The 54649-nt window shown below is 47.6% G+C and carries 42 protein-coding genes, 7 tRNA genes, 1 rRNA gene and 1 riboswitch; of the genes, 5 read left to right on the forward strand and 45 right to left on the reverse strand.

The window, feature by feature from the left end; translation table 11 throughout:
- The 26 genes from ABXR35_RS23395 to ABXR35_RS23520 all read right to left on the reverse strand — a co-directional run.
- Positions 1 to 2388, reverse strand: a 2388-nt coding sequence (locus ABXR35_RS23395) for a pre-toxin TG domain-containing protein (RefSeq protein WP_367064477.1), incomplete at its 3' end; no start/stop codon positions are given.
- A 15-nt stretch (positions 2389 to 2403) separates the two neighbouring features.
- Positions 2404 to 2739: a WXG100 family type VII secretion target gene (locus tag ABXR35_RS23400; protein ID WP_367064479.1), complete on the reverse strand. Its 336-nt coding sequence runs from the start codon at positions 2737 to 2739 to the stop codon at positions 2404 to 2406.
- A gap of 18 nt (positions 2740 to 2757) precedes the next feature.
- Positions 2758 to 3033: a WXG100 family type VII secretion target gene (locus tag ABXR35_RS23405; protein ID WP_367064480.1), complete on the reverse strand. Its 276-nt coding sequence runs from the start codon at positions 3031 to 3033 to the stop codon at positions 2758 to 2760.
- The gene (locus tag ABXR35_RS23410) at positions 3026 to 3832 is read right to left on the reverse strand and encodes a hypothetical protein (RefSeq protein WP_367064481.1); all 807 of its coding nucleotides are present in this window, start codon (positions 3830 to 3832) and stop codon (positions 3026 to 3028) included. The genes ABXR35_RS23405 and ABXR35_RS23410 overlap by 8 nt, the downstream gene beginning before the upstream one ends.
- 28 nt (positions 3833 to 3860) lie before the next feature.
- Positions 3861 to 5096 carry a hypothetical protein gene (locus ABXR35_RS23415; protein ID WP_367064482.1) on the reverse strand — a complete coding sequence of 412 codons (1236 nt, stop codon included), beginning with the start codon at positions 5094 to 5096 and terminating at the stop codon, positions 3861 to 3863.
- A 223-nt stretch (positions 5097 to 5319) separates the two neighbouring features.
- Positions 5320 to 5601 (reverse strand): EsaB/YukD family protein, encoded by a 282-nt coding sequence (locus ABXR35_RS23420; protein WP_367064483.1) that lies wholly within the window; start codon positions 5599 to 5601, stop codon positions 5320 to 5322.
- A gap of 36 nt (positions 5602 to 5637) precedes the next feature.
- Positions 5638 to 6387, reverse strand: coding sequence for a vWA domain-containing protein (locus ABXR35_RS23425; RefSeq protein ID WP_367064484.1), 750 nt, complete (start codon positions 6385 to 6387; stop codon positions 5638 to 5640).
- A gap of 88 nt (positions 6388 to 6475) precedes the next feature.
- Entirely contained in the window at positions 6476 to 6745 is a 270-nt protein-coding gene (locus ABXR35_RS23430; RefSeq protein WP_367064485.1) for a WXG100 family type VII secretion target, read from the reverse strand.
- A gap of 117 nt (positions 6746 to 6862) precedes the next feature.
- Positions 6863 to 10867, reverse strand: a complete 4005-nt coding sequence (gene essC, locus ABXR35_RS23435; protein WP_367064486.1) for a type VII secretion protein EssC — start codon at positions 10865 to 10867, stop codon at positions 6863 to 6865.
- 22 nt (positions 10868 to 10889) lie between these two features.
- On the reverse strand, positions 10890 to 12146 hold the full coding sequence (locus ABXR35_RS23440; protein ID WP_367064487.1) for a hypothetical protein: 1257 nt from the start codon (positions 12144 to 12146) through the stop codon (positions 10890 to 10892).
- A gap of 15 nt (positions 12147 to 12161) precedes the next feature.
- On the reverse strand, positions 12162 to 13241 hold the full coding sequence (locus ABXR35_RS23445) for a nucleotidyl cyclase domain-containing protein (protein ID WP_367064488.1): 1080 nt from the start codon (positions 13239 to 13241) through the stop codon (positions 12162 to 12164).
- A gap of 589 nt (positions 13242 to 13830) precedes the next feature.
- Complete coding sequence (gene purD, locus ABXR35_RS23450) at positions 13831 to 15111, reverse strand: phosphoribosylamine--glycine ligase (RefSeq protein ID WP_367064489.1); 1281 nt, start codon at positions 15109 to 15111, stop codon at positions 13831 to 13833.
- Between the two features lie 39 nt (positions 15112 to 15150).
- A complete protein-coding gene (purH, locus tag ABXR35_RS23455; RefSeq protein WP_367064490.1) occupies positions 15151 to 16698 on the reverse strand; it encodes a bifunctional phosphoribosylaminoimidazolecarboxamide formyltransferase/IMP cyclohydrolase in 1548 nt (515 codons plus the stop codon).
- Positions 16699 to 16739: 41 nt separating this feature from the next.
- Entirely contained in the window at positions 16740 to 17360 is a 621-nt protein-coding gene (gene purN, locus ABXR35_RS23460) for a phosphoribosylglycinamide formyltransferase (protein WP_367064491.1), read from the reverse strand.
- On the reverse strand, positions 17360 to 18403 hold the full coding sequence (gene purM, locus ABXR35_RS23465) for a phosphoribosylformylglycinamidine cyclo-ligase (RefSeq protein ID WP_367064492.1): 1044 nt from the start codon (positions 18401 to 18403) through the stop codon (positions 17360 to 17362). Before purM ends, purN begins: the two co-directional genes overlap by 1 nt.
- A gap of 14 nt (positions 18404 to 18417) precedes the next feature.
- Positions 18418 to 18615: a hypothetical protein gene (locus ABXR35_RS23470; RefSeq protein WP_367064493.1), complete on the reverse strand. Its 198-nt coding sequence runs from the start codon at positions 18613 to 18615 to the stop codon at positions 18418 to 18420.
- A 511-nt stretch (positions 18616 to 19126) separates the two neighbouring features.
- Complete coding sequence (gene purF, locus ABXR35_RS23475; protein ID WP_367064495.1) at positions 19127 to 20608, reverse strand: amidophosphoribosyltransferase; 1482 nt, start codon at positions 20606 to 20608, stop codon at positions 19127 to 19129.
- Entirely contained in the window at positions 20593 to 22842 is a 2250-nt protein-coding gene (purL, locus tag ABXR35_RS23480; protein ID WP_367064496.1) for a phosphoribosylformylglycinamidine synthase subunit PurL, read from the reverse strand. Before purL ends, purF begins: the two co-directional genes overlap by 16 nt.
- Positions 22820 to 23509, reverse strand: a complete 690-nt coding sequence (gene purQ, locus ABXR35_RS23485; RefSeq protein ID WP_367064497.1) for a phosphoribosylformylglycinamidine synthase subunit PurQ — start codon at positions 23507 to 23509, stop codon at positions 22820 to 22822. Before purQ ends, purL begins: the two co-directional genes overlap by 23 nt.
- A 4-nt stretch (positions 23510 to 23513) precedes the next feature.
- Entirely contained in the window at positions 23514 to 23759 is a 246-nt protein-coding gene (purS, locus tag ABXR35_RS23490; RefSeq protein WP_367064498.1) for a phosphoribosylformylglycinamidine synthase subunit PurS, read from the reverse strand.
- 498 nt (positions 23760 to 24257) lie between these two features.
- On the reverse strand, positions 24258 to 25151 hold the full coding sequence (locus tag ABXR35_RS23495; protein WP_367064500.1) for a phosphoribosylaminoimidazolesuccinocarboxamide synthase: 894 nt from the start codon (positions 25149 to 25151) through the stop codon (positions 24258 to 24260).
- Positions 25152 to 25183: 32 nt separating this feature from the next.
- Positions 25184 to 26479, reverse strand: coding sequence for an adenylosuccinate lyase (gene purB / locus ABXR35_RS23500; RefSeq protein ID WP_367064501.1), 1296 nt, complete (start codon positions 26477 to 26479; stop codon positions 25184 to 25186).
- A gap of 4 nt (positions 26480 to 26483) precedes the next feature.
- Positions 26484 to 27662 carry a 5-(carboxyamino)imidazole ribonucleotide synthase gene (gene purK, locus ABXR35_RS23505; protein ID WP_367064502.1) on the reverse strand — a complete coding sequence of 393 codons (1179 nt, stop codon included), beginning with the start codon at positions 27660 to 27662 and terminating at the stop codon, positions 26484 to 26486.
- Entirely contained in the window at positions 27659 to 28159 is a 501-nt protein-coding gene (gene purE, locus ABXR35_RS23510) for a 5-(carboxyamino)imidazole ribonucleotide mutase (protein WP_367064526.1), read from the reverse strand. The genes purK and purE overlap by 4 nt, the downstream gene beginning before the upstream one ends.
- 310 nt (positions 28160 to 28469) lie before the next feature.
- A riboswitch (purine riboswitch) is annotated at positions 28470 to 28571 on the reverse strand.
- A gap of 216 nt (positions 28572 to 28787) precedes the next feature.
- Positions 28788 to 30251: a phosphopantetheine-binding protein gene (locus tag ABXR35_RS23515; protein WP_367064504.1), complete on the reverse strand. Its 1464-nt coding sequence runs from the start codon at positions 30249 to 30251 to the stop codon at positions 28788 to 28790.
- Between the two features lie 369 nt (positions 30252 to 30620).
- Entirely contained in the window at positions 30621 to 31061 is a 441-nt protein-coding gene (locus ABXR35_RS23520) for a universal stress protein (protein WP_367064505.1), read from the reverse strand.
- Positions 31062 to 31380: 319 nt separating this feature from the next.
- Between ABXR35_RS23520 and ABXR35_RS23525 the strand changes: the two genes are divergently transcribed.
- Positions 31381 to 32376: an AraC family transcriptional regulator gene (locus ABXR35_RS23525; RefSeq protein WP_367064506.1), complete on the forward strand. Its 996-nt coding sequence runs from the start codon at positions 31381 to 31383 to the stop codon at positions 32374 to 32376.
- Between the two features lie 184 nt (positions 32377 to 32560).
- On the opposite strand, the gene ABXR35_RS23530 is transcribed toward ABXR35_RS23525, so the two are convergent.
- Together ABXR35_RS23530 and ABXR35_RS23535 are read right to left on the reverse strand one after the other, a co-directional pair.
- Positions 32561 to 32845, reverse strand: a complete 285-nt coding sequence (locus ABXR35_RS23530; RefSeq protein WP_367064508.1) for a DUF1294 domain-containing protein — start codon at positions 32843 to 32845, stop codon at positions 32561 to 32563.
- A gap of 232 nt (positions 32846 to 33077) precedes the next feature.
- Positions 33078 to 35276: an alpha-galactosidase gene (locus ABXR35_RS23535; protein WP_367064509.1), complete on the reverse strand. Its 2199-nt coding sequence runs from the start codon at positions 35274 to 35276 to the stop codon at positions 33078 to 33080.
- A 176-nt stretch (positions 35277 to 35452) separates the two neighbouring features.
- Here ABXR35_RS23535 and ABXR35_RS23540 point away from each other — a divergent pair, with 176 nt between their 5' ends.
- Positions 35453 to 36262, forward strand: coding sequence for a MurR/RpiR family transcriptional regulator (locus ABXR35_RS23540; RefSeq protein ID WP_367064510.1), 810 nt, complete (start codon positions 35453 to 35455; stop codon positions 36260 to 36262).
- 133 nt (positions 36263 to 36395) lie between these two features.
- Here the strand turns inward: ABXR35_RS23540 and ABXR35_RS23545 are convergent, their stop codons facing one another.
- A complete protein-coding gene (locus tag ABXR35_RS23545) occupies positions 36396 to 37115 on the reverse strand; it encodes an N-acetylmannosamine-6-phosphate 2-epimerase (RefSeq protein ID WP_367064511.1) in 720 nt (239 codons plus the stop codon).
- Between the two features lie 7 nt (positions 37116 to 37122).
- Positions 37123 to 38718, reverse strand: coding sequence for a maltose/glucose-specific PTS transporter subunit IIC (locus tag ABXR35_RS23550; RefSeq protein WP_367064512.1), 1596 nt, complete (start codon positions 38716 to 38718; stop codon positions 37123 to 37125).
- A gap of 392 nt (positions 38719 to 39110) precedes the next feature.
- On the opposite strand from ABXR35_RS23550, the gene ABXR35_RS23555 reads away from it, so the two are divergent.
- The gene (locus ABXR35_RS23555; protein WP_367064528.1) at positions 39111 to 40094 is read left to right on the forward strand and encodes a Gfo/Idh/MocA family protein; all 984 of its coding nucleotides are present in this window, start codon (positions 39111 to 39113) and stop codon (positions 40092 to 40094) included.
- A 234-nt stretch (positions 40095 to 40328) separates the two neighbouring features.
- On the opposite strand, the gene ABXR35_RS23560 is transcribed toward ABXR35_RS23555, so the two are convergent.
- From ABXR35_RS23560 to ABXR35_RS23580, 5 genes are all read right to left on the reverse strand, one after another.
- Positions 40329 to 41144, reverse strand: a complete 816-nt coding sequence (locus ABXR35_RS23560; protein WP_367064514.1) for a MurR/RpiR family transcriptional regulator — start codon at positions 41142 to 41144, stop codon at positions 40329 to 40331.
- Positions 41145 to 41337: 193 nt separating this feature from the next.
- A complete protein-coding gene (locus ABXR35_RS23565; protein WP_367064515.1) occupies positions 41338 to 42750 on the reverse strand; it encodes a sucrose-specific PTS transporter subunit IIBC in 1413 nt (470 codons plus the stop codon).
- A gap of 81 nt (positions 42751 to 42831) precedes the next feature.
- On the reverse strand, positions 42832 to 44331 hold the full coding sequence (locus ABXR35_RS23570) for a glycoside hydrolase family 32 protein (RefSeq protein WP_367064517.1): 1500 nt from the start codon (positions 44329 to 44331) through the stop codon (positions 42832 to 42834).
- A gap of 341 nt (positions 44332 to 44672) precedes the next feature.
- A complete protein-coding gene (locus ABXR35_RS23575) occupies positions 44673 to 45674 on the reverse strand; it encodes a LacI family DNA-binding transcriptional regulator (RefSeq protein WP_367064518.1) in 1002 nt (333 codons plus the stop codon).
- 221 nt (positions 45675 to 45895) lie between these two features.
- The gene (locus ABXR35_RS23580; protein ID WP_367064519.1) at positions 45896 to 48049 is read right to left on the reverse strand and encodes a DNA topoisomerase III; all 2154 of its coding nucleotides are present in this window, start codon (positions 48047 to 48049) and stop codon (positions 45896 to 45898) included.
- Between the two features lie 674 nt (positions 48050 to 48723).
- Between ABXR35_RS23580 and ABXR35_RS23585 the strand changes: the two genes are divergently transcribed.
- Positions 48724 to 50334: an amidase gene (locus ABXR35_RS23585; RefSeq protein WP_367064520.1), complete on the forward strand. Its 1611-nt coding sequence runs from the start codon at positions 48724 to 48726 to the stop codon at positions 50332 to 50334.
- Between the two features lie 3 nt (positions 50335 to 50337).
- On the opposite strand, the gene ABXR35_RS23590 is transcribed toward ABXR35_RS23585, so the two are convergent.
- Complete coding sequence (locus ABXR35_RS23590; protein ID WP_367064521.1) at positions 50338 to 50547, reverse strand: hypothetical protein; 210 nt, start codon at positions 50545 to 50547, stop codon at positions 50338 to 50340.
- A gap of 290 nt (positions 50548 to 50837) precedes the next feature.
- Positions 50838 to 52031 carry a GNAT family N-acetyltransferase gene (locus ABXR35_RS23595; protein WP_367064522.1) on the reverse strand — a complete coding sequence of 398 codons (1194 nt, stop codon included), beginning with the start codon at positions 52029 to 52031 and terminating at the stop codon, positions 50838 to 50840.
- Positions 52032 to 52474: 443 nt separating this feature from the next.
- On the opposite strand from ABXR35_RS23595, the gene ABXR35_RS23600 reads away from it, so the two are divergent.
- Positions 52475 to 53470 (forward strand): ketoacyl-ACP synthase III, encoded by a 996-nt coding sequence (locus ABXR35_RS23600; RefSeq protein ID WP_367064524.1) that lies wholly within the window; start codon positions 52475 to 52477, stop codon positions 53468 to 53470.
- Between the two features lie 192 nt (positions 53471 to 53662).
- On the opposite strand, the gene ABXR35_RS23605 is transcribed toward ABXR35_RS23600, so the two are convergent.
- From ABXR35_RS23605 to rrf, 8 genes are all read right to left on the reverse strand, one after another.
- Positions 53663 to 53733 (reverse strand) — tRNA-Gly (locus tag ABXR35_RS23605).
- Positions 53734 to 53894: 161 nt separating this feature from the next.
- A tRNA-Gly gene (locus ABXR35_RS23610) sits at positions 53895 to 53969 on the reverse strand.
- A gap of 9 nt (positions 53970 to 53978) precedes the next feature.
- Positions 53979 to 54062, reverse strand: a tRNA-Leu gene (locus ABXR35_RS23615).
- A gap of 39 nt (positions 54063 to 54101) precedes the next feature.
- A tRNA-Lys gene (locus ABXR35_RS23620) sits at positions 54102 to 54177 on the reverse strand.
- A gap of 16 nt (positions 54178 to 54193) precedes the next feature.
- Positions 54194 to 54268: transfer RNA gene (locus ABXR35_RS23625), tRNA-Gln, on the reverse strand.
- Positions 54269 to 54280: 12 nt separating this feature from the next.
- Positions 54281 to 54356 (reverse strand) — tRNA-His (locus ABXR35_RS23630).
- Between the two features lie 44 nt (positions 54357 to 54400).
- Positions 54401 to 54476 (reverse strand) — tRNA-Thr (locus tag ABXR35_RS23635).
- A gap of 47 nt (positions 54477 to 54523) precedes the next feature.
- Positions 54524 to 54640 (reverse strand): 5S ribosomal RNA (gene rrf / locus ABXR35_RS23640).
- Positions 54641 to 54649: the final 9 nt, after the last annotated feature.

Genomic DNA, 54649 nt, shown 5'->3' on the forward strand with positions numbered 1-54649 from the left:
GACCCCGCCTGCTGCATCTTCCAGCGTAGTAATCCGCCCCACGTCATCCAGTTGGACTTGGGTGGTTCGACCCGCAGCATCGGTATACGCACGCAGATTGCCCTGCGCATCATAGTCATAGCGGGAGATGCCGCCATTGAAGTCAGTATACTGCTCCACTTGACCGGAATCGGTGTAGCTCCAATAGGCAGAACTTCCATCCGGGCGAACGACGGCTGTCTGGCGACCAACCTCATCGTAACGATATTCCGTCACACTACCTTCGGCATCCACAATCTGAGACAGCAAATGATCCGAGGTATAGCGGTACTCGGTGACGTGCTCCAGTGGATCGATCTCACGGATCAGTTGACCGTGCTTGTCGTACTCATACCGAATCGTCTCACCGAGTGCATTGGTTACGCTCGCCTGCTGACCATTTTCATGGTACGTATATGTGGTGCGACTGCCATCTTCCTTCTGCACTTCAAGCAGTTGTAGCTGCTCATTATGCACTACAGTACGCTGATCACCTAGACGGTTAGTGACCGTTGTTATGATCAGGTCTGGATGACTATCGAGATCGTAATTCAGCCAGGACATAGTACCATTCGCATCGCTTTGACCAATAATGCGATGCTGGTCATCATAGGTGTTCTCAAACTTGGTAATCCCGTCCTGTGTCAAAGACACCAATCGTCCATCTGGTTCGCTCACAAAGATCGTTTCAATCCCGGTTGCATCCGTAAAACGAACAAAGCATCCGTGATCGTCATACTCCATCCGGATGACACGACTAGCATCGCGCACAGAGATAACACGATCCTGGTCATCGTACGTCAACGTAAACTGGCGACCGGTAATTTCATCTGTTAAATGCGTCAGCAATCCTTCGTCATCATAGGTTAATTCTAGCGATAATTGCTCTGCATTTGTTACTCGAATCAAGCGACCTTCTGGATCAAAGGTATGTACTTCCCTTGGTTGTCTGCTTGTTAAAACATATCCTTGCTCGGTCGATTGCAGTTCATCCTGCCGGACATCCAGATCCTTGCTGCGGTACACACCGGATGGCTGCAAATGAAAGACGCTGCGTCGTCCTTCCGTATAATGAACCGTAATCCATGACGGCTGTATATCTTGTTCTAACTTCCGTTGATCTTCCGATTGTTCTTGTGCCGGTTGTTGCTGCTCTGCTGTATCCTCTATTTCTAGACGTACTACATAGTTATGCGTCCAAGCTTTGCCCAATGCTCCCTGTTGCAATCTTCCAGAATGATACAACATTCGGAAAGGCCAAACCGCAGCACCATATAATGATAAAGCATCATGGTCGATAAACTGATGACCGGTTGCCATATGGATAGGGTCGAATGCACAACTTTCTGTATTCGCCTTCTTAACATCTTGGGAGCGAACAGCTTCTTCAATCTTTTTGTTTTTGCTGGTAGAGGAAGAGACATCTTCGATCTTACCCGTTACTTCAGTAGCATGTTCTGTTTTTTGGGTAACCTTTGCTCCTTTGCCTGTTTTGGCAACCGCTCCGAGAATACCAGCGCTGGCTGCAGCCGTAACGCTTGCATCAACACCTGCGGAGTGGTGATCCGCTGTACTTAGATCCTCAGTATGATGCGTGGATGACTCACTATCTACACTGCTGCGCTTTGTTGACGAGGGAGCTGCATCCATGCCTTCTGAACTTCGCTCTGCATGCTCTGCGCTATTGCCGGCTTTGCTGCTTGTTTTGCTGCTGGCACTGCCGAATTCATCGGCTCCGTTTTCCGCTGCCTGCGTGACCGTTTTCCCCTTGCTCGCGGCACTGACACTGCCTGCCAAATCATCAGCATTCCGAGTTGCCGATGATACGGCTCCAGTCACATCGTCGGCATGGCGGGTCGCTTCCCCGACCACGTTGACCACTTCGTCCGCATACTTAGCAACTTTGACTGCTTTGCTGACCCCTTTACCTAGTGGTCCCATCACACCTAATACCCGCTCCCATGCTTCCAGCTTTTCGCCGGTTAACAGGTCACGACCAGTCACTGCTTCGATAATCCCTTTGACATTGCCGACAAAGGGAACAAAATCGAGAACCAAACTTGCCGCTGCCAGCGCAAAGCTAAACACTTTGCCAACGTCGATGTCTTCGCCATTACGGTCGGCTTCCTCGTATTCATCACGCTTGCGGCTCACTAACTGGGACATCTGCTCCAACTGCTGCTGCATCTCGTCCAATTGCCGATGAATGCGGTTAAACGTACTTTCTACACTACCGGTATTCCGTGTTTTGGAACTCAGACTATTCTTCGCCTGATCCAGCTCTTCTTTTAACTCCTCCACTTCCCGTGCAGCCCGATCCAGACTGCGGGAAGCTTGTGTCAGGCTGTCTAATCCGACTTCCAGTTTCATCTATGTTTTCCCCTTTTAGCTGTTTGCTTTACGACGAGCTTCTTTCTTTTTCTCACGCTCGCGTTCTTGTCTTTCCTTCTCTCTACGTTCTTCTTCCAAATCTTCCTGGCGAAATCTCTCCGCTAAACTTTCCAATCGGGAAGCAAAGCTTTCCATATCATTAGCAGTTGTTCTCATGGATTGGCGTACATCATAGTATCCTTCTATAAAATCCCGATACACATTGCCTTCCCACGTCATAGATTCAATTTTGCCATTAACGCTGGCACTTTCTTGTTCAAGTCTATTACTGTTTAAACGTAATTTTCTGGCTGCGTTTTGTAGCTTACGTACATCTGCACGAATGGCCATGTTATTTTCCCTCCCGGCTTACTTTACGGTATCGGCTTGTTTGAATCTCTCGGCAATCGCAGTTAATTCATCTCCGACATCCTTCAATACTTTCGCTGTACTTATCAGTTCTTGGTCTGCATCCTGATACGAGGAATAAAAGCGTTCTCTGGATGCTCCTTCCCACTCTCCGGTCAATCCATCAATTAACGATTTCAATTCTTTTGCCAGTGCGAGACTCTCCTCATTGCTTCGTTGGAAACGTTCCCCGATTTGACGAACATGCTCATGATCAATTTTAATGCGGTCAGTCATTGTTCTGTTCCTCCTTCTGTTCACTCATATCAAATTGCTGTGCAAAACGCTCCAATGCTTTTTTAATTACATGTGGCTTGTACGGTTGAATTTTGAGACGATCCGTACTTGGTTCAGTAACTAGATATAATTTGGCTCCCTGTTGCGCGTAATGATAGGACTCTTTGCTCCAACTGTATCCATTTCGATTCAAAAATGAGATAGAGCCGGAACGTTCTCCTTTTTCAAATACATCCAAAATCGAATTTGCGATTTCTTCCGTACAATCTGCCTTCAGTAATGCAGCGTATTTGACTTCTCGATCAAGTTGTTTCCATGATTGCCATGTGTGCCCTTTCATCTCCACAGCTTTGCCAACATTGTATTTCAGAGTCAACGGGAAAATTCGTTCAATCAACTCTAATGATAATTTGGCATTGGCTACAGGAGTCAGTACGATATCGTGCTGTTCTTCCGATGTGCGCTCGACAACGATAGGATTTGTAAAATAAAATAAACCATCATAATCGCCTGTACCTGCAATTGATTTTTGTATCGAAATAACATTTCCTGTCCCGCAAGCAGCAATCGAAAGACCGAGCATTTCGTCCATATTGAATCCTGTTCCATTTTCCTGTGGAATCAGATATCCTTTTGCGACCAACTGTTCTTCTACCTGTTTGTATTCTTCCTCCAGCTCCTGCATCAAATATCCTCGATACGGATCTTCATAACTTGCAATATCGCGGATTCCTACCATCTGAACTAAAAAGAAAAACTCTTGTTCTGTTAACGGATACATCCATTCCGCTTGTTCCAAAATGTACACTTCCTTTCAATAAAAAAGTCTAAAATCCCTTAATAATATAAATAAGCAATGCCAGTACAACAATGAGGCAGGCTCCTGCCGTACATCCTACCCATAGTCGATGATACAGCGATTGATTTTGTTCAGGCATTGCCTGTTGAAGCAACTTTTTAGCCATCGGAGGAGGCGGCGCGATTTCTTCCAATTCCTCATCCAATTGTTGTTGAATCTCTGCCATCACTACGGATATTTCGATATATAAAGGAGAACTTGAAGATAATTCTTCCAGCAATACTCCATATTTCCATAGAGCAGATGATTTATTGCCTATATGCTCCAAATGCCTTGCTTGCTCAAGATGATTTTGTTGCTCCGATGTAATAGGGCGAATAGAGGAATCTCCAATGGAGTCGATGGAATGACTGCTTTCTACGACCGGTTCACCTGCGGAAGAAACGCTGTCGTTAGCTTTGTTATTTTCTGAATGAATGGGCTTCTGCTCATCCAATCGTACTTGTGCTGCTGTTAAGGCAACATACCATTCGCCAAATGAAGGGCATTGCTGCAATTGCTCTGCATTCCACGCCCTAGCCAGCAGATTAACGATTTCTTGTCCAAAGCGATCGGCTAGTTTTTCCTGCAATGCTATATAGCGTTCACTATCTGGATGTTGCATATCTGTAGGATCAAAATAACTCTCTGCCCAGGTATGATCCACCAGACTCTGATCACTTCTGGATAACATCTCTATCATGATCATACTTCCTGAAAAACGATCAGAATATGCGCTCCAATCTGGATCATCTCGTAAAAATAAAGGGCTATATCCCGTCGCTCCATCTGGTAAATACTCAGGCTCTTCCAACGTTTCTGCATATAACCCCTCAACATCGATAAGCCCGATCTGAATATCTTCTGATTCCTTATGCTGAATCACAATATTCGCGGAGGATAGATCTGTATGTGCAATACCGATCTGCTCCATCTCCATCATTAGATTGGCAAATGCTATAGCGTAATTCAGCGCCTGTTGATCGCTCCATACACTTCGCTCTAGCAAGATATCCGTCCATAATACGCCGTCGATCCACGGCATGTTGATTGCATACAGTAGTTCTGGATGTGCTGCAAGAAGTTCGCTGTCTTCCTGTGGATTAAGAACATAACGCTGACAGATTTCCAACCCCTTAATGGCTGGAAGCTCATTCAATAACCTAGCTTGCTTAACCAAAGATGGGTGCCGAAATGCCGGCTTTAATACTTTCAGTGCAGCCATCTTATGATTCTGGCTTAACAGCTGATATACCGTACCTTGTCGACCTTCCTGACCGTATGGCATATTGGCAAACAACGGATGTTCTGCCATTCGATATGTTTCGCCCCGAATGTCTATTGTTTTCCCCATATCCGGTGGAAACATGATATTAATTCTCCTTTACTGATTGCATCGTACAATCGATCCTATGAGCTGGAACATGATGAGTTTAGATTCCCATGAATTAAATAGTTGAAAAACTTTGGCTCTTTTCCAAGCGGATATAATGTCCATCGACGATCTGAAGTTCCTCAATCGTCTTTTCTATTGAGATTGATCGCCAATCCATTCCATCATCGCTCATTAAGAGCTTACATTCTTCAGCTTGGAAATGAAGAGAGAGCCATTCGTTCATGCCCTTGAGCATTGGCTCCAGCAGTTCTCGCAGAGGTACATTATCCGGCAACTCAATATCCGCTGTTCTCCCTGAAGCATCAATAATCAAAGTTATCAAAGAGTGGTTCATCTATATTCCTTCTTTCTCCCTATAATTCTCAAGCATTTACATTGGAGTAGATGCTGACATCTGAAATCCTAATGAAATCAAGTCCTTGCTCGTCCCAGGAAGCAGCATCAAAGCGCCAGACTGTATCGAATATGCTGATTCTTTCATCATATCCCGATAGCTCTCAGGAATAATCGACGACATGCGCTTTAACTTTTCAGAGTAAGGATCTACTGTAACACTCTCAGCAGTTATGCCCTTCCATGCTCGCGCATCACGAATACGGTGACTCGCTGCATCATCTGTAATAAATATATTCTCAACAAGTACTGCACCATCAGGAATAGACATATTCATGATCCGCTGTACAATCGGTTCAGGATCTTCGCCTGTATAGATACCGTCCGTCATATGACAAATAATCGGTGCAGGACAATTCTGCATAGACTCCATCTCTGTCTGCAAAATCTTCTCTGCCTGCCGGAATGCTTTGGCGGTATCGGTGAATCGCTTAGGATACAGCTTAGGCAATTGATCCAAATTTCCGATTCGATCGATGGATTTAACTCCTCCAAGCAAATCATATACTTCATCACTATAAGCAAGAATGGATATCCGATAACGCGGTGCAATCTTAGTACCCCGCGTAGAACGATATACAATCTGGCGCATAATGGTTTGAAGCGCTTCATTCACCAGTTCCATTCGTTGCCTACCTTCTAATTCAAGCGTCATAGAGCCGCTAATATCCAGCAAATAAATCAGAAGTGCTGGCGTATTGCTAGTAGCCTGTACGGTGTAACTCATGATTGGCATCCTTTCTAAAAGAAATCCGTTTGAGTAGATAAAAAGCCAGGTAAAATCTTACCTGGCTTTTTATGTAAACTTGCTACAATTACTGTTGGTCTGCTTCTCTGAAACGTTGTGCAATAGTTTTCAATTCTTCGGCTACAGCTGTCAGCATTTCTACATAAGTCGTCATGTTCTGTTTGTCAGTCTCGTATCTTTCATAGAAACCTTGGGATGTCATACCTTCCCATTGTGCTTGCATGGAATCCATTGTGGAGTTCAGAGAATCGGACATGTTGCGCGCCTCTTCTGCTGCATTTCTAAATTTGTCTGCCGCCTGATCCATTTCTTCTGGTGTAATCAAAATTCTTGCCATGTGTAATTTCCCCTTTGTTCAAATAGTATTTATATTTTACCTTGCGGTAGAAATATCGTATGGTGGTTCATCTGATTGAGCATATGGCTCAGATTATTATCTGCCCAACATTTAATTTCAAATGTTGAGCAGGGCAGTACGTTGATTTACTTCTAAAACATGCTGCATGACCGGGGCTTCTCCATCCGCAAATGTGTGCACGGTTTTCACACGTACAAATTTACGGCGGATATAATACCCTTCGCCTTCAGGCAGCATCTTGCTTCCCGATGAGAACGGGATTTTGATACCGAACAACTCGGCATCTGCGGCTTCCGATGTTCCAAGCAACCAACCCACCTGAGCAGATTTGATTTCCTTGATCCATTCGTCAAACATTCGATTTATTCCGCTTGCCAAACCAGCAACAACAATGATCACACCACGATCGCGTCCATGTCTGGCGATGTATTCCAAATGTCCGGTAATGGTCTTGGAAATACGCTTGGCTATAAAATCAACATCGTCAATGAGCAGCATAAGTTTGGAATCGTCATAACTATCATCCTCGGAGCGACTTTCCACTTCTTCCCGAAGCTCCTCAAGCATTTGCAAAAAGGTTGGCTCATTGTAGGAATACCCTTTGGTATGATTCAGGTCTTTCAAACTCCCTAGCCCCGGCGAACTACGACGGAAATCGCATAGATAAAGCTCCAGCTCCTCGGGCTTGTATCTTGCTGCAGACATCAGACCAATCGCGCTCAACAGAGAAGTTTTACCAGATTCCATTCGGCCACCAATCGTAAAGTAAGGGCCATCTGCTTCCATATTCCAATCCAGTATATCCAAATTATCAATCTGGATGCCGAGTGGAATACCATTCGAAGAATCTTGATCAAGATCAGATGCTTGCCATACTTCATGCAGTGGGAAGATATCTGGTAATGTACGAATCGGCTCTGGCTTCGAGCCTTCATACGATTCATCCATCTCTACAAATTGCTCACGCAATTGTTTGGCACGGCTTGACTCATTCATCGCATCCAGTGCTAATGCAGTCTGGAATTGATATGGAGGTACACTTCCTTTAATGAAGCCTCGTCCTTCAGAGAGTCCATTCGGAACTTTGCCCAGCCGTCCAACGGCATAGCTATAATCAGAAGGATCGGCGAGCATAAAGGTAACGGCATTCGCAAAATTACTGCGTACACGCTCCAGCATGTCCGATACCCTATTACACGTCACTACAAAATAAATCCCTAAACTAGAGCCCTCCCTGAGCAAAGGCTCTAGACGCTCGTGTAGCTTCTCAAACTGACTTCTAAAGCTGACATAGCTATCAATAACGACCATAATTGCTGGTAGAGCTTGCCCCGTTTCTTCACGATAGCCTGCTCTCGATTTCACACCGTTTTCTGAGAAAAGAATTTTGCGTCGAGTAACGGTATCTTCTAGTAAAGTGAATAACCGTTCCATTTTCTCTTCTTCTTCATCCTGAATGACATCCGCCACATGAGGCAGCAAACGATAATCTTTTAGCATACGTCCAAAATCCAATGCATAGATGTGTATATCTTCAGGTGTCGAGCTTTGTGCCATCGAGTAAAGAAGCGTCTGAATAAACGTCGTTTTGCCCGTTCCAGGCATACCGTAAATGGCCCAATGTCCAGTTTCCAAATCGATATGAAGCGGGAATTGGCTCTGATTTACTACATCGTCCACCAGTCCAACTTTTGGATATAGAGTTTTATTTTGTTCCAGTGATTGAACAGGTAATTGAGCCAAGGAAATACTAGTAGGGAGCGGCTCAAGCCACGGACCCGGAAGTCTGTTAATGCCTCGACGTTTCGCACGTTCAGCAATGTAATCAATCAGCACATTCAGCTGCTTCTGCTTCGGAGCTAGGTCTGAGGGTGCTTCCTGCAACAATTCAAGTGGGTCCTGCAATTTCGTTCGACGTCCATCAAGATCATATTCGTATATGTTCCGATCCGATTGAGCAGACGCAGTGTTAGAAGGATGATACGGAGCCCCACTCCAAGCAAATTGAATGGATTCAAACACTTCGTTACTGCCTACCTGTAAGAATCCGCGACCAGGATTCGTGATATGTGCTGCATCTGGAATTCGAATCATTTCGCGGCTATCGCCCTCATCCTGAACACGCAGACATACACGATATCGTGAGTTACTCCAAATCTTGTCATCCACTACACCGCCTGGCTTCTGAGTTGCCAATAAAAGATGGACGCCTAACGTACGACCAATTGCAGCAATACTGACTAACTCGCTCATGAACTCTGGCTGATCTTTTTTCAATTGGGCAAATTCATCAATAACAATGAATAGATGGGGCAGTGGATGCCTCTCTTTCCAATCGGTTTGATAATATTCATCGATATGCTGGACATTGCCAGCTGCAATGAACAGTCGTTGTCTTCGCTTCAATTCAGCTTTGAGTGAGATTTTGGAACGCTCAATCAAGCCTTCTTCTTCCAAATTGGTGATGGTTGCTATAACATGCGGTAAATCCTGAAAAATATTAGACATTCCGCCACCTTTATAGTCAATAAGCATAAATGCCATATCATGTGGGTGGTATTGCACAGCCAGTGAAGCAATCATCGATTGAATAACTTCACTTTTACCAGAACCGGTTGTACCTGCCATCAAACCGTGTGGACCATGACCTTTGCGTTCAATCTTGTCATGAAGATTCATAATGACCGGCTTTTGACCACCTTTTACACCGACCGGAAATGGAAGCGTATTGGGATAACGATGTTCGTCCCAATTTCCTTCCAACATAAATTGCTCAATATCCTGAATATTCAGCAATTCAAATAGTGTAAGCACATTGGCAATCTCGTCAGCCGAATTTTCCTTCATCCGGTACGGGGCAAGTTTACGAGCAAAACGGTTCGCTTCTTCCAACGTCATACTATCTGGTGTAAATGCTTGCACAAAAGGCATGCTATCTTTAGGCTTAGCGTAAGATTGCTCTACTGCGCCACCCGTGACATTGGTAGAACGCATCATCCCTTGTCCGTTCGCCACATCGATAACCAATTCGCATTCTTTCGGTAGACGATCCTTACTATCTGCCAAAACGATACTGCATACACCAAGCTTGTCAGCTTGTTTCATCATCAAAGGTAAAATCGGTTCATATTCTAACATTTCAATAAATGGAAGAAAGCATATGTAAAATGGTAATGCTTTTTCTTCCTTATTCAACCATTGTCTACGCTGTAAAATCGTAAATAGCTGCTCTAAAATCTGAGGTTGGAAACTTCGTTCTTGAAAAATGTATCGGCTTGAGCGTGCTTCGTTCCATACATGTGGTAACCAACGAATCCAATCCCACTGTTCAGCCTGCGCTTTATTCATGAACACAGACATCTTCACTTCATCTGGCGCATGGTGGGTAGCCAGTTGCGTAATCAATGTACGGCAAAACATGTTTAAATCTTCTTCATTACCGACCAGCCCTACCACTCGATATTTGTTCAAATCCAATAGTGCAGGAGCATTCGGAATTTCTTCAAATCGATCTGCCAGCTCAATCGCTTTTTCAACGAGCGGCTCTTTTTCTATACTCTCCTGTTTAGGAACTTTCATGTCAAAATTACTTGGTACGGTACCAATACCCGATCTAATTTTTATAAAATCAGAGTCCTGCGGAATCCGTTCCCATACTGAAGATTTTCTATCACTGACTACACTGAGGCAAAATTGTGGATCTAGATGAGTCTGATGCCAATTTAGCACCAATTCGTTTTTCCAACTTTGCAAAATCTCGCGTTTTTCATTTAGATGCTCTTCATACAAACGGATTCGCTTTTTTAACTTAGAACGGTATTTATTTTTATTTTGAAAATAAACCAAGATCGGTACCATATAGGAAGCAACCATTGTACATACGGAGATCATCTGTACAACAACAAAGCTGTTATTGCCTCTACTTTGATAAAAAGTCATCATTGCAGCTGCTCCGGCAACCGTAACCATAACCGGAATAATGACAGAAATAATATTAAGCTGTGGTTCCTGTGGCTTGGAAGGCGGATGATAAATCTCCAGCTCCTGTCCGGCCAGTTCTTTAATGATCCTCGGGGATCTACGATAGAAAAAATGGGCCATAGTTATCCTCTTTCTTGCTAATTTATTTCCCGCTGAACAGCATTACGATGAGAACAATAATGACAATGCCAAATACTCCGATGATGCTGTATAGCATCTTTTTGGAAACACCCTGTTTACCGTCTCCCATATAGCTTCGCAATATTTTATAAAGTACATGATCTGTCTGTTCCAGACTTCGGTATGGATCAGGATGCACAGGCAGTCGGTGAATCTGATTACCTGGCATTTGTTTACGTATATCCTGAATCGTCAATTTTTCTACAAAAGGGATACAGTACATCCAGTTGGATTGATCTGTTTGTTTATGTATATCCCTGAATCTTCTGATTTTGTTCTGTCGCCACTCACTTCCAGCTCCCATAACAATCTGAACACTCGCTCTGTAAAATTCATTTCTCCATTCACTTTCAGCAAAGCTACCAATATCTAAAATCAGATAGTTGTGTCCAGCAGTCACGAATTCGCTCATTTCGTGCTTTTTATTTGTTTTATAGTAAGTCACACCTTCAATCGTGAAGTGCGTCGTATTACCTTTAAAATCGGGAGTACCCTGATACGCATTTTCGATGACTGTGAAGTCACTGGAGTTATTCGCCTCTACGATTCCGACCGAATAACCTTTTTTCTTCAAGTAATTAGCAATGACGATACTCTGGTGTGTGGAGCCAACCTTAGACTCTACCCCCATCACTGCAACAATGACCGTACCAATGATTCGATCCAAAGTCACAATCTTTTCCTGCATCGGTACATCAGGCAATTCAAATTCCAGTACGTCCGATCCAGCCAATGTCTGATTACCTTTTATTCGAGAAGTATAACGATAAATGCTATCTTTGACGCGCTTCATCTCGCTGTGACCGGAATCCCAATCGGTAAGCGATACGGTAGGATCATTTTTATCCGGCAGTAGATTTTTCAATGCTGGAACGATTGATTTAGCAGGAGTGCCAGGTGCTGTTGTGATAACCTCTATACCCATATCAGCTAATTGATGAACGGTGCCATCGTCTTCGTACCGATCAAGGGCAATAATAACAATTTTTGTCGCTGGTCTTACCGAGCGATACTGCCGCACTCCTTGAAGAAAAATAGAGGTTGAAGCAGTATCTGTATCCAAAATAAAATTAGTAATATTAATTCTAGATACGGACTCGCAAAACTCCATAAACTCAGCATCTTCAAAACGTCCGGTTTTCTGAAAACTGATATCCGTATGACCGATGGCTTCATGCACAAATGGCGCTGCCTGGCTTGATACTATGATCGCATTCAATGTAAAGCCTCCATATCAATCGTTTAAAATCCTACTATGCTCCAGATCAAAGATGAGATCCATTCCGCTCTGTTGTGTTCGTACGGCTCCTGCCTTGGCTTCGGCAATCAATTGTTCCACTTCCATATTAGGCTTCATGTTGATATACCCGACTCCTGCTTGCCCTGCGGCTTCTACATCTAAGCGATTTTTCAATTCATTACTTAAATCGGAAAGAGAAATAGCAGGATTGGAAACAAGAATGGCGATTCCATTATCTTCATATCGTCCACCAAACCCTTTGCCATCCATGATACGCACGATCGATTTTCCGATGCGACTCAATTGTTCGCGAGCATCTGCAATTTCCTTTGGTGTAAGATGTGATTCATTGAAATCAATATACAGCACACCATAGGCAGCATTTTTTTGAGCCAGTTGTCTAGCTTGCTGCAAAAAATGTTTTCTCGTATATAGAGTTGTCAGATCATCGCGTGCAGATGTAAAGGTGGCTATTTGCAAAAATTCAAATAATCGTTCAAAAATCATAGTGAAAATCAACAAGGCAGAAACGATATAAAATAGTAATCCCCATTGTTGAAAATATACTTTAGCTGTAATGTTGGTAACCACTTGTAAAATCATATGAAGTCCGTAAAAAACCATGATGGCGTTGCTTCTTATTTTGTATCTTGTATCTGTAGAAAGCTTGATGATTGAATAAATCGTAGTCGCTGCCAGTATAAAAAATAGAAGCAGTGACGTCATGGCAATCGGTAAAAATAACGACCCAGCCATAATCAGTATTGATGCTATCGTTGCTCCCAAATGTATGTATAGAGGAGTCTTTCTATTCACAAAATAGAGTCGGAATAAAGCAATTTGCATGACAATAACTCCAACCGTATGCATAGCTACAAAAAACATATAAAATGATCCAGTTTTGGCGGATAGCATGAACATTCCTGCTGTTGCGATAAGCGTAAGCAGTGAAGCTACCAGCATCTTAATATACGTATCATTCTTCCATCTCTGATACATGGCTCTACTCATAATAACGAGTACCACATTCAGAGCCAGTAATATACCATATTCGACTAATTGAAAATCGTTCATTTCTACATTACCTGCCTATAATTCAATCTACGTTTATCTATACGCTGCATCATACATATATTGCTTTTAAAAAATTATCTTTTAGAATAACCAAAATCATCACTTCTTCATGCATAGGTATTAAAGCATGTTATACTCAAAAAAACACGACACTAAGTCCTACATAAATCATAAATAAACACTCAAAAATTTACTTTTGTATATGCCAATGACCAAATAATACTATAAATAGTCTTAAAGTTCTAGTACTATTTTTCCAAAATCCGTTCTTGTATGTAAAAAAAAGAGAATCTATGCGAAATTTACAGAGAATTTGTCTATACTATTCAAATGTGGCTTATGTAGTTTTTCAAATCGATTGCTTTCTGTTTGCATGATAAACAGCCATTTGCGTTTTTACCTAAACGGAGCGATACCATAAGAAATACTGCAAAACAGCATCTATGACAGGCAACTCATTCAGGTACATTATGCAAATGGCTGTACTCTCATTTATCCAATTTCAGCAAATAAACATCCATTCTTTTACTGCTTCATGCACTCAGCACTCAACTTAATGATGCACTGAAATATATGACATCAACATCCATCAACCTTGCTCCACCAGTGCTTTTGCAGCAATATCGCTGCGCTGATGCTTACCTTCAAAGGTGATTTTCTCCGCCTGAGCATAAGCATTCGCACGTGCAGAAGCAATATCGTTGCCAAGACCAACCACACCAAGTACACGACCGCCGTTCGTAACAATCTCGCCATTAGTACCATGACCAGTGCCTGCATGGAAGACGAGTGCCTGATCGGTATCGACTTGATCCAATCCTGAGATTGGCAATCCTTTAGGATAAGACGCTGGGTAGCCGCCAGAAGCGAGGATAACGCATACTGCTGCTTCATCGCTCCACTCAATCTCAATATCCGCCAGCGTGCCATTCACGGTCGCGAGGAAAATATCCAGCAAATCTGTCTTTAAGCGCGGCAGCACTACCTGAGTTTCGGGATCGCCAAAACGGGCGTTAAATTCTACCGTTTTCGGCTTGCCATCGGGCGTAATCATCAGACCAGCGAACAGCACGCCTTGAAACGGGCGCCCCTCCGCCACCATTGCATTGGCTGTCGGAATGATAATGTCGGCGATGGCTTCGTCAATGATCTGTTGATCGATATGCGGCAATGGCGAATACGTACCCATCCCACCCGTATTCGGACCTTTATCGTTGTCATAGACGGGCTTGTGATCCTGAGCAGCAGGCATCACGCGCACGGTTTCACCGTCAACAAAGGCAAGGATGGACATCTCTTGCCCTTCCATAAACTCCTCAATAATAACGCGGCTACCTGCTTCGCCAAATACTTTATCCTGCATGATCGCTTGCAGTGCATCCACCGCTTCCTCCATGCTGCGTGCGACGGTTACGCCTTTCCCCGCTGCTAGACCGTCCGCCTTGATCACGACCGGAATTGGCTGCTGCTTGAGATAGTCCAGTGCTGCTTCGTATTCGTCAAACTTGGCATACGCGGCGGTTGGAATATTGTATTTGTGCAGCAGATCTTTCATAAAGGTTTTGCTGCCTTCGATGATGGCGGCATTTTGACGTGGACCGTAGACGGGGATGCCACGGGCTTCGAATACGTCTACGATGCCGTCAGCCAGCGGATCATCTGGACCAACAACAACGAGACCTACCTGTTTGTCGGCGGCGAAGTCAGCCAGCTTTTGAAACTCATTGACTGGAATGGGCACACACTCTGCAAGCTGTGCAATCCCAGCGTTGCCGGGGGCGCAGTAAATCGTTTCGGTTTGTGGACTTTGGGACAGCGACCATACAATCGTATGTTCACGTCCGCCGCTGCCGATTACAAGAATATCCATATTGTCACACTCCGTTCGTGAAAATGGGGATGCTGCTGATTAGTGTTTGAAATGACGTACGCTGGTAAATACCATCGCGATGCCATGCTCGTTGGCTGCTTTGATCGACTCTTCGTCTTTGACCGAGCCGCCCGGTTGAATGATCGCGGTAATGCCTGCTTGTGCAGCCGCTTCGACGGTATCGCCCATTGGGAAAAAGGCATCGGATGCGAGAATGGCACCTTTTGCTTTGTCACCCGCTTGCTCGATGGCGATTTTGGCAGCACCGACGCGGTTCATTTGACCTGCGCCAACGCCGATTGTCATATCGTCAGCTGCGAGTACGATGGCATTCGATTTCACATGCTTCACGACTTTCCAGCCGAATAGCAGTTGCTTCATCTCTTCCGCCGATGGAGCACGGTCAGTGACAATTTTCAGATCGGCTTCGGTAATGGAATGTACATCGCTCTCTTGTACAACCATTCCGCCTTCCACTTCGGTCACGATCTGCTGCGGTTTACGATCAGCAGAAGATGAGAATTCGCCCATTTTCAGCAGACGGATGTTTTTCTTTTTCGTCAAAATCTCCAGCGCTTCCGGCGTAAAATCTGGTGCCAGAATGATCTCCAAGAAGATTTCGCTCAGCGGCTGTGCGGTTTCCGCGTCGATCACACGGTTGGCTGCAACGATACCGCCGAAGATGGAAGTTGGATCAGCTGTATATGCTTTGTTGTACGCTTCGGCAATTGTGGAGCCTACGCCTACGCCACATGGATTCATATGCTTCACGGCTACAACAGCCGGTTCAGTGAATTCTTTGACGATTTGCAAGGCAGCATTGGCATCGTTGATGTTGTTATACGACAGCTCTTTGCCGTGCAGTTGCTCTGCGGTAGTCAATGTGCCTGCCGAAGCCATCGGCTTACGGTAAAAGGCAGCGCTTTGGTGCGGGTTCTCACCGTAGCGCAGATCTTGAATTTTCTCATACGTCACGGTGTAGCGCTCAGGGAACGGCGTTTCCAGTACTTCCGCCAAATAATCGGAGATCAGGGAATCGTAAGCAGCGGTATGACGGAATACTTTGGCAGCGAGCTGCTTGCGCGTATCCAGCGTCGTATCACCTTCGCTACGTACTTCGTCCAATACGGTTGTGTAATCGCCCGCATCAACCACAACAGTCACAAACGCATGGTTTTTGGCAGCACTACGCAGCATGGTTGGACCGCCGATGTCGATATTTTCAATCGCGTCTTCGTAAGCGACATCTGGCTTGGAGATCGTTTGTTGGAATGGATACAGATTCACGACCACGAGGTCGATGTAGCCCAGTTCCAGTTCCTTCATTTGCTGCTGATGCTCTTCGCTATCGCGGATCGCGAGCAGACCGCTATGTACAGCCGGATGCAATGTTTTCACACGTCCATCCAGAATCTCGGGGAAACCAGTTACTTCGGAGATGCCGATCACCGGTACACCTGCATCGGCAAGCAGATTTTTGGTACCGCCGGTAGAAATGATCTCTACCCCTAACTGCGACAGTTCGCGGCAGAAATCGACTACACCTGTTTTATCGGATACGCTAACCAGCGCACGTTTGATCGTCATGATTGAAAATTCCTCCTTTGTATTGGGAAAAGACATACTGCTTACTGTTCTACAATCACATGTCTGCCATCCTCGGCAAGACGAACCTTTCCAGCGGCAATCTGCGATACGACCCGCGGATACAAGGTCTGCTCAATCTTATGAATCCGCTCTGCCAGTGTCTCTGCTGTATCGTCCGGGTGAATATGTGCAGGCTGCTGGGCAATAATCGGTCCCGTATCCATGCCGTTATCAACAAAATGCACCGTGATTCCAGTCAATTTCACACCATATGCTAACGCCTGTCCAATCGCATCCTTACCGGCAAAGGCAGGCAACAACGACGGATGAATATTGATCATCCGCCCCATATATGGATTCACCAGCGTCGGCGTGAGCAAACGCATATAGCCTGCCAGCACAATCAAATCAATTTGGCGCTTCGCCAGTTCCGCGAGAATGTCCAATTCGTACTCTTCGCGACTGCCATACTCTTTGGGCTGAAATGTAAACATGTCCACGCCCGCTTGCCGCGCACGCTCTACGACCGGGGCTGCCGGTTTGTCACATACTAACAGCTTTACTTCCGCTGGTCCCAGCAATCCGCTGCGCTGTGCATGTACAAGCGCCTGAAAATTACTTCCTTGACCAGACGCAAATACCGCGATATTCAGTGCTCTCATTATACATCCGCTCCGGTAAAGGTAACGATCTTTTGCCCTTCCGTTACTTGACCGATGACATATGCTTCTTCGCCTTGTTCTTTCAATACATCCAATGCTTGCTCGGCTTGTTCTGCTGGAACGACGATTACCATACCAATCCCCATGTTAAAGGTAGTGAACATATCGCGGTTGCTAATGCCACCTTTGGCTTGCATCAATTGGAAAATTGGTAAAATCGGCCAGTTACCGTATTCAATATCAACATTCACGTTGTCCGGCAGCATCCGCGGGATATTCTCGATAAAGCCGCCGCCTGTAATATGCGCCATGCCTTTAACCTGTACCGCTTGTTGCAAAGCCAGACACGACTTCACATAAATGCGCGTTGGCTCTAGCAACACATGTCCTAGCACCGCATTATCCAGCTCTGCCACCTGCGCTGTCAATTCATAACCGCTATCTTCGAGCAGCAGCTTACGCACGAGGGAAAATCCGTTACTATGGATACCGCTGGATGCAAGCCCGATCACTGTATCACCTGCTGCGATGTCGCTACCAGTAATGACTTTCGGCTTATCCACGATACCTACTGTGAAGCCGGCAATATCATATTCGCCTTCCGAATACATACCCGGCATCTCCGCCGTTTCGCCGCCGATCAGTGCACAACCGGATTGACGACAACCATCTGCAATACCAGACACGATCGCTTCGATCTTTTCAGGAATCACTCGGTCACAGGCAAGATAATCAAGGAAAAAGAGCGGCTCCGCGCCTTGTACTACGATGTCGTTCACACACATTGCGACTGCATCGATCCCAATCGTATCGTGCTTATCCATCGCAAAAGCGAGCTTCAGCTTCGTACCAACACCATCTGTACCGGAAACGAGCACTGGCTCCTCGTACTTATCTTTATTCAGTCCAAACAGCGCTCCAAAGCCGCCGAGGTCTGTCATCACTTCTGGGCGAAACGTCGTTTTGACATGCTTTTTCATCCGTTCAACCGCTTCATTGCCTGCCGCGATATCGACGCCGGCCTTTTTATACGCTTCTGACACTGTGATCGCACCTTTCATCTGTTGAAATATTGACGGGAGTTGGGATGGAGCGAGAGTGGGTGTTCTGCTGCTACATCGCTGCGGGAATGGATCGTTCGGGCTTCGCTGTTGCAGACCGGCTTTTTCCGAATGATAACCAGAGTCGTAAAAAGCCGATCCGCAAATGCTCCGCCCGGAACGATTCCATTCCCTCCGCTACGTGCAACGATCACCCTCTCCGCTCCCAACCCAACTTCCGAAGTTTTCGGTGGGGGTAATGGGAAGAGATTGGTAGAGATTAGACAACAATGAATTAGAAATGAATGATTAGAGTTGACTATAGTTCTTGATGGGTTACGTGATTCGTTGGTTGGGATTGTTGTGCTGTCGTGATTGTTTTGATTCCGTGCTATTTATAGGTATAGACTCCATATCCGGTATTCTCTTTGTATGGATCATGTTTGGCGAGGATATTGATGTTGGTTTTGGTTTTAAGGTATCATCCTTATCTTGCCCCTACTACCCACCGGGTCTAACGGATTCGCTGTTGGAAAATGGTGGGGAGAGTGTGGAGCGGAGGGGAAGGAAATAAGCTATAGATCGCCTTTGAAATCGGGTGCCTTCCTCTACAAGGGGTTATCCAATCCAAGGCACCCGATTTCAACCCGCGATCGGCAGCCTATATCCTTCCCCGGAGCGGTCCACATCTATCCCCGCCACCCTTTTCCACCAAGCGCAATCCCGTCAGCACCCACAGCCGAATTGCTCTTCGCCACCGAAATCAACTTGAGTTGGATAGTCGTTGTCAAAGCATGCCATGCACATGCCGCCTTTGTAGTCACCGCGATTATCGCCAGCGACTGCTTCGATCAAGCCCGTATTGCTCAGAAAGGCGAGGGAATCGGCGTTGATTTCCTGCCGAATTTCTTCGACCGTTTTGGATGACGCGATCAGGTCGCGGCGATCCGGGGTATCGATGCCGTAGAAGCATGGATTTTTAAAAGGTGGTGAGGTAATCCGTACATGCACCTCCGTCGCACCAGCGTCGCGCAGCATGTTGACGATCCGGCGCGACGTTGTGCCGCGTACGATGGAGTCGTCGATCATGACGACGCGTTTACCTTCAACGACGCGGCGTACCGCACTCAGCTTCATCTTTACGCCCTGCTCGCGCAGTTCTTGGCTTGGCTGGATAAAGGTACGTCCGGTGTATTTATTTTTGATCATACCTAGCTCGTACGGAATACCGGTCTGCTCGGCATAGCCGATTGCTGCGGAGATACTGGAATCCGGTACACCGGTCACTAGATCGGCATCGACGAACGCTTCGCGTGCCATGACAGAACCCATACGCTTGCGGGCAGAGTGCAGATTGGAGCCGTTCATATCACTATCTGGACGAGCAAAATAAATATATTCCATAGAGCACAGCGCTTTACGCTGCGGTTGTTCGATATACGTGTCTTCTTGTAAGCCCTGTTCGTCCAACACGAGCAATTCACCCGGCTGTACATCGCGTACTAGTTCAGCGCCAATCGTTTCCAGCGCACATGTTTCCGAAGCGAAAATATACGCTTCGCCCAATCGTCCCATCGTCAGCGGACGCAATCCGTTCGGATCGCTTGCAACGATCAGTTGTCCGTTGGTCATAATCATAAAGGCGAAACCACCCACGATACGGCGGAATGCGTCCTTCGCCGCTTCCACCAGCGGCTTCGGCGAACGAGCGATCAGATGCGCAACAACTTCGGTATCACTGGTCGTTTGGAAAATCGAACCCATTTCCTCCAGCTCACGACGGATTTGTGGCGCGTTGACGATATTGCCGTTCGTCGCCAGTGCTAATTCGCCCGCACGATAACGGAATACGAGCGGCTGAGCGTTGCCCAGATGACTGCTACCGCTAGTCGAATAGCGCACATGCCCGACGGAAATGTCGCCAGTCAATCCACTCATAATATCCTTGTCGAATACTTCCTTCACCAATCCCATGCCGCGATGGTAATTGAACTGGCTACGATCGCTGACACAGATGCCGCAGCTTTCTTCGCCGCGATGCTGAAGAGCATGTAAACCGTAATAAGACAGGGAAGCGGCCCCCGGGTGTCCGTAGACACCGAAGACGCCGCATTCCTCTTTTAACGTATCGAAAATATCGTTAGGGCCGGTTCCTTGATTATAATAGTCTCCGGTCCACAGTTGATGCTGGTTTAATTCATCAGACATGGAATCGCATCCTCCCAGACCTGGCGCAGCGATTTCACTTCTTCCGCCAGGACTTGTTTGCCGTCCACTTGGATTTGTAGTTGTTGTTCCTGTTTGACTGTACCGATGCGTGTGATCGGTACACCGGCTGTTTGCAGCTTGCTTTGCAGAGCATCCGCTTGCTCAGCAGTAGCCGACAGCAGAATGCGGGATTGGGATTCACTGAACAGCAGCAGGTCGTTGCGCAAGCCGCCAGATGTCAGTTCGATCTCTGCACCCAGTTTACCGCTGATGCACGATTCTGCCAGTGCCACTGCCAGACCACCTTCGGACAAATCATGCGCGGATTGTACTAGACCAGCTTGAATCGCGCCCAGTACGCCGTCCAGCAGTTGTTTCTCAATTACCAGATCCAGTGCTGGTGGACGACCTTCGGTCTTGCCATGCACGATATACTGGAATTCACTGCCGCCTAGCTCAGCTTTGGTTTCACCCAGCAGGAAGATGACATCGCCATTCTGTTTGAAGCCTTGAGTAGTAATATGATCGGTATCATGAACGAGTCCAACCATGCCGACAACTGGTGTCGGATAGATTGCCCCGCGTGTATTTTCGTTGTATAGACTTACGTTACCGCCGATCACCGGTGTTTCCAGTGCGCGGCAAGCCGTTGCCATGCCTTCGACGGATTGTTCCATTTGCCAGAAGATTTCTGGCTTTTCTGGGCTACCAAAGTTCAGGTTGTCCGTAATTGCCAGCGGCTCAGCACCGGAGCAAACGATATTACGCGCTGCTTCGCTGACGGCAATCTTACCGCCCACTTCTGGATCAAGGTAAACAAAGCGGGAATTACAGTCTGTTGTCATTGCCAGCGCCTTGCGAGTGCCATTTACCAGTACAACTGCCGCATCCGAACCCGGACGCACCGCGGTGCTAGTACGCACCATATAATCGTACTGATCGTATACCCATGCTTTGCTCGCTACCGTTGGCGAAGCCAGAATGGATTGTAACGCGCCGGACAGATCCGTTACTTCATCGTAAGCAGCCGTGTCGATGGATGCCATTTGCTCATAATAAGCCGGAACCGAGGATGGCTTGTTATAGATTGGGCATTCGTCAACTAGTGCATGAACCGGCATGTCACCAACAAGTTCATCGTGATGGAACAGCTTCAGACGACCATCGTCGGTTACTTTGCCGACTTTGGCACAGATAACGCCCCAGCGCTCGAAGATTTCCATCGCTTGTGCTTCGTCCTTCGGCTCGACGACGAACAGCATACGCTCTTGGGATTCGGATAGCATCATTTCGTACGGGGTCATGCCTTCTTCGCGCTGCGGCACCTGATCCAGATACAGCTCCAGACCATTGCCCGCTTTGCTCGCCATTTCCGAACTGGAGCAGGTCAGACCAGCTGCGCCCATATCCTGAATACCAAGCACAATACCGCTGTCGATCAGTTCCAGACACGATTCCATCACCAGCTTTTCCATAAATGGATCGCCGACCTGTACCGCCGTTTTGCGCGCTTCGGATTCTTCGGTCAATTCCTCGGAAGCAAATGTCGCTCCGTGGATACCGTCACGTCCTGTTGGTGGACCAACGTAGAAGACTGGGTTACCCACGCCTTTGGCAACGCCGCGCTGGATTTTATCATGGTCGATCAGACCGACGCACATCGCGTTAACAAGTGGATTGCCTTCATAGCTCTCGTCGAACATCACTTCGCCGCCAACGGTCGGAATACCGATACAGTTGCCATAGCCAGCGATACCGCCTACAACATGCTCGAACAGATATTTCACGCGCTCGCTCTCCAGCTTGCCGAAGCGCAGCGAGTTAAGGGAAGCAATCGGGCGTGCACCCATGGAGAAAATATCGCGGATAATACCGCCCACGCCAGTCGCTGCGCCTTGATACGGCTCGACAGCGGATGGATGGTTATGACTTTCGATTTTGAAAACAACTGCCTGATTATCGCCAATATCAACGATCCCTGCACCCTCGCCCGGTCCCATCAGGACACGCGGACCATCGGTTGGGAAACGTCTCAGCAGCGGTTTGGAATTTTTGTACGCGCAATGTTCCGACCACATTACACTGAATACGCCGATTTCCGTGTAGTTCGGTTTACGTCCGAGGAAACCGCAGATCAGATCGAATTCGGTGTCCGAGACACCCATTTGTTGATACAGTTTCTGTTCTGCGACTTGCTCCGCCGTCGGTTCCTTAACGGATGTTTGCTGCGTCATGTTGATCCCTCCAGGCTTTCAAAATAGATGTGAACATTTTCTTACCGTCTGTCGAGCCAAGCAGTTCATTCACTGCGCGCTCTGGATGCGGCATCATACCCACCACATTGCCACGCTCATTGCTAATACCTGCGATGTCATGCAGCGAGCCATTGGGATTTTCTCCATATTGGAAGACGATCTGGTTGTTGCTTTTCAGCTGTTCCAGTGTTGCTTCGTCGCAGTAGTAGTTGCCTTCGCCATGTGCGATAGGAATGATGATCTCTTCGCCCTGCTCATAATCCAATGTAAATGGCGTCTGGTTGTTCGTGACAGTCAGTACGGTATCGTGACAACGGAATTTCATCGATTCGTTACGCAGCAGTGCGCCCGGCAGCAGGTGTGCCTCGGTCAGAATCTGGAAACCGTTGCAGATGCCCAGTACATATTTGCCTTGCTCCGCAGCTTTGACCACTTCCGCCATTACCGGTGCAAAACGGGAAATCGCGCCGCAGCGCAGGTAGTCACCATAGGAGAATCCACCCGGAACTAAGATACAATCGTATGCAGACAGGTCAGTTGCCGTGTGCCATACATAATCAACCGGCTCGCCCAGCGTTTCTTCTACTGCTTTGAAGCAGTCGATATCACAGTTGGAGCCAGGGAATACAAGTACCGCAAATTTCATGGGATTAACCCTCCAGTTCAAATCGGTAATTTTCAACGACCGTATTGGCAAGCAGCTTCTCGCACATTACTTTCAGGCGCTGTTCCGCTTCTTCGCGGTTGTCGGTATCCAGTTCAATCTCCATAAATTTGCCGATACGTACACTTTCCACTTCGTTAAAGCCAAGAGTATGCAGAGCGCCTTGTACGGTTGCTCCCTGCGGGTCAAGTACGCTTTCTTTGATGGTCACGTGAACTGTCGCTTTGATCATGGGTTGGTGTTCCTCCTTAGTGGTGGGTGAGGCTGGAATTTTACTTGGTTTTGTTTGGGTGGATCAGGGTGCATGGGCAGACATTTTGATTTGACGAGTAGGTCCGCTCCGGGAAGGGATAAGGAGACGGAACTCCGGTGGAGCCGCGGGAATCTTTTGGATTAGGAAGGAATGAAGATTCCCGCCCCTCCAAAGTGGTAAGATATTTTGCTCCGCAAAAATCACTTTGGATTGAACCTAGTGTTTGAACATCGCAAACACTGTAAGTCGTCCTTTTTCCTTATTCCCTTCCCTGCGCTCCGTGCTTGTTTGTTATTTTAAAGGGGGCGCATACGTCCTGATCCTACCGGCAAACGGTACTGGTGTAACAATTCATACGTTGAATGTGTAGCAGTTATATGGAGTGATTCGTTTGGATTCACTTTTTCACTTCTGTATTTCTGCGTTATTCTCCACTTGTATGCTGTCTCGCTGTTTTTCCGCTTCTGAATGAACGGGCTACGAAAGTTTGGAGCCGGTTAGTTTTTCGTAGATGGTGAGGTAGCGGGTGGATGTGGTTTGGACGACTTCGGCTGGCAAGGGGGCTGGGGGGCTGTTTTTGTCCCAGTCGGTACTTGCCAGGTAGGTGCGTACCGGTTCTTTGTCCATGCTGTCGATTTCGATGTCGAGTGCATAGTTTTCCTTTGCCCAGAAGCGCGAGGAATCTGGGGTGAAGATTTCATCGATCAGGATCAATTGTCCGTCGATCAAGCCGAATTCGAATTTGCAGTCGGCAAGGATGATGCCGTGCTGCTGGCATTGCTTGCGGGCGTATTCGTATAGCTGAATACTTTTGTCGCGTAGCTGTTCTGCCAGTTCTTCACCGACCTGCTCTTTCATTTGTTCAAAGGAAATGTCTTCGTCGTGACCGACATCGTTTTTGGCAGCTGGGGTGAATAATGGCTCTGGGAATTGATCATTTTTGCGCAGACCCTGTGGCAGCGGGATGCCGTTGACTTCGCCGGTTTGCTGATACTGACGCCAGCCGCCTCCGGTGATATAGCCGCGAACGACGCATTCGATGTCGATGCGTTCCGCTTTGCGCGTTACCATAATACGGTTGCGCAGTGCTTCGCGGTCACGCACGATGTCGCCAAGACGATCCACGTCGATATGTACAACATGGTTGTCGATCAGCTGCTTCGTCTCGCCGAACCAATAAGCGCTCAGCCGATTAAGTACTTCGCCCTTGTGCGGAACCGGCGGGTCCAGTACGTAGTCAAATGCGGATATGCGGTCGGTTACGACGATGAGCAGATGCTCGCCCAGATCATACAGCTCGCGTACTTTGCCTTTGTAGATCAGCGGCGCGTCGATCAGTTCCGCTGCCGTGGATAATGCCTGTGCTGTCATGTCATCTTCCCTTTCCCCTGTGTAGTGGTGGTTCAGTCCAGACCCAGCTTTTTGAAAATAGTATCGACGTGCTTCAGATGCCACGATGGATTGAACGCATCCTCAATCTCATCCGCATTCAGCAGCTCAGTAATCGCTGGCGTTTCCGAGATGATGTCTTTGAAAGAGCGCTGTTCTTCCCATGCCTGCATCGCGCGTGGCTGAACGGTATCGTATGCTTGCTCACGGCTCAATCCTTTGTCGATCAGCTTGGTCATGACGCGACCAGAGAAAGGTACGCCGTACGTACGCTGAATATTGCGTTGCATGTTTTCTGGGAACACGGTTAGGTTTTTGACGATATTGCCAAACCGGTTCAGCATGTAGTTCAGCAGCATGGTCGCATCCGGCAGGATGATACGCTCTACGGATGAGTGCGAGATGTCGCGTTCATGCCACAGGGTAACGTTCTCGTACGCGGAAACCATATGACCGCGAATAACACGCGACAGACCGGAGATGTTTTCCGAGCCGATTGGGTTGCGTTTGTGCGGCATTGCAGAGGAGCCTTTTTGACCTTTGGCAAAAGCTTCTTCTACCTCGCGGAATTCGCTCTTTTGCAGGGCGCGCACTTCGGTAGCGAATTTGTCCAGCGATGTAGCAACCAGCGCCAGTGTCGCCATATATTCAGCGTGACGATCACGCTGCAACGTCTGAGTGGAGATCGGTGCTGGCTTAGTGCCCAGCTTGCGGCATACAAATTCTTCAACCGCTGGATCGATATTAGCATATGTGCCAACCGCGCCGGAGATTTTGCCGTATTGTACGTTATCTGCTGCATGACGGAAACGCTCCAGATTCCGCTTCATTTCCTCATGCCACAGCGCCATTTTCAGACCAAATGTTGTCGGCTCAGCGTGTACACCGTGCGTCCGTCCCATCATTGGCGTGTTTTTGTATGTCAGGGCCTTTTCCTTCAAAATTTCGATAAAATTGATAATATCGCGCTCCAGAATTTCGTTCGCTTGGCGCAGCAGGTAGCCGAGTGCGGTATCCACCACGTCGGTCGATGTCAGACCGTAATGCACCCATTTGCGCTCCTCGCCCAGACTTTCAGATACAGCACGGGTAAAGGCGATAACATCATGGCGCGTCTCCTGCTCGATCTCATAGATCCGATCCATATCAAAGGTAGCATTCGCACGCAGCTTCTCTACATCCTCGTGTGGAATCACGCCGAGGTCTGCCCATGCTTCGCAGGCGCAAATTTCCACTTCTAGCCACGCTTTGAATTTGTTCTCTTCACTCCAAATATTGCGCATTTCCGGTCTGCTATAACGTTCAATCATGGTTTTATTTATTCCTCCATATGTTGGTTTGCTCTATCCAGTTCAGAGCGTCTTCTCTATTATGACACAGCACATTGATATGTCCCATCTTGCGCTTATGCTTGGCTTCTTCTTTCCCATATAAATGGTACTTCGGGATCACGTTCCACTGTTCTGCCGCTGCATCGACTGATAACATCCGCTCTATAACTTCTGGCACATGCTCACCGAGAATGTTGACCATCACGACTGGTGTGCGCAGTTCCGTACTGCCCAGCGGCAAGCCACAGATGGCACGCACATGCTGTTCAAACTGCGAGGTTGCACATGCTTCCATCGTATAATGCCCCGAATTATGCGGGCGCGGCGCCAGCTCGTTCACATACAGCTCGCCATTCTTCGTGCAAAATAGCTCCACCGCCAGCAGCCCAACGGCATCCAGCGATTCCGCAATATCTACTGCCATCTGACGCGCCTTTTCCTGTACCTCATCCGGCACACGCGCTGGTACGATCGACAGATGCAGGATGTTATCAACATGGATATTTTCCGCTACAGGGAATGTCTGTACTTCGCCGTTAGAGCTGCGTGCCGCAATGACCGACAACTCGCATTGAAAGTCGATAAATTGCTCGACCACTAGCTCTGTGCCTGCCGGGCTCAATTCGGCAAAAGCAGTCGCTGCCTGCTCCTCACTGCGAATCACAAATTGCCCTTTCCCATCGTATCCGCCTGTTGCCGTCTTCATCACGCAAGGTGTACCGAAGCGACGTACCGCTTCCAGCGTTTCCTCTGCACTATTCACCTGTGCATAGGGTGCAACGGTTGCTCCAGCAGCTTCAATGGCACGCTTTTCCCGTAAACGATGCTGGGTTGTGTAGAGCAGCTTGCTACCCTGCGGTACATACGACTGCTCTTCCAGTAATGCCGCCACTCCTGCATCGACATTTTCAAACTCGTATGTGATCACATCCGCTACTGCCGCCAATCGACTCGCCGCTTCCGTATCATCATAATGAGCGACAATCTGCTTGCTCACCTGTCCGCAAGGCGCGTTGTCCGCCGGATCAAGGGTGACGAAGCGATAGCCTAGCGGCGCGCCCTGTAGCACCATCATCCGTCCCAACTGCCCGCCGCCGAGAATACCGATCATTGAACCCGGCGGAATGAGGCGTCCGTCCCGTTTGCCTGCTGTTGTACTCATAAGCTGTCCTCGCCTAGTGTGGCGCTCGATTCCAGCACTTCCTGCTTGATGCGCTCACGTCGTTCGTTGACCCGATCCAGTACCTCCCGATCAAATGCACCGAGAATCTGCGCCGCCAGCAAACCAGCGTTTGTCGCCCCTGCTTTGCCGATGGCTACCGTCGCAACCGGAATACCACCCGGCATCTGTACGATAGACAACAGCGAATCCAGCCCGTTCAGCGCTGCCGACTTAACAGGCACGCCGATTACTGGCAGCAGTGTCTTGGAGGCGATCATACCCGGCAGATGCGCTGCGCCACCTGCTCCCGCAATAATGACCTTGATCCCGCGATCCTGCGCTTCCTCAGCAAACCGAAACATCAGATCCGGCGTACGATGCGCGGATACGACCTGCTTTTCATAAGGAATATTCAGTTCATCCAGCACCTGACAGGCATGCTGCATCGTTTCCCAATCTGACTTGCTTCCCATCACAACAGCGATCTGTACTGTCATCATATGACCTACTTTCTATAAAAGAATGAATATGGCAGGGTATGACTCTATTCAGCATATCATCCGCCTGTTTGCGCAATGTTAGCCTGCCCAAAAGTCTTTTAAAGAATCAACGCCAACGACTTTTCGGCAATAAAAAATCCGCAAACCCAAGCGGAAATCAATTGATTTCCAGGATTCCCGGACGACAGAGCGCATAACGGATGACATGCTCTCCACCTGCTCCTTCCCTCATCATCATTGATATGATCATTCGGCGGGGCAAAGCAGCACCAGCAAGCAACGCAAGCAGCTGTTCATGTAGCTACCTGTGTTCATCGTTCGCTCTCGTAGTCCGAAAATTTAAGGTCTTCGGGTAGATACTTCCGGGCCATATCCCCGGCGTTATACGAGCACAATCACAATTCACGTTATTCATAAGCTTCATTACACAGTGTACCAATCCACTACACTGTATGTCAACTTAAAAGGCGAACGTTACCTTATTCATATTTTTCATTGTTCGTATTTTGGACAGTTTGTATCCAAGATAGATGCCCACCAACGATTAAAACCATAAAAAAGACGCATGGTTACGCCCGCCGCCTATAGGAAAGGCAGGATGTAACCATGCGTCGTATAAAACTATTTATTTTGTCTGTCCAGATGCCACGCTCTGCTTTTCTTCGAGCGGAGCCATTCCATAGCCAGTGTTCAGCATATCGGTAATACTACGAATCGAAGTGAGATTGGTAACGGTCAGATCTTGATCGCGAATCTGGATACCCAGCTTGTTCTCCAGCCCGACGATAAGATCAATCGTTGTGATGGAGTCCAGCCCCGCTTTGTTCAGATCGTCTTCGCGACCAACTTCTAGCTTGCCTTCGAAGATTTCGTTCAACACTTCCATAACCGTCTGCTCCGCATCGTGCTTCATAACTGATTGCTGTACAGTGACTGCACTCTGGCTTTGCGCTTGATCCACCACTACGCCAGCTTGCTCTTCAAAGGAAGGCCACGACGAGCGATCACGACCATGACGATCCAGAAACGCTTCTTTCCAGCGATCCGTACCAAAAGCGACACAACCCGAATACAGCTGCTCACCCTGCTCGTCCGCGATGTCGTATTTTCCACATAACACATCTTCGCAGTAGTTAAAGGAAGCAATGGAGCTTTCCTGTCCCGTTGTGCGCACAGCAGCCAGCTCGTACTTAGCATTGCTGACCATCTGGTATGTTCCTTTTGTCTTTACATCCTGACTGAAAAAGAACGGGTCTGTCGCTGTTTCAATTTTGCCATGCAGACCAATTCGGTCAAACAGCGCCCATACATCGTTCATGATAGCATCGCGTGTCTCTGCTACCCATTGCTGATCACCGACAAAAACAATCTCGCGCATCGTAAACTCAGTACGACGGAACGCATCCTTGCGCCAAGAGATCTCATTGCGGAAGCAACGTCCTTTGGCAGTCAGTACTCGACGTTGATTGCTGCGGCTGCCCTGATGTTCCTCATAGCAGTGATAACAAATGCACGGCTGCAGTATCTCGCCCGTTGGCACTAGCGATTGATGATGGGAATGACTGAGCGCCTGTTGACGGAATGCATTGATATTTTTATAGTTATGCGGCACAGTGGCTGTACCGACAATATTTTGCGGGAAATTAATATGGTATTGGTTGCGAACCATATTGTTTTTGCCAAACGTAGACGGATATTCGCGCAGCTCTGCCCCATGACGACGAGCAATGTCGATAAACGCATGATCTAACTGCTCGAGCAGTACAATATCCGTTTCGTCCAGATAAGCCGCCGCTGGCTTGGACGGAACCGGTTCAGCGTTAGGTTCTGCGATATCGCCATTCAAATTGTCGCGCACCACCGTTTTGCCAATGACACGCGTCTGCTCTAAGCTCGCACACAGCTCATCGTAGTGCTGCTCCAGCTCCTGCCGCTTGGACGGGTCTTCGGTATCCAATATCACCTGAATCGTACTGGACTGTATATGATAATCTACAGCGGTAATTTCCTCCGCCAGATAGGGCACCCGTTCCATCAACAAATCAATTTTGCCGGTCATCTTGTCCGATACATGCAGCAGTATTTCCATCAGGACTGCTCCTCTCTGAGTCTCCATGGTTGTCTTTTATCTAACGCTCTTATTGTATGATTAAACCGTTCACACAAATGGAATAACATCGATCTGTGCTTCCAAACCGGGATTGAGACCATGACACAAGGCATATACTGCCGCTATAACGGGGTTATAGCGTATTTCCCGGCATTCATTTTTTCTTTTCTCGGATATGATCGTACAGGTTGTCATGTTATTTTATCGGCAATTGAGGGCAAAATATATAGTACATAGGTGTGACGAATATGCAAAAAAAGCTAGTATTCTTCCTAGGAAAAATACTAGCTTTTACAGAGCCGCCATATTCAGGATACCAATTCCGCATACTCCTTAGGAGCAGCGAAATTATTTGACAATCAATACAGGAATGCGCGCGTTTTGTACCACGTTGTGGCTGACGCTACCTAATACGAATTCGCGGATACTGCCCAGACCGCGACTACCGATAATAATGACATCGGAATTGTGATTCTCGGCAAATTCCAACACGCTCTGTGCTGCCGAGCCTTGGATCATCTCTACATCGAACTTGTTAGTGATACCGGATTCCTCCAGACGACGTTTCGCTTCCTTCGCCGTTTGCATCGCCATTTCGTACAATTCCTCGTTCGAGGTCGTTGGCACTGGTACAATTCCCTCGCCCATAAAATAGCGCGGGAAATCAAACACATGAATAGCGTCGATATGTGCCTCAGGATTGGCGCGCGCCAGCTCCACTGCGCGACTCAGCGCTTTGTTGGATGCCTTCGAACCATCATAAGCAAGCAGAATATTAGAAAATAACATGTGTGTTCCCCTCTCTCTCGGCTTATGCCGTTGTCATTCACGCCACATTGCCCCGCAAGTAAGCGGTAGGTCGATCTATGTAGTGGGACTGGTGACTACGTTTCTTACTATCTTTATATTACCCGAAATGCTTTCATGATGAAACGAATGTACTGTGGTCTGCTCGTATGATGCGTCATTCCAACATTATACTCCCCTTAACTTTCTATTCATTTTTTCTTCATACAGCGGTTGTATAATAAGCCCTACATTGACAACGGAGCCTGATCGGCTGGACGCTTGGTCGTCCCCAGATGATTCCGCTATAGGGAGGATTGCCATGAACCGCAACCAGCTTCATCAATTTCTGCTCGAACACAACACGCGCCCTGCGCCAGATTGGAACGAGCTGCTTCTCCGGTATACGCCGGAGTATACGATCATCAAAGGACAACAGGTATATCGGTTTGATTGGAATCTGGATACGCTGAATACGCCGATTCAGGATAGCCTTGTAATTGCGCAGCATATACCGGGTTCGTTTCTACCATTTCATATGCAGCAAGACAGTAAACTGATCTATGTATATGAAGGACAATGCCAAGTCGCGCTTCAGCAGCATTCTGATCTGATATTGAAGAAGGGCGATTTGCTGCTGATCGACAAGCAGACGCCGCACGCTATACGGAATATTTCCGATCAAGATATTGTTATGGACATCAAGCTAAAGCAGGATTATTTGTCGTCCAGCTTTCTAAATCGATATACGAATAAAAATACCACCTCACAGTTTCTCATTCACTCGCTGATCGATCACCGACGTGCCAACAGCTATTTGCATTTCCCATTCCATCCAGAGTCTCATATTCGCGAGACGATGGAGCGTATTCTGTGTGAATATTTTGAGCGCGACTTCTGCTCTGCTGATCTGATCGACTCGTACTGCTTTGCACTGTTTACGGAGCTACTGCGTTATAGCGGAACGGGGCATCAGCGCCATCTGCACTTACAGGCGAAAAATGCGCTCGTGCTGGATTTTCTTCATTATATCGAGCAGCACTACCGCGCATGCAGTCTGGTGGAAATGGCGGAGCACTTTGGGTATCATCCCAATTACATTTCCGCCTTTTTGAAAAAGGAAACTGGGCGTTCGTTTATGGATCTGCTGCAAATTGAACGATTGAACAAAGCCGCTCTGTACTTGATACATTCGGATATGCCAATTCCATCCATTGCCGAGGAAGTTGGATATTCCAGCGCTTCCTTTTTCCATAAAAAGTTTAAGGAGATGTTCACGTCCACACCTAGTCATTATCGTGAGCAAGCGCGGATGTAAGCTGGTTGTATGTACTGCTGCATCGTGTAGAGATAGATGCTAGATTGCATAGATATTGCAGATCCATGTAGGTCATACAAGCTTAAAGCACATCAAAAAAAGCCGATTCCGCGTCATACAGACGTAGAATCGGCTTTTGGTGCGGTAATGATAGTGTGCATGTATAATGGGGTGCAGTACAGATCTACATCAACCATCTGTACCAAATATATCCGTATACCAGCACATTCCACACCAGCAATGCAGGAATCCCTATGACAAAGGAAGGATGCTTGGTTTTATGGCGGCGTGTGTACATGGCGAACCAAGCACCAGCGGCTCCGCCGATAGCAGCCAGTGTAAACAGCGTTTTCTCTGGAATGCGTTCACGGGTACGGCGGCGAGCAGCACGGCTTTTATCTACTGCCATCACGATATAGGCAATCAGATTGATCACTAGCAGCCATCCCCAGAAAATTTGCTCAATCATCATATAGCTCCTTAGTGTTTCGGCATGTTCATCGTTCGTTCTTGGCAGCTTTGGCATCTCTTATCGCGCAATGCTTCTCTCTATCATCTTGAAAATATATATCTAGCGATACGATGTAGAAATGTGTACAGATGCTACGATTGGCTGCCATACCGCAAACGAACTATGAACAGTATACCCGCTCCGAGAAAACAGAACAAACACCGATTCACCACGTCACCGCAACTAAACGTTATTCCGCTTGAAACGAGAACAATGTGCTTTGGAAGTCACCATATTGCTCCTGAATCGCAATCCCGTGATACATCAGCTCGTCGCCATAATATAATTCTTCCGCTACTCCATTTATACTCATCCGATAACGACGCTCAGGGTCCAAGCCAGTCAGCTTCAGACGGCGCAGCGGCGGATTCGGTACGCTCAATACTTGGAAAGAACCAGCAAAGGCTTCGCTGCGATCCTCCGATACGAACATCCACGCCGTATGGTTGCCGTCAAACGGACTCAACAGTCGGTAAAAGTCGCCGAATTGAATCAGCTCACGCAGCTGCTTGTACTGCGACACCTGCTCACGCACCTCCTGCTTCTCCTCGTCCGTCAGCTTGGTCAGATCCAGCTCATAACCAAAGTTGCCCGACATCGCCACATGCCCGCGCGTCGCAAACGACGTAATCCGTCCCACCTGATGATTCGGCACTGCCGATACGTGGGAACCCATCGCACTGGCAGGATATACCACGCTAGTACCGTACTGAATTTTCAAACGTTCTACAGCGTCGGTATCATCGCTCGTCCACGTTTGCGGCATATAATGCAGCATCCCCGGATCAAAGCGACCGCCACCGCCGGAGCAGCTTTCAAACAATACATGTGGAAACGCCGAGGTGATGCGTTCTAATACATCGTACAGTCCGAGCATATAACGATGCGCCGTCTCCCGCTGACGTTCTGCTGGCAATAGCGCCGATCCGATCTCCGACATATTGCGGTTCATATCCCATTTTACATACGTAATTGGTGCGGAAGACAGTACGCTGCTGATCGAATCTACAATATAATCGCATACATCGCGGCGTGACAGATCAAGGATCAGCTGCTCACGTCCCATGGTACGGCTACGCTCTGGCACATGCAGACACCAATCTGGATGCGCACGATACAGATCGCTGTCTGGCGATACCATTTCCGGCTCAAACCACAATCCAAACTGCATACCAGTATCCACAATATCCTGCGCCAGCTGACCCAAGCCTTCTGGCAGCTTGCGACGATCCTCTACCCAGTCGCCGAGCGATGAACGATCATTATCCCGATGACCAAACCAGCCATCATCCAGTACAAATAGCTCAATACCCAGCTCTTTGCCCGCTGCGGCAATCTGCTTGATCTTCGGTGCATCAAATTCAAAATACGTCGCTTCCCAGTTGTTGATCAGAATTGGACGTACCTTGTCCCGATGCTCGCCACGGCTGAGACGGGTACGATACAGTCGGTGATATGTGCGCGACATACCACCCAGTCCCGTATCCGAATGCACCAGCACCGCTTCCGGCGTCTGGAACGTACTGCCCTGCTCCAGTTTCCAGTTAAAATCAAATGGCGACATGCCAATCTGCATCCGCGTCGTACCAAATTGCTCTACTTCCGCCTGTGCAATAAAATTGCCGCTGTATACGAGACTCATGCCGTACACATTGCCATGCAGCTCATTTGCTCCCTTTTCTAGCAGCGCAATAAATGGGTTATGCTGGTGACTGCTTGATCCGCGCTTGCTCTCTACACGCTGCAATCCCGGTGCCAGCTTGCGGTAGTGCATATGCCGCTCACGCACCCATGCACCCGATAGATGTAGAAGTTCAAAATCCGCATTGCCAAAGTCCACACTTCCGCTCAGTGCACGCTCCACAGATACTGTCTGTTTGCCATGGTTCACAATGCGTGCCGAACGCGTAATAGCATTGAGTTCATGGAACACGGTATAGGACAGCACTGCTTCCAGACCAGTCAGCTCATCCTTGAGCGTCAACTCCAGCGTATCCGCTTCGCTCTCCTGCTCCACATAGGTCGCTGGCAATCCATCCAGACGCGGCTTACCAGCAAAGATTCGATGCCCTGCATAATGCAGATCACTAACAGTCGAGCCATTTTCCAGTGCAATCTCAAATGCAGGCTCGCGGTAATCCCCACGTCCATACCCCGGAAATTCCTGTGGCAATGTATCAAATGAAAACGTACGATCCTCGCTATGATAATTGGGGCTGAACGAGCAACGTTCAATCCGGTGCAGCAAGCTTCCAATCGAAGACTGACGCAGACGTGGACCCCAGTATAAGTGAGCCGGATGCAGATTATGAATCAGTTGAATTACATAACTTGTCGTGTTGGTTTGTAGATGAAAGGTTTGCTGCTGTTCATTGTACAGAATAGGCATGAATGGTTCCTCCCGAATCCTCTAAAATCAGACTATAACGCTTACATTTTTATTGTACTGGATCTGTCGACAAAAAAAATGGCATGATCCATTCATTTCATGTATCCTTGCGTTCATTTGTATCGGTATAATGGATAAATATCCATTATCGGAACAGACCCGAAGGAGGAAACAGAATGGCCCTCAGCGTGCTCGACGAACTTCAGTTGCAATACCGACAGCTGTCCGCCAAGGAGAAGGAAATTGCCGACTATGTGATGCGCAATAAGCATTCGATTCAAAACATCAATATTCGTGACCTGTCGGCGCTGACCCATGCGTCGATGTCGACGATCACCCGCTTTTGCCGCAAGATCGGCTTTGCCAACTTTGTCGATTTCAAAATCAATCTCAACCGCGAGGCAGCCCAGCCGCGCGACGAGATGAACGTATTTGCCCAAACGCAGCATATTTATAACGAAATCATCAACGCTACCGCCGAAATGATTCAACCAGAGCTGGTGCAGCAGGTCGTTGATCGTATCAAGCAAGCGCGTCGGGTGTACGTCTACGGCGTCGGTAGCTCTAGCCTGTCCGCGCTGGAATTTAAATATCGGTTGATGCGCATGAATATTACGATTGATGCAATCAGCGATTCGCATATGATGCGGATGAATGCCGCATTAATGGATGAACAGGATGTGGTGATTGGATTGTCTAACTCCGGTCATACTGATGAAGTCACCTTTGGACTGCGCACGGCGCGTGAGCAAGGTGCGTATACGATCGGTATTACCAACTTCGACCATACCCCGTTTACCGAGACAATTGATCTGTGTCTGTTCACGCCGGGATTGCAGCGGGTGGGGGATGTTCAGTTTGTGAATAGCCAGCTGGCGATTATTTATGTGTTGGATATGATCTCGATGCTGCTGCTGGAGGATGAGCATATGCAAGCCGCTCGGCAGCAGACGCTGGATGCGTTGTATGGGACAGAGAAGGAATAGAGTTCAAGTCCGCCAGTCACAATTTCAAATAAGCACCTAGCAAAAAGAGCTAACTCCGCGCAGGGATGTCAGCTCTTTTCGTTATGTTGATACCATACACATCTCTAGTCGTCCGCAAGGTAAATAAGTATACTTACTTCCGCGTCACCGATGCCGACGACTGAATACGATTCATCTGATCAATAAACCGCTCCGTGATCTGCTGCGGACGCGTAATCGCTCCACCGACTACTACCGTATACACACCCAGTTCCAAACAGCGCGCCGCCATCTCCGGTGTTAGAATATTCCCCTCCGCCACAAACGGCGTTTTGATCTGCCGCAGCATCTCTTTTAAAATGGCAAAATCGTTCTCGTACACCTTCTGTCCCTGCGTATGCTCGGTATACCCAACCAGCGTCGCCGAGATCAGATCAAAGCCTAGCTGCTCTGCCGCTAATCCTTCCTCCACCGTCGATACATCCGCCATCAGCATCAACTGAGGATATTGAAGCCGAATCTGGCGCACCAGTTCGTCTAGCTTCATACCATCTGGTCGCGGGCGCTGCGTCGCGTCCAAAGCAACGATCTCACAGCCCGTCGCTGCCAATTCGTCAATCTCCTTCAGCGTCGGCGTAATAAACACCGGATTGTCGCCATAATTGCGTTTTACAATGCCAATCACTGGCAGATCAACCTGCTGGCGAATCTCGATAATATCCTCTGCCGAATTGGCACGAATGCCAGCGGCGCCGCCCTGCTTGGCAGCAAGCGCCATTCTTCCCATAATAAATGAACTGTGCAATGGTTCGTCCGGAAGCGCCTGACAGGATACGATCAGTCTGTGTTGTAAGCCCAGGGAATCCAGCTCCATACGTCAATCACTCACTTTCCATATATTCTTCGATTTCGTTTTTGATCACACTTACCTGTGGACCGTAAATGACCTGTACGCCGTTGCCATTGACCAGTACACCCTTGGCGCCAGTCGCTGGAAATGCTTCTTTGTTTACCTGACCCGGATCATACACCGATACCCGCAATCGGGTAGCGCAGCAATCCAGGTCTTTGATGTTGTTCACGCCGCCGAGTGCATTGAGAATCGTAACCGAGCGTGCCGCTGCAGGAGTCGCTTCCGTCGAAGCAGCAACACCAGTTTGCGCTTCATTCCCATCGCTTGCGGCTGTCCCATCTGCCAGTACTGCATTGTCATCTTCACGCCCCGGCGTTTTGAAGTTGAATTTCACGATCAGGAAACGGAAGGTGAAGTAGTACAGACAGAACCAGACGGCGCCAATAATCGGCACATAGATCCAGTTCGTTTTGGCTTCCCCCTGCAAAATGCCAAACAGGATAAAGTCGATCAGTCCGCCGGAGAACGTTTGCCCAATCGTAATCTGGAACATATGCGCCAGCATAAACGCCAGACCATCAAATGCCGCATGAATCACATACAGCACTGGTGCTACGAACAGGAACGAGAATTCCAGCGGCTCGGTAATCCCGGTCAAGAAGGAAGTCAGTGCTGCTGATAGCATCAAACCGCCGACTACCTTTTTTCGCTCTGGTCGCGCTGTATGATAGATCGCTAGTGCCGCACCGAGCAAACCGAACATCATCGTAATAAAACGACCAGACATAAAGCGCGAGGTGCCGATAAAGAATTTTTGTGTACTTGGATCGCCAAGCTGTGCAAAGAAAATATTTTGTGTTCCCTCGTATATCTTACCAGATACTTCCAACGTTCCGCCAAGCCCTGTTTGCCAGAATGGCAGATAAAAAATATGATGCAATCCCAGCGGTCCCAGCATACGCAGGAAAAATCCATAAAACAGCGTTCCTACATATCCCGTTGCATCCACAATACCGCCTAGCTTTGTAATACCAAGTTGAATGGTTGGCCAGATCAGGAACAACAGCAAGCCGACGAAGATCGCTGCAAACGACGAGATGATGGGAATAAAGCGCGATCCGCCGAAGAAGCCAAGAAACTGTGGCAGCTCGATTTTGTTGTACCGATTGTGCAGTGCTGCCGTTACTAGACCGATGATAATCCCGCCCAGCACGCCCGTTTGCAGCGACTGAATACCGAGAATCATCCCCTGCCCCGCAGCGGCTAGATTGTCCTCTGCTAATTTGCCAGCATTGATCAGCATCGCATTGATCGACGCATTCATCACAAGATAGGCAAGCGCTGCTGCCAAACCTGCCGTTCCTTTATCCGAACGTGCCAGACCAACGGCAACACCGATGGCGAAGATTAACGCCAGATTGTCAAAAGCGATACTGCCCGCACTGCTCATCACTTTAAATATTTGCTGCAGCCATTCAATCTGTAACAGCGGATACGTGCTTACCGTGTTCGGATTGGATAACGCTCCGCCGATTCCTAACAGCAAACCTGCTGCTGGCAATACAGCAATCGGTAACATAAACGATTTGCCAAACCGCTGTGCCTTTTCGAAAAACGTTTTCATCTGTGCCCACCACCTGAAAATATTTTCTTGTAAATATATATTAAGAAAACCATTTTCGTCAATGGATATGTTATGTATTGTTATTTTCTTTTTTTAAAATTCAATTTCAGGATTTGCCTGCTTTGACGAGCAATGATGCAAGTGCGCACCAATCCATCGCATTTGCCTGTTGTCACCTGCTACCCAGTGCTATGATGAGCGTAATCTGACAGCATAGGAGGACATCATCATGCTTGCCACCGCTTGTATCCCTCTTTGGCAATAGCATGATGAACGACCATCTTCTGTAGGAACAGCTATATCACGCTGTCATGCACAACAAATAGACTATTTCCAATCCATTGATCCCAAAAGGAGACTTTACCATGAACAGTACTCAACCTAAACCTACGATGAAGATTGGTGTCATTGGCACTGGCAGCATCGTCGAAGCTTTCCTATCCGCCTTAGCACAGGTAGAGCATGCTGTCTGTACGGCTATCTTTTCACGCAAAGAAACGACTGCACGCCCACTGGCGGATAAATATAGCATTCCCCATATTTATACCAGTCTGGACGAGATCGTATCCAGCTCGCAATTGGATGTGGTGTACATCGCTTCGCCCAACAGTCTGCATTTTGAATACGCACGGCTAGCGCTGCAACACGGCAAGCATGTCCTTTGCGAAAAGCCGTTTACGTCCAATGCGCATGAATTGCAGCAGCTCATCCAGCTCGCGAAGCAAAACAATCGATTCCTGTTTGAAGCGATCACCAATATTCATCTGCCCAATTATCGCTGGATCAAGGACAATGTGCATCGTCTCGGGCCGATTCGTATGATCCAGTGTAACTACAGCCAATATTCAAGCAAGTATGATCAGCTGCTCGCTGGCGAGACGCCCAATGTGTTTAACCCGCAATTTTCCGGCGGCGCGCTAATGGATATTAATCTGTATAATGTGCATTTTATCGTCAATCTATTCGGAACCCCACAGCAACTCCACTATACCGCCAACAAGCATACCAATGGCATTGATACATCGGGAGTGCTAGTCATGCAGTATGATGGCTTTATAACATCCGCTGTCGGCTGCAAGGATACTAGCGGGATGAACTTCGTCCTCATTCAAGGCGAGAAAGGCTATATTCATGTAGAACATGGTGCTAATGGCTGTCGCCAAGTGCATCTGCATATCGGCGATACTGCCGAGCACTATAATGCGCAAATGATCGATAACCCGCTTTATTACGAGCTGGTCTATTTTGCAGAGCTATTCCACAATCAGGATTACAAGCAATGCTATCAACTGCTGGACTATAGCTATAGCGTAATGCAAACACTGGATCGCGCGCGCCGCGATGCTGGTATCGTGTTTGCAGCTGATGCAGAGTAAGCTATGGTTAACAACGAACCACTTCTATTGGCATCTACGTTGACGACGCAATACAAACCTACAGAATCGTTCAAGTAGTATTAGCATCCTTTGTATTTGTATTAGCACTTTCACTGATCTACAATCTCATCTCACCAAGATATATAGCAAAAAGGATGATCCCGTTTCTGATGATCATCCTCTTTGCTATATATCTTGTTATCATTTCCCATTATGAAACTACGCTTTCCAGCTTCATAACGTCTCTTCATTTCCCATCTGATTTTCCGCATCCACTGCTTTCGGCATCGTTCCCGCATACAGGACATCAAACAAATATTGCGCAGACATCATCGAATACATTTTCCCCAATGTACCCGGTCGCTGGGCATACGTAGACAATGTATAATCACACAGGTCTGCTAGCGGCGATCCGTGTACCGTGAGCGCGACGGTACGGCGACCGTTGCTTTTCAGCGTCCGAGCAATATCAAGCATGCTATGGTTGCGTCCCGTATGGGAAATAATAAACGACAGCGTCGACGGCTCCATATGCGGGCTGGACAAATAGTGATGATTGGCATTATTCTGCGCAATCGCCGTCAATCCAATCTCATTCCAGCGCGCACACGCTAGCTCCGCCGTATGATAATTGCTGTCACTGCCATAAATATCGATTCGCCGCGCTTCCTTGACCCATTCTATTACCTTCTGCATTACCGACGGAATGCACATGCGCCGCGTCTCCACAAATGCCTCGTCATACACGTCAGAAATGGTCTGCAAATGACCTTCCACTCCCGCCGCCTTCACTGATTCTAACATACCATATTGCCGTTGCTCTGGCGGCAATTCCAATGCCAGCTTCAACTGAAAATCAGGATAGCCATTCATACCAAGCTTTTGGCATAACCGTACAATCGTCGATGCACTGGTCAGCGTTAGACGCGCCAGCTGCTGCGCATTATATGCAAAGACTGCCTGCGGCTGCTGTAAAATATAGTCCACCACATGCCGCTCCTGTGCGGTTAGATTTTGCGTATATTTCATCGTTTTCCATAACGTCATCATCTTCACTCCTGCTGGGTGAAATCGAAAACTGATCTATCATCCCTGTATGTTATCCTCTTCTCGATCTATCACCATGTCATGCTATGCTTCTTAACTATAGCAAAAAACAGCACAAAAAAGCAGGCAGACACTACATGGCAGTGCCGCCTGCTTTTCCATTTTTAGCTTTTCCATTTACCTGTACTGCACCTGTTTACTTCTCAGCGATTTTCAGATCATTCAGCATTTTATCGCTGAATCCGAATAGCCATGTCAATACAAATGCAATAGCCATCGCTACGCCGTTGCACAAAATGTACAGCGGCAGCTCCGAGTTCAGATAGAGCAGCGTACCCGGCAACACAGTAATCGCCATACCAGTTCCAGCAAGATGGAACAGAGAAGCAAGGAATCCACCACCTGCGCCGCCGATCAGCCCCATAATAAACGGCTTCATATAGCGCAGATTGACACCGAAGATTGCTGGCTCTGTAATGCCGAGGAAAGCGGAGAACGAAGAAGGAAGTGCCAGCGCTTTCAGTTTGGTGTCTTTTGTTTTCAGACCAACAGCAAGACAAGCGGCTGCTTGTGCTGCCATCGCACAGGTAATAATCGCATTAAACGGATTCACACCCGTACGTTCCAACAATTGAATTTCCAACAGGTTGAAGATATGATGCACCCCAGTGACTACGACGATCTGATGCAGTCCGCCGATCACAATACCAGCAATACCGTAAGGCAGATTCAGCACAGCTGTTGTCACACTCAATACCACTTCTTCAAGTGAGTGGAAGATCGGACCAATCGCGAACAAACCAAGCGTAATCATAATAAGCAACGTCAGAAATGGCGTCAAAATCAGATCCAGCGATTCAGGAATGCGCTTACGCAGAAACCGTTCTAACTTCGCACCTAGCAGACCTACTACGAATGCCGGAATCACCGAGCCTTGATACCCGACAACCGGAATAAAGCCAAAGAATCGAAGCGCTTCCGCAGAACCGTCAGCAACGGAATACGCATTCGGCAATGCTGGGTTTACAAGCATAAGACCGAGAATAATACCAAGCACAGGGCTACCGCCAAAGACGCGGAACGCCGACCATGCTACCAATGCGGGCAAGAACGCAAATGCCGTATCCGTCAGTACCTGTGTATACAATAGGAAGTTTGGCGAGATATGATCCTTCGTCATACCGAACAGCGCCAGAATCTCCGGCTGCGTCAGCAATCCACGGAGTCCCATGAACAAACCAGTTGCAACCAGCACCGGAATGATCGGAACAAACACATCACCAAATGTGCGAATGGCTCGCTGGAATGCGCTGCCCTGCTGCTTCGCCTGACTTTTCACTTCTTCCTTACTAGAACCGTCCAGCCCCATCTTTTCGATTTCCTCATAAATCTGATTGACTGTACCCGTACCGAAAATAATTTGGTACTGACCGGAATTGAAAAAAGCACCTTTAACCTTATCTATGTTTTCGACCTTGTTCTGATCGATCTTTTCCTTATCGTTCACCATGATGCGCAAGCGTGTTGCACAATGGGCAAATGAAGCGATATTGTCCTTTCCTCCGACTGCTTCCAATACTTCCTGAGCGATTTCATGATTTTGCGCCATTCTTGTTCATCCTCTCATCTTCATCCCCGCTGGTGACGGGGATGCGTTTACAATGTAAAGCGTATAGATTTGATACGAAGATTATTCAGCCGGATACTCCCATTTTTCAGCATATAGCTCTACCTGTCCAGCCTGTACCGAAAATACAATATCCTCACTGCCCAACTGTGGGAAAATACGACTCGTTAGCACCGCTTCCCCATCGTTTACAAATACCTCAATCGACGATACATCCACAAAGACATGCAGCCGATGCAGCTGCTGCTCCAGCACAACCGAACGCGTCGTCCCATAAGTCTCTGCCAGTGGTTGCCCTGCTTCTGTTCGATCCAGCGTCAATGTGCGGGATGCCGCATCATATAGCAGCACCGTACGCTCGCTAGCACTAGCACGAAGCTCCAATTGGAACATCGCTTCAGGCGTTGCCGAATCAAACGAACCAAATGTACAAAGCAGCTCATATGCGGTTCCAGCGAATCCTTCATACTGTCGTCTGCCGGAGTTTATCGTCAACACATCGCGTAGTTCATGCCGTTGTCCACGTCGTAATGTCAGCTCTGGCACTGGACGCTGTAGCATAATGCCATCGCTCCGCAATTCCAATTCGCGTGGCAATGTCAGACAGTGCGCCCAGCCTTGATCATCGGTTGGATACTCAATATCTGGCAACCCCATCCAGCCCACCAGCACACGGCGACCATTCGGTCCTTCTGCTGTTTGTGGAGCATAGAAGTCAAACCCATAATCCAGCTCACGAAACGCTCCATGTTCGAACTGCAGATCAGGTAGCGCCAACGGCTTGCCCACGATGTAGCCGGACTGATAAATATTGCGATACCGCTCTCCGTGAGGCTCGATTCCTTGCGGACAGAACAACAGCACCGCCTGCCCATTCTGCTCAAAGTAATCTGGGCATTCCCACATATAACCGAATGACGAGAGCTTCGTTTGCAGCTCGCCTACCCAATTCCAGTGGCGCAGATTAGGGGACGAATAAACGACCACCGCTCCCGTCAATTCCTTGCGCTGCGCCCCAATCACGCAATAAAAGGTCTCGCCGTCCTTCCACAGCTTCGGATCACGATAATGATCCGTATAACCGTCCGCCACCTCACCGATGACCGGCTGCTCTAGCTTGCTCACCTCGTCATCTCTATTCATCACTGCAAGGCATTGATACGGATGACGCTGCCATTGCTCGTCTCGTGTGTTTCCCGTATACATGAGATACAGCTTGCCATCATGCTCTAGCCCACTGCCAGAATATGCACCGTGCGAATCAAACCAGTCCCCCGGCTTCAGCCCGATTCCACAATCCTGCCAGTTCACTAGATCCGTCGATTTCAGATGATACCAGTACTTCATCCCATGATCTGTTCCAAGCGGAAACCATTGATAAAACAGATGATACTGCCCGTCATAATAAGCAAATCCATTCGGATCATTCAGCAATCCCATATTCGGCTGAATATGATAGCGCTGTCGCCAACCACATTGCGACACCAATTCTCGCAGTTGATCCAGCTCCTGCGGCTCCACTTGCTCCAACAGACGATACTTTTGTTCCTTTGTCATTTTCATAAGTTGCTTCTCCATCATCAACGGAACCGGTTCCATAAAAGTTAAAATAAATGCTCCTTCTTCACTTTCTGCCAGTTTCGATACATTTAGCAAAAGCGATTCATAGAAAGGAACCGGTTCCAAATTAGTGTAAACAATAACTGATTCCCCTCAGGAAGTCAGCTATCACTTACTGCAAATCCTTCTGAATTGAATGATTGCAGACTATATACGATTGTTGCATAGTATGCTTTTGCATTAAAAATGTCTAGAATAGAAAAACGGTCTCATCCTGCTTCTATCAACTTACAAACAATCTTTTTTGATAGAAATCATATTCCGTGGAACCGATTCCAAAGTTATTATAAATTCTTTGCACCGCATTTGTCAACGCTTTCTCGCTCCAGTAATTCATAATCCATAACTGTCACCATTTGCACATGCTGGCGATGAACGAGCCGTACAATATCCTGAGCCGCGATTTTACCGGCTTCCTGATACGGGTAACGAATCGTAGTTAGCGCTGGATGAACAACCTCGGTTACATCGTAACCACCGAATCCAGTAACCGATAACTGCTGCGGTACAGCAACCCCATACTCATATGCAGCCTTCATTACACCAAGCGCAATATTATCCGTTGCACACACGATAACGGATACATCCAATCCCTGCTCTAACAGCTGTAGCATATCGCTACGTGCATCTGACATACGGAAGCTAGTTTCGTAATACTCCACCGTACATCCTTCCGTCTCAGCAAGCGCGCTAGCAAAGCCTTGCTTGCGACGTACTCCAACAGCAATATCCTGTTCCGTTACACCTAGATAAGCGATGCGGCGATGTCCCTGATGAAGCACATGACGCCCCAGCTCATACCCCGCCTCGTAATCGTTATGAATCAAACTGTGAATATGCTCATGTTGCTGTCCCACGAGCAGCACCGGTATTTTGCATGACTCAATCGCTTCCAGATGCTCATCTGTAATGCGTGCTGCCAACAAAATAATACCGGAAATCTTTTGACGGGCCAGCTCATAGATCGCTTCAATCTCTCGGTTCATATCCTGACTCGTATTTGTGATCAGCATGCGGCATCCCTGCTTGCGAAGCTGATCGTCAATGCCCATCAACGTATGCGAGGTCGCAAACGAATCCAGACGCGGTACAATCGTACCGATAATGTTCGCCGTTTTGGCTTTTAAGCTCTGGGCAAAGGTGTTAGGCACATAGCCATTTTCCTTGATGACCTGTTCAATTTTGTTCCGAGTGGCTGCGCTGACCGATCCGCCATTTAAATAACGGGAAACGGTACTTTTGGCCACACCGGCTATCATGGCAATATCTGAAATGGTCTTACTCATCTGTGCCTCCAAATAAGAACGCTCCGATCAGAGCGTCCCGTATACATGAAATCATCACTATTGGGATGAAGCCAGCAACAACTGCACTGCGACGACTGTATAATCATGGTGTTGCGGATCGCCCAGCTTTTCGTTGTTGCAAACTGCAGCATCCTTGTCTTTAACTATATACGACTTCAACCTGCATAATCCCTGCCATTTTCGCACAGCAGGCAATATAATTACTTTTTATTTTCAAGTGCTGCTTTGAGCAAATCGCCCAGACTGGAACCAAATTCTTCCTTCTGCTCAAACTGCTTGACCAGCTTCTGCTGTTCCCGCTTGTTTGGTGGACGCTTGCCGCCATCTGTATTCAGCTTTTCGGTAATGCCACAGCCAAGGCACTGTACATACTTACCCGCTTTGCCATCCTTTATCTCCATCTTTTTGTGACATTGTGGACAACGACGGTTGGACAGCTGCTTTTCATTGGAGCGTCGGTATCCGCAATCCGCTGCCGGGCATACAAGGAACTTCCCTCGTTTCCCCTTCTTCTCCAGCATCCGCGTACCACAATCTGGACAATGGCTGTGCGACACATTATGTGGCTTATACTCGACCTCATTGGCTTGCACACCATGAACGAGGGCAACCGCCATTTCACGAATCCCTTGCAAAAATGGACCCGGTTTGCCTTGACCACGTGCTATCTTTTCCAACTCCTGTTCCCAGCGAGCTGTCAATTCCGGCGTTCGCAGTTCTGGCGATACCAGCTCGATCAATTGCGTGCCTTTACCGGTTGGATGCAGCTGATTGCCCTGACGCTCAATCGTATCTGATGATACCAACTTTTCGATAATATCCGCGCGTGTAGCCGGTGTGCCTAGTCCATGCTTTTCCATGCGAGACAACAACGCCGCCTCGGTATAACGCTTTGGTGGTAATGTACGTCCCTGCTGCACCATCGTACGACGAATCATCAGCGTATCGCCCTGCTTCAGCTCCGGCAGCGTTTGAGTATGCTGAGAGCTATGATGTTCTCCGCCAGATGCAGATTCGTTCGTTTCCTCATCCTCGTCGTCTTCCCACTGATCGCCATACACGGTACGCCAGCCACTGTCCTTGACCGTTACTCCTTTGGCTTGAAATGTCTGTCCTGCCGCTTCTCCACTCATTTGCACGACATCATAACGAGCCGCCGGGTAAAAGAGACTGATAAACCGCTTCGCGATCAGATCATACAGCTTGCGCTCATCTGCTGTCAGATTGTTCAGTAGCAGCGTCTGCTCCGTCGGAATAATCGCATGATGATCGCTCACCTTGCTATCGTCTACGATGCGACGCGTAACATTGAGCTTGCCCCGTAGCAGCGGACGAGCCAATGATGCGTACGGACCGACCGCCACGCTGGATAGCCGTTCTTGTAGCGTATCCGTCATATCCGACGATATATACCGCGAATCGGTACGCGGATACGTAACCAGCTTGTGCTGCTCATACAGCTTTTGCAATACATTCGACGTATGCTTGGCGGAAAAGCCAAAGCGACGGTTCGCATCCCGTTGCAGCTCCGTCAGATCATACGCAAGCGGATGATGCTCCTGACGTTCGCTCGTCTTCACCTGTGTAATGCGCAGCTGCTTGCCTGCCAGACTATGCTGCAATTGCTGCATCACCTCTGGTTCAAACACACGCCCATCTCCATTGGCACCGCGCCACTGCATCTTGAATGTATCCAAATCCAGTTGAAGCGTCTGATAATCCTGTGAACGAAAATTTCGAATATCCTGCTCACGCTGCATAATCATGCCCAGCGTTGGCGTTTGCACCCGTCCTGCGGATAGCTGCGCATCGAACTTGCAGGTCAAAGCACGCGTAATATTGAGTCCTATCATCCAGTCCGCTTCCGCCCGGCATCGTGCCGATTCGTACAAACGGTCAAATTCACGCCCCGGACGCAATCGGCTAAATCCATCCCGAATCGCTTTGTCCGTCTGCGAGGAGATCCATAGGCGCTGAAATGGCTTTTTCCAGCCTGCCATCTGGAGAATCCAGCGCGCCAGCAATTCGCCCTCACGCGCCGCATCCGTGGCAATGATAAGTTCGCCTACATCCTGCCGCTTCATTAGATGCTGAACCGTTTTGTACTGCTGCGCACTCTCCCGCAGCACTTTAAGCCGCATCGTATCCGGCAAAATAGGTAGGTCCTCCAAATTCCACTTTTGATATTTATGATCATAATCCTCCGGCTCTGCCAATCCAACCAGATGCCCCAGCGCCCAAGTTACAATATACTGTGGACCTTCCAGATACCCCTTTTGCTTCTGAGTACTGTTGAGTACACGGGCAATCTCTCTGGCAACAGACGGCTTTTCAGCCAGTACAAGCTTCTTCATGTCTTTCTTCCTTTCCCTGATCCAGATGCTATACGATCACTATACTATTGCCTATAATCGTTATACCATTGCGTGTAATCGTCATTATCTCCTACATATCCTCACTCACTGTATCAAACAGGATGAATAGGTTGTTGAAACATGTAATAGGTCGTTGTGAAGCATGTATAGAATCATGTCCTTTTCCTAGATCATCGCAATCCTGTTGGATAGAATGATGACCTTCTGGTCGCAGCATCCCTATATATCTGCTGAAAATCAATGATCATCCATTATTCACATCATCACAGTCTTATTCAGCCTTATTTAAATGTAACATAACTACTGAACAAATTGCAGATTACGAACCAGTCACTTCCAAGCAAACCATGTCTAACCGCAATTTTATCTTTTCTTGCTTTAGGATTTGCCTTATGCAAAGTAATCATCCGTCGAATGTTGACTTCGTTATTGTATATGTCTACGGATGGAACGCTATACTCTCGTTTCACCTTTCGATGTACCCATCATGCAACAATACCGCTTCTATCTGTATATGTACTAATCATGAGACTATTTTCTGCATCGTCCAGACAAAAGTGACTCTAACTCTATTGACATGTAAACAATGCTAACAATACAATTAACAATTAATCACATACTAAGCTTTTATTTACCATTAAAGGAGTGAACCCATGATACATAACCCATCACACCAAACGTTATCGTCCGCTACACGCAAACAGCCCAAGAAGATCATCGCTCTATTATTTGTTCTGTTGTTAGCAACTACTACGCTCTTTCCCATTTCCTCCGTAACGGCTCAATCCAATCCGAGTCCAGGCGCCATTCAACCGTTCAATGTAACCGAAGCTACCATAACTGACATGCAGCAAGCCTTACAAGCAGGTACCACAACTTCGGTAGAGTTGGTACAGCAGTATCTAGACCGCATTCAACAATACGATGATCAAGGGATAAAGCTACATGCCATTCTCACCATCAATCCACAAGCACTGCAAATTGCCGCTAAGCTGGATCGTGAACGTCAGACCAGTGGTTCGCGCGGACCTCTTCATGGCATTCCCATTATCGTCAAAGACAATTACGATACTGCCGATATGCCTACGACAGCGGGTTGCGTCTGTCTCCAGCATTCTATCCCTGATAACGATGCCGAGATGATTGCCAAGCTAAAAGCTGCTGGCGCCATCATCCTTGCCAAATCCAATCTGCACGAGTTTGCCTTTGATATTACAACGTCTAGCTCCCTTGGTGGTCAAACGCTAAACCCCTATGAACCACACCATTATCCAGGCGGCTCCAGCGGTGGTACAGGTGCTGCTATTGCAGCCAGCTTTGCGGCTGCCGGACTGGGTACCGATACTGGCGGTTCGATCCGTATCCCTTCTTCCTATAACAGTCTGGTCGGCATTCGCCCTACTGTCGGGCTGACCAGCCGCGATGGTATCATTCCGCTCGCTCTTACACAGGATGTTGGCGGACCGATGGCACGTACTGTAAGCGATGCTGCATTGCTGCTAGATGCTACTGCTGGTTACGATGCCGACGATGTGGCTACCGCCTATAGCGTCGGTCATATTCCAGCTAGCTATACCGACAGTCTGCAAGCCGATGGATTGCAGGGCGCACGGATCGGTATAGCCTACGAATTGTTTGGTTCCTCTGCTGCGGAGCAATCGGTCACACAGGTCGTGTATGGTGCTGTTCATGACATCACCCGTCTCGGTGCGACAGCCGTACCGATCCAAATTCCGCATTTGGATCAGATTATGAAATACCCAAGCCTTAGCGGCTATGAATTCAAATTCCAACTCAATGACTATTTGAATAGCCTTGGTGAAGATGCTCCCTATCACAGTCTAGATGAAATTTTAAAATCCGGTCAATTTATGCCTTCCCAACAGGAAAGCATGTCCAAACGAAATGCATTGCAATCGCTGGATACGCCAGAATACAAAGATATTGTACTGAATCGCACCAAAGTCACACGCGATGCACTGCTGCAAGTGATGGCAGATAACCATTTGGATGCCATTCTCTACCCGACTACCACCGAACCCGCAGCCGTTATCGGTCAGGAGCAAAATGCAGGCAATAACAATCGACTCAGCCCCTTCTCGGGCTTCCCAGCAATCACCGTCCCTGCGGGCTTTACCGAAGATCAGCTTCCTGTAGGCGTCGAATTTCTCGGTCGTCCATTTGACGAAAGCACATTGATCAAGCTTGCCTACAGTTACGAACAAGGCACTCATAACCGCAAAGCCCCTGCTTTAACACCTTAATCGCTATCGCATTTTTGATGTATGTAACTGTTGTAGCTCGTTTCTTTTAGCGATGCGAATACTTTTAATATCTATCCTTAATGCTTCTAATGCTTCTAATGCTTCTAATGCTTCTAATGCTTCTAATGCTTCTAATGCTTCTAAATTATTCTCACGAAATACGCTTATCGCAACATATCTATTTCTGCTTACAAATACCAAAAACACCTTCAAGATGAACTCTTTATCCTACAATAAGAGTTTGCATTCTTGAAGGTGTTTTAAGTTTTTAAAGACGTATACATTCTTGATGATGCCCTAAGTTTTTCATTTCTTCAGAGTGTATTCATGCACCCACGATGACAGCAACCCTTTTAGCATGCACTGATTCCCCAGAAAAGTCTCCATTGCTCATTGCCAATTCTCTTTCCATCCGAGATGACATCAACACCGTTCAAACTCTTACTGAAGGAAACCTCAAAAAAGCACTATCCTATCTCATATCCATTCCATCTCATATCCATTTAGAAAAAGTCCATCAAATACGTTGCTCGTCGAGGAATACGTCGCTCCAACAATGCTACTGCTTCCACGCTGCCATGTATATGTTCCCACTGCTGCAATTCTACTGGACGCTTATAGCCCATCAGCATTGCCGTCAGCGCTTGAATATCCAGCTGAATCCCACTGTATTGTTGAATATCCTCCTGCACATCATCCGGTAGTTCCTCATGTTGAACAACCTGAGCATGACCATCTTCATCAATCAGTACATCCCAAATCCCCTGATTCCATGAACAAACCGAATCCGTCACATCCACCCGAATGCTTTCTACAATACCCTTTTCAAAAGGATACTGCTCCAAAAACTCCTTCACACTCACAATACGAGCCATAAAATAAGGCACAATCTTCTGCTCAATGCGCGGATCATGCAGCAAATATGGCAACGCATCGTCCGCCGGTGCCTGCAACTTCACCTGATCCACCATCGAATCGTGATTAGCGATATACGTCCAAAGCGCGCGACGCGCCTGCTCATCCAAATAAACGAGTTCTCGAATATGCAACTCCCGCTCCTTCACCGTATACAGCACATACCCTCTAGCAGCTTCATATTCATCGTAATATACCGCCGTTTTCAAACCATCCGGCTTCAAGACCGTAGCTTCCCACCAATGTGCATCGCGTACCAAGGTTCCGTTGTAACGACTAGCATACTCCGCATATATCGAAGCCAATACCTTGTGATCTTTTAAGCCGCGACGTATCTGTCCTTCGGTCTGCACCTTTTTTGGTAATAAGGCAGTAGGAATATGGTACGTTTTGTACTCAATATATAACTCCCAGCCATACTTACGGTAAAAAGGAAAATAAAACGGATGTAAAAAGGATACTGTCTGCCCCGATTCCTTCATAAACTTCAGCGTATGACGCAGCAACTGGTCAACCAAGCCCTGCCGCCGATTTTCCGGCCACGTCGATACACCTGCAATACCGCCCATCTCAAATACTTTCCCATTTATGTACGTTTGCAGCGGCAACAATGTCAATTGCGCCTGCAATTCATCGCCTTCAAAAGCCCCCCATACTCTTTCCGGTTGAAACATCTTCCGCAACTCTGCCCGCCGCTCTACAGATGCCTCATACTGAAAAGCATACATCGACAATTCTAACTTCTGTTCAAAATCCTCGTCTCGCAATTGCCTAATATCCACCCAACTTCACCTCATTTTAAAAGATAGCCAAACCATAGCACAAACCCCCACCAGATCACAACAACCCGTTTGTCATTCTCTCGAAAATCAAATCGTTCAAGTATCTACTATCACCTCTTCCTCATACCTTTGTATCTCTAATTCACTTAACGCTTTTTCCAAATTCCTATACACCAGCATATTTACAAATGCTCCACACTGCATTATATTTAATAGCAACACCTAAATTAGTACCAGATACTAAAACCAGATAACAATTTATTGTGCAGTAACCCATCGTTCCACATTACAAACTATGTGCAACGTATAACAAGCAATCAGAACAATTAAAATGCAATAATTTATATTTAACGCTTTCATCCTGACTTCCATACCTTTATCATTAAAAAGAAATCTATCGTACGCAAACGATCAATAACTATCAATTATACGAGGTGACTTGGATGACTTCATCTACCGCACGTATCACAGCTCTCGGAACCTATGTTCCAGAAAAACGACTAACGAACAACGATCTGGAAAAACTGGTCGATACTTCAGACGAATGGATTGTCCAACGTACCGGCATTCGCGAACGACGCGTAGCTGCTCCAGATCAATTCAGCTCCTCTCTCGGTATTGAAGCCGTCCAAAACATGCTATCCCGCTACGATGTTAGTATACAAGACGTTGATCTGGTGATTGTCGCAACGACTACATCTGATTATGTATTTCCAAGCGTAGCCGCACAGATTCAAGCTCATTTTAATATCAACCGTGCTGGTGTGTTCGATCTTAACGCCACCTGCGCTGGATTTGTATATGGTCTTCATATGGCAAATAGCTTTGTTACATCTGGTCTGCATCGCAAAGTACTCGTTATTGCCAGTGAAACTATGACCAAAACACTAGATTATACCGACCGCAGTACATGTATTCTATTCGGCGATGGAGCAGGTGCAGCATTGGTAGAATATGATGCAGAGCAGCCAAGCTTTATCGATGTGTTTATGGATAGCGATGGCGGTGGCGCACAGCATGTATACCGCAGCGGTCTGTCGAATGAAGTGAATAACAAGCCGATGGAAGGCAATGGCAAAATATTCCAAAATGGTCGCGAGGTTTACAAATGGGCAGTCCGTACCGTTCCACAAGGCATTCGCCAATTGCTACAAAACACCGTTCATGACGTATCCGACATTAACTGGTTTGTTCCTCATAGTGCTAACCTGAAAATGATCGATTCGATCTGTGAAAAATCCGGCATTTTACCACAGCATACCTTAACAAGCGCCGAGTGGTACGGTAACACTTCATCCGCTTCTATTCCGCTCGCCTTGCAACAAGGATTACTTGATCATAAAGTCCAAACCAATGACACCATCCTGCTCTACGGATTTGGTGCCGGTCTCACTCAAATGGGAATGCTAATTCGCTGGAATCCCAATCAAATGTTATAAAGGCTCGATCATAACCAACGTATCGTACATCTAATTGATCTGTACCTATACCTAATTCTATTGGATTAGCCCTTACTTTCATTTGGCTCTTGCTTCTTGCTATCCATCCACCCTGATCCTATCAAACGATGCCCCATATAACACAAAAAGAGGATGCCTGATTGTAACATCAGACATCCTCTTTTTTTATAAAGCGGGTGATGGGAATCGAACCCACGCTACCAGCTTGGAAGGCTGGAGTTCTACCATTGAACTACACCCGCGAACAAAAAGTTAAGGCTATATCCACTATCTATGACTTATCATTCTAAAACAATGATCCATCACTTACAGCATATCAAGCCCAAAACAAAAGCACCTTTCATTGAAATCCAAGAAGCCAAGCTTCTTATCCTTCGATTCCGGTACTTACCTCAAATCTATATGGAGCGGACGACGGGAATCGAACCCGCGACCCTCGCCTTGGCAAGGCGATGCTCTACCGCTGAGCCACGTCCGCATAAAATAGTGCGGTCGAGAGGACTCGAACCTCCACGGGGGTAAGCCCACACGGACCTGAACCGTGCGCGTCTGCCAATTCCGCCACGACCGCATATTACAAAGAAAAACTATGTCCATTCACAAACGTAAATGGTGAGCCATGAAGGACTCGAACCTTCGACACCCTGATTAAAAGTCAGGTGCTCTACCAACTGAGCTAATGGCTCTCATTAAGAGAAAATATGGCAGGGGATACAGGATTCGAACCTGTGCGTGACGGAGTCAAAGTCCGTTGCCTTACCGCTTGGCTAATCCCCTAAAGAAAATAAATGGGGCGATCGACGGGAATTGAACCCGCGAATGTCGGAGTCACAGTCCGATGCGTTAACCCCTTCGCCACGACCGCCATACGATACAATTCATTTTCTTACTGCACAAGCAATAATAAAATGGTGCCGGCGAGAGGATTTGAACCCCCGACCTACTGATTACAAGTCAGTTGCTCTACCAACTGAGCTACACCGGCTTAATATGAAATTTAAACAGTATTACTAGTTTCCCAAAAGGGAACACGCTTGGCAACGTCCTACTCTCCCAGGACCCTGCGGTCCAAGTACCATCGGCGCTGGAGGGCTTAACGGTCGTGTTCGGGATGGGTACGTGTGGAACCCCTCCGCCATCATCACCAAACGTGCAGGT

The sequence above is a fragment of the Paenibacillus sp. JQZ6Y-1 genome (assembly GCF_040719145.1).
In the GTDB taxonomy this organism is placed as follows: Bacteria; Bacillota; Bacilli; order Paenibacillales; family Paenibacillaceae; genus Saccharibacillus; species Saccharibacillus kandeliae.

What these genes read in the sequence shown, in the direction of transcription:
- ABXR35_RS23400 (WP_367064479.1), bottom strand. Translation starts at nt 2,739, where the DNA reads ATGGCCATTCGTGCAGATGTACGTAAGCTACAAAACGCAGCCAGAAAA.
- ABXR35_RS23405 (WP_367064480.1), bottom strand. Translation starts at nt 3,033, where the DNA reads ATGACTGACCGCATTAAAATTGATCATGAGCATGTTCGTCAAATCGGG.
- ABXR35_RS23415 (WP_367064482.1), bottom strand. Translation starts at nt 5,096, where the DNA reads ATGGCTGCACTGAAAGTATTAAAGCCGGCATTTCGGCACCCATCTTTG.
- ABXR35_RS23420 (WP_367064483.1), bottom strand. Translation starts at nt 5,601, where the DNA reads ATGAACCACTCTTTGATAACTTTGATTATTGATGCTTCAGGGAGAACA.
- ABXR35_RS23425 (WP_367064484.1), bottom strand. Translation starts at nt 6,387, where the DNA reads ATGAGTTACACCGTACAGGCTACTAGCAATACGCCAGCACTTCTGATT.
- ABXR35_RS23430 (WP_367064485.1), bottom strand. Translation starts at nt 6,745, where the DNA reads ATGGCAAGAATTTTGATTACACCAGAAGAAATGGATCAGGCGGCAGAC.
- essC (WP_367064486.1), bottom strand. Translation starts at nt 10,867, where the DNA reads ATGGCCCATTTTTTCTATCGTAGATCCCCGAGGATCATTAAAGAACTG.
- ABXR35_RS23445 (WP_367064488.1), bottom strand. Translation starts at nt 13,241, where the DNA reads ATGAACGATTTTCAATTAGTCGAATATGGTATATTACTGGCTCTGAAT.
- purD (WP_367064489.1), bottom strand. Translation starts at nt 15,111, where the DNA reads ATGGATATTCTTGTAATCGGCAGCGGCGGACGTGAACATACGATTGTA.
- purH (WP_367064490.1), bottom strand. Translation starts at nt 16,698, where the DNA reads ATGACGATCAAACGTGCGCTGGTTAGCGTATCCGATAAAACAGGTGTA.
- purN (WP_367064491.1), bottom strand. Translation starts at nt 17,360, where the DNA reads ATGAGAGCACTGAATATCGCGGTATTTGCGTCTGGTCAAGGAAGTAAT.
- purF (WP_367064495.1), bottom strand. Translation starts at nt 20,608, where the DNA reads ATGTCTGATGAATTAAACCAGCATCAACTGTGGACCGGAGACTATTAT.
- purL (WP_367064496.1), bottom strand. Translation starts at nt 22,842, where the DNA reads ATGACGCAGCAAACATCCGTTAAGGAACCGACGGCGGAGCAAGTCGCA.
- purQ (WP_367064497.1), bottom strand. Translation starts at nt 23,509, where the DNA reads ATGAAATTTGCGGTACTTGTATTCCCTGGCTCCAACTGTGATATCGAC.
- purS (WP_367064498.1), bottom strand. Translation starts at nt 23,759, where the DNA reads ATGATCAAAGCGACAGTTCACGTGACCATCAAAGAAAGCGTACTTGAC.
- ABXR35_RS23495 (WP_367064500.1), bottom strand. Translation starts at nt 25,151, where the DNA reads ATGACAGCACAGGCATTATCCACGGCAGCGGAACTGATCGACGCGCCG.
- purB (WP_367064501.1), bottom strand. Translation starts at nt 26,479, where the DNA reads ATGATTGAACGTTATAGCAGACCGGAAATGCGCAATATTTGGAGTGAA.
- purK (WP_367064502.1), bottom strand. Translation starts at nt 27,662, where the DNA reads ATGAGTACAACAGCAGGCAAACGGGACGGACGCCTCATTCCGCCGGGT.
- purE (WP_367064526.1), bottom strand. Translation starts at nt 28,159, where the DNA reads ATGACAGTACAGATCGCTGTTGTGATGGGAAGCAAGTCAGATTGGGAA.
- ABXR35_RS23515 (WP_367064504.1), bottom strand. Translation starts at nt 30,251, where the DNA reads ATGGAAATACTGCTGCATGTATCGGACAAGATGACCGGCAAAATTGAT.
- ABXR35_RS23520 (WP_367064505.1), bottom strand. Translation starts at nt 31,061, where the DNA reads ATGTTATTTTCTAATATTCTGCTTGCTTATGATGGTTCGAAGGCATCC.
- ABXR35_RS23525 (WP_367064506.1), top strand. Translation starts at nt 31,381, where the DNA reads ATGAACCGCAACCAGCTTCATCAATTTCTGCTCGAACACAACACGCGC.
- ABXR35_RS23530 (WP_367064508.1), bottom strand. Translation starts at nt 32,845, where the DNA reads ATGATTGAGCAAATTTTCTGGGGATGGCTGCTAGTGATCAATCTGATT.
- ABXR35_RS23535 (WP_367064509.1), bottom strand. Translation starts at nt 35,276, where the DNA reads ATGCCTATTCTGTACAATGAACAGCAGCAAACCTTTCATCTACAAACC.
- ABXR35_RS23540 (WP_367064510.1), top strand. Translation starts at nt 35,453, where the DNA reads ATGGCCCTCAGCGTGCTCGACGAACTTCAGTTGCAATACCGACAGCTG.
- ABXR35_RS23545 (WP_367064511.1), bottom strand. Translation starts at nt 37,115, where the DNA reads ATGGAGCTGGATTCCCTGGGCTTACAACACAGACTGATCGTATCCTGT.
- ABXR35_RS23550 (WP_367064512.1), bottom strand. Translation starts at nt 38,718, where the DNA reads ATGAAAACGTTTTTCGAAAAGGCACAGCGGTTTGGCAAATCGTTTATG.
- ABXR35_RS23555 (WP_367064528.1), top strand. Translation starts at nt 39,111, where the DNA reads ATGAAGATTGGTGTCATTGGCACTGGCAGCATCGTCGAAGCTTTCCTA.
- ABXR35_RS23560 (WP_367064514.1), bottom strand. Translation starts at nt 41,144, where the DNA reads ATGATGACGTTATGGAAAACGATGAAATATACGCAAAATCTAACCGCA.
- ABXR35_RS23565 (WP_367064515.1), bottom strand. Translation starts at nt 42,750, where the DNA reads ATGGCGCAAAATCATGAAATCGCTCAGGAAGTATTGGAAGCAGTCGGA.
- ABXR35_RS23570 (WP_367064517.1), bottom strand. Translation starts at nt 44,331, where the DNA reads ATGAAAATGACAAAGGAACAAAAGTATCGTCTGTTGGAGCAAGTGGAG.
- ABXR35_RS23575 (WP_367064518.1), bottom strand. Translation starts at nt 45,674, where the DNA reads ATGAGTAAGACCATTTCAGATATTGCCATGATAGCCGGTGTGGCCAAA.
- ABXR35_RS23580 (WP_367064519.1), bottom strand. Translation starts at nt 48,049, where the DNA reads ATGAAGAAGCTTGTACTGGCTGAAAAGCCGTCTGTTGCCAGAGAGATT.
- ABXR35_RS23585 (WP_367064520.1), top strand. Translation starts at nt 48,724, where the DNA reads ATGATACATAACCCATCACACCAAACGTTATCGTCCGCTACACGCAAA.
- ABXR35_RS23600 (WP_367064524.1), top strand. Translation starts at nt 52,475, where the DNA reads ATGACTTCATCTACCGCACGTATCACAGCTCTCGGAACCTATGTTCCA.